Origin of the sequence: Paenibacillus chitinolyticus NBRC 15660 (assembly GCF_000739915.1) — a bacterium.
Taxonomy (GTDB): Bacteria; Bacillota; Bacilli; order Paenibacillales; family NBRC-103111; genus Paenibacillus_F; species Paenibacillus_F chitinolyticus.
On the sequence record NZ_BBJT01000009.1, the window covers coordinates 57,672 to 114,508 of the forward strand.

The 56,837-nt window shown below is 52.8% G+C and carries 56 protein-coding genes and 4 tRNA genes (2 of these 60 cut by a window edge); 42 read left to right on the forward strand and 18 right to left on the reverse strand.

All coding sequences use genetic code 11. From position 1 onward, the window contains the following. Positions 1 to 716, reverse strand: the 5' portion of a protein-coding gene (locus PCH01S_RS20405) for a TraR/DksA C4-type zinc finger protein (RefSeq protein WP_042232492.1). Its footprint begins 22 nt before the window's first position; 716 of the gene's 738 nt are visible here — the first part of the coding sequence; the start codon lies at positions 714 to 716; its stop codon lies off the left edge, out of view. A 141-nt stretch (positions 717 to 857) separates the two neighbouring features. Between PCH01S_RS20405 and lspA the strand changes: the two genes are divergently transcribed. From lspA to PCH01S_RS20420, 3 genes are all read left to right on the forward strand, one after another. After that, complete coding sequence (gene lspA, locus PCH01S_RS20410; protein ID WP_042232494.1) at positions 858 to 1,355, forward strand: signal peptidase II; 498 nt, start codon at positions 858 to 860, stop codon at positions 1,353 to 1,355. After that, entirely contained in the window at positions 1,352 to 2,317 is a 966-nt protein-coding gene (locus tag PCH01S_RS20415) for an RluA family pseudouridine synthase (protein ID WP_042232495.1), read from the forward strand. The genes lspA and PCH01S_RS20415 overlap by 4 nt, the downstream gene beginning before the upstream one ends. A 77-nt stretch (positions 2,318 to 2,394) precedes the next feature. Next, complete coding sequence (locus tag PCH01S_RS20420; RefSeq protein ID WP_042232497.1) at positions 2,395 to 3,558, forward strand: aminotransferase A; 1,164 nt, start codon at positions 2,395 to 2,397, stop codon at positions 3,556 to 3,558. A gap of 76 nt (positions 3,559 to 3,634) precedes the next feature. Here the strand turns inward: PCH01S_RS20420 and PCH01S_RS20425 are convergent, their stop codons facing one another. Beyond that, positions 3,635 to 4,900 (reverse strand): N-acetyldiaminopimelate deacetylase, encoded by a 1,266-nt coding sequence (locus PCH01S_RS20425; protein ID WP_042232499.1) that lies wholly within the window; start codon positions 4,898 to 4,900, stop codon positions 3,635 to 3,637. Between the two features lie 176 nt (positions 4,901 to 5,076). After that, on the reverse strand, positions 5,077 to 5,787 hold the full coding sequence (dapD, locus tag PCH01S_RS20430) for a 2,3,4,5-tetrahydropyridine-2,6-dicarboxylate N-acetyltransferase (RefSeq protein WP_042232501.1): 711 nt from the start codon (positions 5,785 to 5,787) through the stop codon (positions 5,077 to 5,079). Positions 5,788 to 6,210: 423 nt separating this feature from the next. On the opposite strand from dapD, the gene pyrR reads away from it, so the two are divergent. From pyrR to pyrE, 7 genes are all read left to right on the forward strand, one after another. After that, complete coding sequence (pyrR, locus tag PCH01S_RS20435) at positions 6,211 to 6,762, forward strand: bifunctional pyr operon transcriptional regulator/uracil phosphoribosyltransferase PyrR (RefSeq protein WP_042232826.1); 552 nt, start codon at positions 6,211 to 6,213, stop codon at positions 6,760 to 6,762. Continuing rightward, the gene (locus tag PCH01S_RS20440) at positions 6,759 to 7,670 is read left to right on the forward strand and encodes an aspartate carbamoyltransferase catalytic subunit (protein WP_084706656.1); all 912 of its coding nucleotides are present in this window, start codon (positions 6,759 to 6,761) and stop codon (positions 7,668 to 7,670) included. The genes pyrR and PCH01S_RS20440 overlap by 4 nt, the downstream gene beginning before the upstream one ends. Positions 7,671 to 7,798: 128 nt before the next feature. Further along, a complete protein-coding gene (locus tag PCH01S_RS20445; protein ID WP_042232505.1) occupies positions 7,799 to 9,091 on the forward strand; it encodes a dihydroorotase in 1,293 nt (430 codons plus the stop codon). Positions 9,092 to 9,126: 35 nt separating this feature from the next. Continuing rightward, positions 9,127 to 10,305 (forward strand): glutamine-hydrolyzing carbamoyl-phosphate synthase small subunit, encoded by a 1,179-nt coding sequence (gene carA, locus PCH01S_RS20450; RefSeq protein WP_042232507.1) that lies wholly within the window; start codon positions 9,127 to 9,129, stop codon positions 10,303 to 10,305. Further along, positions 10,292 to 13,501: a carbamoyl-phosphate synthase large subunit gene (gene carB, locus PCH01S_RS20455; RefSeq protein ID WP_042232509.1), complete on the forward strand. Its 3,210-nt coding sequence runs from the start codon at positions 10,292 to 10,294 to the stop codon at positions 13,499 to 13,501. The genes carA and carB overlap by 14 nt, the downstream gene beginning before the upstream one ends. A 121-nt stretch (positions 13,502 to 13,622) precedes the next feature. Continuing rightward, the gene (gene pyrF / locus PCH01S_RS20460; protein WP_042232511.1) at positions 13,623 to 14,357 is read left to right on the forward strand and encodes an orotidine-5'-phosphate decarboxylase; all 735 of its coding nucleotides are present in this window, start codon (positions 13,623 to 13,625) and stop codon (positions 14,355 to 14,357) included. A gap of 55 nt (positions 14,358 to 14,412) precedes the next feature. Beyond that, a complete protein-coding gene (pyrE, locus tag PCH01S_RS20465) occupies positions 14,413 to 15,054 on the forward strand; it encodes an orotate phosphoribosyltransferase (protein ID WP_042232513.1) in 642 nt (213 codons plus the stop codon). Positions 15,055 to 15,449: 395 nt separating this feature from the next. On the opposite strand, the gene PCH01S_RS20470 is transcribed toward pyrE, so the two are convergent. Both PCH01S_RS20470 and PCH01S_RS20475 read right to left on the reverse strand, forming a co-directional pair. After that, on the reverse strand, positions 15,450 to 15,959 hold the full coding sequence (locus PCH01S_RS20470) for a GNAT family N-acetyltransferase (protein WP_042232515.1): 510 nt from the start codon (positions 15,957 to 15,959) through the stop codon (positions 15,450 to 15,452). A gap of 68 nt (positions 15,960 to 16,027) precedes the next feature. Then, positions 16,028 to 17,398: a dipeptidase gene (locus tag PCH01S_RS20475; protein WP_042232517.1), complete on the reverse strand. Its 1,371-nt coding sequence runs from the start codon at positions 17,396 to 17,398 to the stop codon at positions 16,028 to 16,030. A 264-nt stretch (positions 17,399 to 17,662) separates the two neighbouring features. On the opposite strand from PCH01S_RS20475, the gene PCH01S_RS20480 reads away from it, so the two are divergent. The 4 genes from PCH01S_RS20480 (at position 17,663) to PCH01S_RS20495 (ending at position 26,304) form a co-directional block, all read left to right on the forward strand. Next, positions 17,663 to 19,795 carry a hypothetical protein gene (locus PCH01S_RS20480; protein WP_042232519.1) on the forward strand — a complete coding sequence of 711 codons (2,133 nt, stop codon included), beginning with the start codon at positions 17,663 to 17,665 and terminating at the stop codon, positions 19,793 to 19,795. Positions 19,796 to 20,070: 275 nt separating this feature from the next. Further along, positions 20,071 to 23,178 carry an efflux RND transporter permease subunit gene (locus tag PCH01S_RS20485; RefSeq protein ID WP_042232521.1) on the forward strand — a complete coding sequence of 1,036 codons (3,108 nt, stop codon included), beginning with the start codon at positions 20,071 to 20,073 and terminating at the stop codon, positions 23,176 to 23,178. 31 nt (positions 23,179 to 23,209) lie between these two features. Next, positions 23,210 to 24,478 carry an efflux RND transporter periplasmic adaptor subunit gene (locus PCH01S_RS20490; RefSeq protein WP_042232523.1) on the forward strand — a complete coding sequence of 423 codons (1,269 nt, stop codon included), beginning with the start codon at positions 23,210 to 23,212 and terminating at the stop codon, positions 24,476 to 24,478. A 26-nt stretch (positions 24,479 to 24,504) separates the two neighbouring features. Further along, positions 24,505 to 26,304, forward strand: a complete 1,800-nt coding sequence (locus PCH01S_RS20495) for a hypothetical protein (protein ID WP_042232525.1) — start codon at positions 24,505 to 24,507, stop codon at positions 26,302 to 26,304. Positions 26,305 to 26,426: 122 nt separating this feature from the next. On the opposite strand, the gene PCH01S_RS20500 is transcribed toward PCH01S_RS20495, so the two are convergent. Next, positions 26,427 to 26,939: a 2'-5' RNA ligase family protein gene (locus tag PCH01S_RS20500; RefSeq protein ID WP_042232527.1), complete on the reverse strand. Its 513-nt coding sequence runs from the start codon at positions 26,937 to 26,939 to the stop codon at positions 26,427 to 26,429. A gap of 164 nt (positions 26,940 to 27,103) precedes the next feature. On the opposite strand from PCH01S_RS20500, the gene PCH01S_RS20505 reads away from it, so the two are divergent. The 6 genes from PCH01S_RS20505 to PCH01S_RS20525 all read left to right on the forward strand — a co-directional run bounded on the left by PCH01S_RS20505 (position 27,104) and on the right by PCH01S_RS20525 (position 29,383). Next, a complete protein-coding gene (locus PCH01S_RS20505; protein ID WP_042232529.1) occupies positions 27,104 to 27,631 on the forward strand; it encodes a phosphatidylglycerophosphatase A family protein in 528 nt (175 codons plus the stop codon). Between the two features lie 121 nt (positions 27,632 to 27,752). Then, positions 27,753 to 27,920, forward strand: coding sequence for a hypothetical protein (locus PCH01S_RS30940; protein WP_009671780.1), 168 nt, complete (start codon positions 27,753 to 27,755; stop codon positions 27,918 to 27,920). Between the two features lie 74 nt (positions 27,921 to 27,994). Continuing rightward, positions 27,995 to 28,068: transfer RNA gene (locus tag PCH01S_RS20510), tRNA-Met, on the forward strand. Positions 28,069 to 28,115: 47 nt separating this feature from the next. Continuing rightward, positions 28,116 to 28,189 (forward strand) — tRNA-Ile (locus tag PCH01S_RS20515). A gap of 6 nt (positions 28,190 to 28,195) precedes the next feature. Beyond that, a tRNA-Leu gene (locus tag PCH01S_RS20520) sits at positions 28,196 to 28,281 on the forward strand. A gap of 160 nt (positions 28,282 to 28,441) precedes the next feature. Beyond that, complete coding sequence (locus PCH01S_RS20525) at positions 28,442 to 29,383, forward strand: alpha/beta hydrolase family protein (protein ID WP_042232531.1); 942 nt, start codon at positions 28,442 to 28,444, stop codon at positions 29,381 to 29,383. A 713-nt stretch (positions 29,384 to 30,096) separates the two neighbouring features. Here the strand turns inward: PCH01S_RS20525 and PCH01S_RS20535 are convergent. Further along, positions 30,097 to 30,273: a YolD-like family protein gene (locus PCH01S_RS20535; RefSeq protein WP_129112527.1), complete on the reverse strand. Its 177-nt coding sequence runs from the start codon at positions 30,271 to 30,273 to the stop codon at positions 30,097 to 30,099. Between the two features lie 5 nt (positions 30,274 to 30,278). On the opposite strand from PCH01S_RS20535, the gene PCH01S_RS31760 reads away from it, so the two are divergent. The 3 genes from PCH01S_RS31760 to PCH01S_RS20540 all read left to right on the forward strand — a co-directional run bounded on the left by PCH01S_RS31760 (position 30,279) and on the right by PCH01S_RS20540 (position 32,031). Further along, positions 30,279 to 30,479 (forward strand): CPBP family intramembrane glutamic endopeptidase, encoded by a 201-nt coding sequence (locus tag PCH01S_RS31760; protein ID WP_164977150.1) that lies wholly within the window; start codon positions 30,279 to 30,281, stop codon positions 30,477 to 30,479. Positions 30,480 to 30,563: 84 nt separating this feature from the next. Further along, positions 30,564 to 30,734, forward strand: coding sequence for a hypothetical protein (locus PCH01S_RS30605; RefSeq protein WP_156972850.1), 171 nt, complete (start codon positions 30,564 to 30,566; stop codon positions 30,732 to 30,734). Next, a complete protein-coding gene (locus PCH01S_RS20540) occupies positions 30,727 to 32,031 on the forward strand; it encodes a hypothetical protein (RefSeq protein WP_042232537.1) in 1,305 nt (434 codons plus the stop codon). Before PCH01S_RS30605 ends, PCH01S_RS20540 begins: the two co-directional genes overlap by 8 nt. A 427-nt stretch (positions 32,032 to 32,458) precedes the next feature. Here PCH01S_RS20540 and PCH01S_RS20545 read toward each other — a convergent pair. Next, positions 32,459 to 32,531 (reverse strand) — tRNA-Val (locus tag PCH01S_RS20545). A 196-nt stretch (positions 32,532 to 32,727) separates the two neighbouring features. On the opposite strand from PCH01S_RS20545, the gene PCH01S_RS20550 reads away from it, so the two are divergent. After that, complete coding sequence (locus tag PCH01S_RS20550) at positions 32,728 to 33,123, forward strand: hypothetical protein (protein ID WP_042232540.1); 396 nt, start codon at positions 32,728 to 32,730, stop codon at positions 33,121 to 33,123. A 167-nt stretch (positions 33,124 to 33,290) separates the two neighbouring features. After that, the gene (locus PCH01S_RS20555; RefSeq protein WP_042232542.1) at positions 33,291 to 33,491 is read left to right on the forward strand and encodes a DUF4177 domain-containing protein; all 201 of its coding nucleotides are present in this window, start codon (positions 33,291 to 33,293) and stop codon (positions 33,489 to 33,491) included. 102 nt (positions 33,492 to 33,593) lie between these two features. Here the strand turns inward: PCH01S_RS20555 and PCH01S_RS20560 are convergent, their stop codons facing one another. Then, positions 33,594 to 33,791: a hypothetical protein gene (locus tag PCH01S_RS20560; RefSeq protein WP_042232543.1), complete on the reverse strand. Its 198-nt coding sequence runs from the start codon at positions 33,789 to 33,791 to the stop codon at positions 33,594 to 33,596. Between the two features lie 212 nt (positions 33,792 to 34,003). Between PCH01S_RS20560 and PCH01S_RS20565 the strand changes: the two genes are divergently transcribed. The 6 genes from PCH01S_RS20565 (at position 34,004) to PCH01S_RS20590 (ending at position 38,537) form a co-directional block, all read left to right on the forward strand. Beyond that, a complete protein-coding gene (locus tag PCH01S_RS20565) occupies positions 34,004 to 34,240 on the forward strand; it encodes a hypothetical protein (RefSeq protein ID WP_042232545.1) in 237 nt (78 codons plus the stop codon). A gap of 205 nt (positions 34,241 to 34,445) precedes the next feature. Next, positions 34,446 to 34,832 (forward strand): VOC family protein, encoded by a 387-nt coding sequence (locus tag PCH01S_RS20570; protein ID WP_042232547.1) that lies wholly within the window; start codon positions 34,446 to 34,448, stop codon positions 34,830 to 34,832. 280 nt (positions 34,833 to 35,112) lie between these two features. Continuing rightward, entirely contained in the window at positions 35,113 to 36,603 is a 1,491-nt protein-coding gene (gene glpK / locus PCH01S_RS20575) for a glycerol kinase GlpK (RefSeq protein WP_042232549.1), read from the forward strand. A 249-nt stretch (positions 36,604 to 36,852) separates the two neighbouring features. Beyond that, a complete protein-coding gene (locus PCH01S_RS20580) occupies positions 36,853 to 37,494 on the forward strand; it encodes a superoxide dismutase family protein (protein ID WP_042232550.1) in 642 nt (213 codons plus the stop codon). Positions 37,495 to 37,523: 29 nt separating this feature from the next. Then, positions 37,524 to 38,165, forward strand: coding sequence for a hypothetical protein (locus tag PCH01S_RS20585; RefSeq protein ID WP_042232552.1), 642 nt, complete (start codon positions 37,524 to 37,526; stop codon positions 38,163 to 38,165). Between the two features lie 189 nt (positions 38,166 to 38,354). Continuing rightward, entirely contained in the window at positions 38,355 to 38,537 is a 183-nt protein-coding gene (locus PCH01S_RS20590) for a hypothetical protein (protein WP_042232554.1), read from the forward strand. Between the two features lie 151 nt (positions 38,538 to 38,688). Here the strand turns inward: PCH01S_RS20590 and PCH01S_RS20595 are convergent, their stop codons facing one another. Then, entirely contained in the window at positions 38,689 to 39,102 is a 414-nt protein-coding gene (locus PCH01S_RS20595) for a CBS domain-containing protein (protein WP_009671848.1), read from the reverse strand. Positions 39,103 to 39,322: 220 nt separating this feature from the next. On the opposite strand from PCH01S_RS20595, the gene PCH01S_RS20600 reads away from it, so the two are divergent. After that, complete coding sequence (locus PCH01S_RS20600; RefSeq protein WP_042232556.1) at positions 39,323 to 39,760, forward strand: GNAT family N-acetyltransferase; 438 nt, start codon at positions 39,323 to 39,325, stop codon at positions 39,758 to 39,760. A gap of 3 nt (positions 39,761 to 39,763) precedes the next feature. Here the strand turns inward: PCH01S_RS20600 and PCH01S_RS20605 are convergent, their stop codons facing one another. Continuing rightward, a complete protein-coding gene (locus PCH01S_RS20605) occupies positions 39,764 to 41,395 on the reverse strand; it encodes an ATP-binding protein (protein ID WP_042232564.1) in 1,632 nt (543 codons plus the stop codon). Positions 41,396 to 41,561: 166 nt separating this feature from the next. Then, positions 41,562 to 42,305, reverse strand: coding sequence for an MBL fold metallo-hydrolase (locus tag PCH01S_RS20610; RefSeq protein WP_042232565.1), 744 nt, complete (start codon positions 42,303 to 42,305; stop codon positions 41,562 to 41,564). Between the two features lie 200 nt (positions 42,306 to 42,505). Between PCH01S_RS20610 and PCH01S_RS20615 the strand changes: the two genes are divergently transcribed. Beyond that, complete coding sequence (locus PCH01S_RS20615) at positions 42,506 to 42,973, forward strand: CcdC family protein (RefSeq protein WP_042232568.1); 468 nt, start codon at positions 42,506 to 42,508, stop codon at positions 42,971 to 42,973. A gap of 32 nt (positions 42,974 to 43,005) precedes the next feature. Here the strand turns inward: PCH01S_RS20615 and PCH01S_RS20620 are convergent, their stop codons facing one another. Beyond that, on the reverse strand, positions 43,006 to 43,179 hold the full coding sequence (locus PCH01S_RS20620; RefSeq protein ID WP_009671838.1) for an aspartyl-phosphate phosphatase Spo0E family protein: 174 nt from the start codon (positions 43,177 to 43,179) through the stop codon (positions 43,006 to 43,008). Positions 43,180 to 43,253: 74 nt separating this feature from the next. Between PCH01S_RS20620 and PCH01S_RS20625 the strand changes: the two genes are divergently transcribed. Together PCH01S_RS20625 and PCH01S_RS20630 are read left to right on the forward strand one after the other, a co-directional pair. Then, positions 43,254 to 44,219 carry an alpha/beta hydrolase gene (locus PCH01S_RS20625; protein ID WP_241688718.1) on the forward strand — a complete coding sequence of 322 codons (966 nt, stop codon included), beginning with the start codon at positions 43,254 to 43,256 and terminating at the stop codon, positions 44,217 to 44,219. Between the two features lie 154 nt (positions 44,220 to 44,373). Next, a complete protein-coding gene (locus tag PCH01S_RS20630) occupies positions 44,374 to 44,691 on the forward strand; it encodes a DUF1292 domain-containing protein (RefSeq protein ID WP_042232572.1) in 318 nt (105 codons plus the stop codon). 102 nt (positions 44,692 to 44,793) lie between these two features. On the opposite strand, the gene PCH01S_RS20635 is transcribed toward PCH01S_RS20630, so the two are convergent. Together PCH01S_RS20635 and PCH01S_RS20640 are read right to left on the reverse strand one after the other, a co-directional pair. After that, on the reverse strand, positions 44,794 to 45,213 hold the full coding sequence (locus PCH01S_RS20635; protein ID WP_042232574.1) for a DUF1885 family protein: 420 nt from the start codon (positions 45,211 to 45,213) through the stop codon (positions 44,794 to 44,796). A gap of 83 nt (positions 45,214 to 45,296) precedes the next feature. Next, positions 45,297 to 46,766: an aminotransferase class I/II-fold pyridoxal phosphate-dependent enzyme gene (locus PCH01S_RS20640; protein ID WP_042232576.1), complete on the reverse strand. Its 1,470-nt coding sequence runs from the start codon at positions 46,764 to 46,766 to the stop codon at positions 45,297 to 45,299. A 185-nt stretch (positions 46,767 to 46,951) separates the two neighbouring features. Between PCH01S_RS20640 and PCH01S_RS20645 the strand changes: the two genes are divergently transcribed. Both PCH01S_RS20645 and PCH01S_RS20650 read left to right on the forward strand, forming a co-directional pair. Then, on the forward strand, positions 46,952 to 48,343 hold the full coding sequence (locus PCH01S_RS20645; RefSeq protein ID WP_241688717.1) for an MFS transporter: 1,392 nt from the start codon (positions 46,952 to 46,954) through the stop codon (positions 48,341 to 48,343). A 313-nt stretch (positions 48,344 to 48,656) separates the two neighbouring features. Further along, a complete protein-coding gene (locus PCH01S_RS20650) occupies positions 48,657 to 49,709 on the forward strand; it encodes a right-handed parallel beta-helix repeat-containing protein (protein ID WP_042232580.1) in 1,053 nt (350 codons plus the stop codon). Positions 49,710 to 49,810: 101 nt separating this feature from the next. Here the strand turns inward: PCH01S_RS20650 and PCH01S_RS20655 are convergent, their stop codons facing one another. Next, positions 49,811 to 50,536: a hypothetical protein gene (locus tag PCH01S_RS20655; protein ID WP_042232582.1), complete on the reverse strand. Its 726-nt coding sequence runs from the start codon at positions 50,534 to 50,536 to the stop codon at positions 49,811 to 49,813. A 153-nt stretch (positions 50,537 to 50,689) separates the two neighbouring features. Continuing rightward, entirely contained in the window at positions 50,690 to 51,340 is a 651-nt protein-coding gene (locus PCH01S_RS20660; RefSeq protein WP_042232584.1) for a YktB family protein, read from the reverse strand. Between the two features lie 156 nt (positions 51,341 to 51,496). On the opposite strand from PCH01S_RS20660, the gene PCH01S_RS20665 reads away from it, so the two are divergent. Next, entirely contained in the window at positions 51,497 to 52,336 is an 840-nt protein-coding gene (locus PCH01S_RS20665) for a stalk domain-containing protein (protein ID WP_042232586.1), read from the forward strand. Between the two features lie 34 nt (positions 52,337 to 52,370). Here PCH01S_RS20665 and PCH01S_RS30610 read toward each other — a convergent pair whose 3' ends face one another. Further along, complete coding sequence (locus PCH01S_RS30610; protein WP_156972851.1) at positions 52,371 to 52,532, reverse strand: hypothetical protein; 162 nt, start codon at positions 52,530 to 52,532, stop codon at positions 52,371 to 52,373. 216 nt (positions 52,533 to 52,748) lie between these two features. On the opposite strand from PCH01S_RS30610, the gene PCH01S_RS20670 reads away from it, so the two are divergent. From PCH01S_RS20670 to PCH01S_RS20685, 4 genes are all read left to right on the forward strand, one after another. Next, positions 52,749 to 53,345 carry a hypothetical protein gene (locus PCH01S_RS20670; protein ID WP_042232588.1) on the forward strand — a complete coding sequence of 199 codons (597 nt, stop codon included), beginning with the start codon at positions 52,749 to 52,751 and terminating at the stop codon, positions 53,343 to 53,345. Between the two features lie 197 nt (positions 53,346 to 53,542). Beyond that, positions 53,543 to 55,042 carry a protein kinase domain-containing protein gene (locus tag PCH01S_RS20675; RefSeq protein ID WP_042232589.1) on the forward strand — a complete coding sequence of 500 codons (1,500 nt, stop codon included), beginning with the start codon at positions 53,543 to 53,545 and terminating at the stop codon, positions 55,040 to 55,042. A gap of 16 nt (positions 55,043 to 55,058) precedes the next feature. After that, a complete protein-coding gene (locus PCH01S_RS20680) occupies positions 55,059 to 56,138 on the forward strand; it encodes an SAF domain-containing protein (protein WP_042232591.1) in 1,080 nt (359 codons plus the stop codon). 31 nt (positions 56,139 to 56,169) lie between these two features. Then, on the forward strand, positions 56,170 to 56,837 hold the 5' portion of the coding sequence (locus PCH01S_RS20685) for a hypothetical protein (RefSeq protein ID WP_042232593.1). The gene runs 40 nt beyond the window's last position; 668 of the gene's 708 nt are visible here — the first part of the coding sequence; the start codon lies at positions 56,170 to 56,172; its stop codon lies off the right edge, out of view.

The following is a 56,837-nucleotide window of genomic DNA, read 5'->3' on the forward strand; positions in this document are numbered from 1 at the left end:
GTATAATCCGGCTCAAGAAGAGGATCTCCTTCTTGATTATCCCAATAAGAGCGATAGGCTTTATTCCGAATAACGGATACATGATTGCCGTAAATATCGGTGGCAAGGAAACTTTCGAACGGTTCCACATAGCCGTCAAGCTCGTCTGCCTCGACGTACATGGCATTGTAATCGCCTATGTTCGGATCTTCCGCCATGGCAGGAGAGTCGGAATTGCCCCAGCTTTCCACGATCTGCCAAGCGTCTTCGCCGTCAAATTGATTTTGGTCCGACCGTTCGTCCAGACTTGTCCGTCCGAAAGGCGGGGCAAGAAATTCCTCTTCCACCGGTCTTCTGTCGGATGCGTGCCGGTTCGGCACATGCTCCAGGCAGTACTGGGTTGTCGGAATAGCGCTTAGCCGCTCGTAGGGAATGGTTCTGCCGCACTCGATGCAAATCCCGTAGGTGCCGGCAGCCAGCCTTTCCAGTGCGAAATTGACCTGATCGAGATGACGTTCGGCATTTTCAAGCAGAGCGATGTCTTTTTCCCGCTCGAACATTTCCGTGCCTATATCGGCGGGATGATTGTCGTACGTGGACAGCTCTCCAGTGCTTTCACCCATAGCCTGGGACATCCCAAAATGTTCGTCGAGCTCCAATTGCTCTTTAAGTTCTTTTTTCTCGATAAGAAGCTGCTGTCTGAGCTGGTCCGTTTGATCGGATGTCAGTATATGCATAGGGGTACATCTCCCTTCGGAAGGTGGCCTGCAGCAATAGGGTTTACGAAGGCTCCCTTTTTTAGTGTGGAAAATGAAAGCACCGCAGCCAAACGTTTAACGGACGACACGCGACAAGCCGTCGTCAGAGGAGGAATCCGGTTGTATTATTATTTACTTGCACTTATCGTCTTTTTGATTGATCAGGGGACCAAATGGCTCGTGGTTAAAAACATTCCGCTGCATGACTCCATACCGGTGATCGGCGAGTTTTTCCAGCTGACCTCGCACCGCAACCGCGGCGCCGCTTTCGGAATTTTGCAGGACCAGCGCTGGTTTTTCATCCTGGCTACCTTGATAATCGTCGTTGGAGTCGTTTTATATCTCAACAGGACCCGTAAAGCCGGGCAGAAGCTGATGTCGCTGGCGCTCGCTCTGCTTTTGGGAGGCGCGGTAGGAAATTTTCTGGACCGTCTTCTTTTCGGCGAGGTTGTCGATTTCCTTCAGCTGCATTTTCAGTTTTCCTTTTTCGGCAAAGCGGTCGACTACATTTACCCGATCTTTAACATAGCGGACTCCGCGATCGTTATCGGCGTCATTCTGATTTTTATCGATTCGATCATCAGCTGGAAAAATGAAAAAAGAGGGACGGCATCATGAGCGAACAAAACAACTATGAGTTGGAACAAAACGGAATGGATGAAACGGAAAGCGAACCGACGCGCTGGCAGGTCGAGGCCGAGCAGAACGGCGAGAGAATCGACAAGCTTCTGTCCGATGCCTTGGACGGAGTGTCGCGTACGCAAATCCAGCAGTGGATTAAAGACGGCCATGCCCGTGTGGACGGCCGGAACGTAAAGCCTAACTACAAGCTTTCCGGAGGTCAGGTCGTCGATCTTGCGATTCCGGATCCCGAACCGCTGGATATCGCCGCGGAAAACATCCCACTGGATGTCGTTTACGAAGACGGGGACGTTATCGTGATCAACAAGCCGCGCGGACTGGTGGTGCATCCGGCTCCCGGTCATTACAGCGGTACGCTGGTAAATGCGCTGATGCATCACTGCAAAGACTTGTCGGGCATCAACGGGGTTATGAGACCCGGCATCGTTCACCGCATCGACAAGGACACTTCGGGACTTTTGATGATCGCGAAAAACGATCAGGCCCATGCAAGTCTGGCCGAGCAGCTTAAGGAGCACAGCGTGACCCGCAAATACGTGGCGCTTGTCCACGGGAATTTGCAGCACGACCACGGAACGATCGACGCGCCGATCGGCCGGGACAGCTATGACCGCAAGCTGTACACCGTGACGGACAAAAACTCCAAACATGCGGTCACGCATTTTGCCGTATTGGAGCGGTTTGACGGGTATACGCTGGTGGAGCTTAAACTTGAAACGGGCCGGACTCATCAGATCCGCGTTCATCTCAAGTTCATCGGGCACCCGCTCGTCGGAGACCCGTCCTACGGCCGCAGCAAGGGGATGACCATGGACGGTCAAGCGCTTCACGCGCAGATTCTCGGTTTTACCCATCCGCGAACAGGAGAACGGCTCGAATTCGAGGCGCCGATTCCGGAGGATATGGCGGATCTTTTACACCGTCTGCGCAATCTGTAAGGACAATCAGGGACAGGCGGAAGCCGGTCCCTCTTTTTTAAAACTAAGCGAACCTTTGGAGAGGGGAAGCACTCGGTATGCAACCAATCATTAATCCGCAGGTAAAAGAGATTCAAATTTCGGGTATCCGTAAAATTGCGAATAAAGTCGCGGCAATGCCGGACGCACTGGCTCTAACGATGGGACAGCCGGATTTTCCGACGCCCGCCCATATTGTGGAGGCCGCGCAGAAAGCGCTCCAGGCAGGCAGGACGGTGTACACGCCCAATGCCGGACTTCCGGAGCTTAGAAAAGCCGCGGCGGATTTCGTGGGGTCCAAATACGGACTGTCCTACGACGGGGGCAGCGAGGTCATCGTGACGACGGGGGCAAGCGAGGCGCTCGACATCACGCTAAGGACTATTTTGACGCCGGGGGCGGAAGTTATTTTGCCGGGGCCGATTTATCCGGGCTACGAGCCGCTGATCCGGCTGTGCGGCGGAGTGCCCGTTTACGTGGACACGCGGCCTTACGAGTTCAAGATGACCGCTGCCGCTATGGAGCCACATTTGACGGAGCGGACACGCTGCGTCGTGCTCGGCTATCCGAGCAATCCGACGGGGCAAATCATGACCAAGGCGGAACTGGCCGAACTGGCAGCTCTTCTGGGAAGCAGGAACCTCTATGTCATTTCCGATGAGATTTACAGCGAGCTGGTGTACGGAGCCGAGCATGCTTCGATTGCCGCCATGCCGGGCATGAGAGAGAAGACGATCGTAATTAACGGGTTGTCGAAATCCCATTCCATGACCGGCTGGCGGATCGGCTTTACGTTTGCCCCGGAAGCTTTGACCCAGCACATGGTCAAGGTGCATCAGTACAATGTCACCTGCGCAAGCTCCATCTCGCAGTATGCGGCTGTCGAGGCGCTCACCGCGGGCCGTGATGATGCTCTTCCGATGCGCCAGGCCTATGAGAACAGGCTGGAGCACGTGTATGGCCGGCTCCAGGCGATGGGACTTGAGGCCGTTAAACCGCAGGGCGCTTTCTACCTGTTCCCGTCAATTGCCCGGTTCGGGCTGGGCTCGGAACAGTTCGCTTACAGGCTGCTGGAAGAGCAGCGGGTCGCGGTCGTTCCGGGAGACGCGTTTTCACCGCTGGGCGAAGGTTACATCCGGCTGTCGTACGCGTATTCGCAGGAGGTGCTCGACGGAGCGCTGGACCGGCTGGAAGCCTTCATCCGCAAACTGGACCGGAGCTGATCCCCGCCGCGTGCCTATAAAAAAATCCCCTTTATCCGACCCGCTGCCTGGCAGATGGGAGGTAAAGGGGATTTTTTTAACCGGACTGTGCGGATTTCCAGCGGAGGTAGCTGTCCACCGTCCGGATGGCGACACCGATTGCTCTTTCATCGGGTTCAATGCGGGCGTGATGGAGGCCGTAAGGCGTTTCGGCGCCCAGCCAGAACATAAAGCCCGGGATTTTCTCAAGGAAATAACCGAAATCTTCACCCGTCATCGCCTCTGTACATTCGTACAGACGGACGGGGATCTGCGGCTCCGACCAGGAGGATAGGCTGTCTGCTTGTACCTGGCCAGCTTCGGCAGGTTCCGAGCCGTTAACGGTGCCGGTTGCGGATTTGTCAGCTAAGGAACCGTCAGTCCCGCCGGCTTGAGGAGCCGTATCCGTTTTTTGCAGCCAGTCCATAAATTCCAGCGTCAGCGTTTCATTGTTATACACTTGAAGATAATTGGAGCCCCAATCAATGGTCGCCGTGCAGCCGTATGAAGATTCGATACCGCGAACGATTCCTTCGATTCTCGCTTTAATCAGCTGCATGGATTCGGCGGATAGCGTTCGGATCGTGCCTTCCAGCCGGGCGTTCTCGGCGATGATGTTCTGCTTGGTGCCCGCACTCATTTTGCCGATCGTGACAACGGCCGAGTCAAGAGGGTTGATGTTGCGCGACACAATCGTGTGAAGCTGTCCGACAAGCTGGGAAGCGGCGACCACCATGTCGTTGGAGAGGTGCGGGTACGCCGCGTGGCCTCCCTTGCCCTTAAGGTCGATAAACAGCTCGGACGTGTTGGCGAACAAGATCCCGGGTCTGACCGCGATGGTACCGACCGGATATTCCGGCGCGATATGAAGGCCGACCATCTGCTCCGGCATCCAGTCGCTTAGTTCGGCGGAGGCCAGCATGGGAAGCGCTCCTCCGGGACCTTCTTCCGCGGGTTGGAACACGACGACGAGGTCGTCTTTCATCGGACGCTGAGCGAACTGTGTCACAAGGCCGGCGCCGATGGACATGTGCACGTCATGCCCGCAGGCATGCATATATCCGGGGTGCTCGGACTGAAACGGGTAGCCGGTTTCTTCCGGAATCGGCAGGCCGTCCATATCGGCCCGGTATCCGAAGCGTTTGGAAGGATTCGTCCCTTTGATATACACCAGAATGCCGGTGCGCCACGTGCGGATTTCCATCCGTTCCTGGGGCAGAGTCTGCAAATAATCGAGCAGCATGCGCTGGGTCTTAAATTCCTGGAAACCCGGCTCGGGTATCCGGTGAAGCTGGCGCCGCAGTTCAATAAACGGGCTGGTCACGGTCGTTCTCTCCTTTTTTCGTTTGAATGTACATCCGCAGGATTGAAAAAGGGCCCGGCGCCGGAAGCGCTGGGCCAAACAGCAGCGGCAGTCCGCCTGCCTTCAGGTAGGGTGCGCACATGCCGGAGTTGTTCTTTTTATGTACAAGCGGAAGATGAACGGAAAACCCGCCGGGTCTACAGCTCGCGAAGCTCTTTCAAAATTTCCGTTTTGGATTTCGTTTTGTCGTCGACTTTCTTGATGACACGGGCAGGCGTACCTGCTACAACTGTGAATTCAGGAACATCTTCTACTACCACGGCGCCCGCGGCCACGACGGAACCTTGACCGATGCGTACGCCTTCGAGAATAACGGCGTTAGCGCCGATAAGAACATCGTCTTCGACTACGCAAGGCTGTGCGGAAGGAGGTTCGATCACTCCGGCTACAACCGCTCCGGCACCGATGTGGCACATGTTGCCGATTTGAGCGCGTCCGCCGAGGATGGCGTTCATGTCGATCATCGTGCCTTCGCCGATGGAAGCGCCGATATTGATAACCGCGCCCATCATAATAACGGCGTTGTTGCCGATGGAGACTTTGTCGCGGATGATGGAGCCTGGCTCGATACGCGCGTTAATGCCTTTCAGGTCAAGAAGAGGAATGGCGGAGTTGCGGCGGTCGGACTCGACCACATAATCTTCTATGTTCTGCTGATTGGATTCGATAATGGCCTGGATATCCGTCCACTCGCCGAACAGGACACCGCTTTTGCCGGAAATGAAGGATTGGATGCCCGTTCCGAAATCAACGGCTTCCAGGTTTCCTTTTACATATACTTTCACGGGTGTCTTCTTTTGGCTGGTCTTAATAAACTGGATAATTTCTTCGGTATTCATCTGTGTCATACTTCCACTCCTCCTGGGGTACGTTATCTTTATCATCATAGCAGATGAAAAGCGCTTACGCGATAGATTGTCCGAAAAAACGACAGGATACGCAGGGCAGAGTCAAAATAACGGGGGCAAACACACGGAGAAGTGCGTAAAATCATGTTATTTTACGGTTGACTTCTTTTGTCGAAAGTGGGATAATGGGCTTCAAGTGAATAGGGTACCTTTAAAATCAGTCCAGAGAGGCTGGCAAGGTCAACGTTTAAGCAGGAGCAGACTCCGGGGGAGAGCGAATTGCGGCGGTTAGCTGCAACTTCCTCCGGTTCCAAGCACCCGTCTGTTTCTGCACATGCGCTAACCTTCTTGCCTTCGGAGCAAGGAGGTTTTTTTATGGCCGAAATTCGAGAAACGCGTACCCGACAGAAGGAGGCAGTCGACATGAGCGAACACATGCATGTGCTGCTGGATGAAATGGCAGTAAGAAGGGCTCTGACCCGGATTGCCCACGAAATACTGGAGAAAAACAAAGGGGTCGGCAACTGTATGCTGATTGGAATCCGTACCCGGGGCATCTACCTCGCCCAGAGGGTGGCGGAGAGGATTCAGGAAATCGAAGGCGTTCCGGTTCCGGTCGGGGAGATCGATATTACCTCCTACCGCGATGACCGGGTGAAGGTACGGTCCGTTGATACGGTGCCTGACGGAGATAACCTGAACATTCAGAGCAAGAAAGTCATCCTGTTCGACGATGTGCTTTTTACGGGCCGCACGGTGCGGGCTGCGCTGGACGCTCTGATCGACCTCGGAAGACCCGAGATGATCCAGCTGGCCGTACTCGTAGACCGGGGACATAGGGAGCTGCCTATCCGGCCCGATTATGTGGGCAAGAACGTGCCGACTTCCAAACTGGAGAAGATCGAAGTTCACCTGACAGAAGTAGACAAACACGACCGGGTGGTCATTATACAGCAGCAGAGGGGGAACGAATGATGGGAGCCGTCAAAACACGCACAGCGAACCACTTCATCGGACTGAAAGGAGTCAGCGCTCCGGAAATCAAAGGAATTCTGGACCGGGCGGATTTCTGGGAAAATCATCCCGATAAAGTGACGAACCGGTTGAAGGGGACCTTTGTTTCGAATCTCTTCTTTGAAAACAGCACGCGGACCCGTTTTTCCTTTGAAATGGCGGAGAAAAGACTGGGAGCGGAAGTGCTGAATTTCTCCGCGGCGGAATCGAGCGTACAGAAAGGCGAGTCGATTTACGACACGGTCCGGACCCTCGAATCGATGGGAATCGACGCGGGAGTGATCCGGCTGAAGCCGGTCGGTCTGCTGGCCGAGCTCGCGGAGAAAATCAGCGTCCCCCTGATCAACGCCGGGGACGGAAACAACGAGCATCCGACGCAGGCGCTGCTCGACCTGTACACCATGCGCAGCCACTTCGGCGAGTTGAAGGGGCTCACCGTCTCCATCATCGGAGACATTCTGCACAGCCGCGTGGCCCGCTCCAATCTGTGGGCGCTCCGAGAAATGGGAGCGACCGTCAAGTTCTGCGCGCCGGCCAACATGCAGGCGCCCGAGCTGTCCGCTTACGCTCCATACGTATCGATGGAAGAAGCGCTGCAGGCTGACGTGGTCATGATGCTTCGGGTTCAGCTGGAACGGCACGAGAAGGGCATGATCTCTTCGGCGGAAGAATACCGCGCCAAGTACGGGCTAACGATGAACCGGCTGGAGCAGATGCCGGCGCACGCGATCATCATGCATCCGGCTCCGGTCAACCGAAACGTGGAGCTTGACGACGAGCTGGTGGAACACGCCCGCTCCAAGATTTTTACCCAGATTCATAATGGCGTGCCTATCCGCATGGCAGTAATCGAACGGACACTCAGCTAAAGCGGGCCGGCAGGGAACGACAAGAGCAGCCGGCAAACGGAAACGGCTTGGACAAGTTGAACATATAACTCAGAAGCGGCAACATCGAGAGCAAATAACGGCTTTTCTATAGAGGAGAGGAAAACGGCATGGGAATATGGATCTTAAACGGAAAATTGCTGGACGCCTCCGGTAAGGAAACAACGGGGCATGTGCTGGTGGAAAACGGCAAAATCGCGGCGGTCACAGCCGGTCAGGAGCAGCCGGACACAACCGGACATGAGGTTATAGAAGCGGCGGGCAAGCTGGTTTCTCCGGGCTTTATCGATATGCACGTGCATTTGCGCGAACCGGGTTTCGAACACAAAGAAACGATAGCAAGCGGAACGCGGTCGGCAGCACGGGGCGGTTACACCACGATCGCCTGCATGCCGAATACGAAGCCGGTTATCGATACCGTCGAAACGGTTAAGCTCATCCAAGGTAAAGCGGAGAACGAAGGAAACGGCGTGAAAGTTCTTCCTTACGGATGCATCAGCCGCAACCAGCTCGGCCGCGAACTCACCGATTTCGAAGCCTTGAAAGACGCCGGAGTCGTGGCGTTTACGGATGACGGAGTCGGGGTGCAGAGCGCCCAGATGATGAAAGACGCGATGAAGCGGGCGGCTGAACTCGGCATGCCGATCGTCGCTCACTGCGAGGACGAGACGCTGGTAGTCGGAGCGCCGGTTTCCGAAGGGACGTTCGCCGATAAGAACGGACTTAAAGGAATTCCGAACGAGTCGGAGGCGATCCATGTAGGCCGCGATATCCTGCTGGCGGAAGCGACGGGCGTGCACTATCACGTCTGCCATGTGAGTACGGAGCAATCCGTACGGCTGATCCGGCTGGGCAAGCAAATCGGCGTGAAGGTGACGGCGGAAGTTTGCCCGCATCACCTGCTCCTTTCCGAAGAAGATATTCCGGGCATGGATGCCAACTGGAAAATGAACCCGCCCCTGCGTTCCAAGCGGGACGTGGAAGCGGTGATCGAGGCGCTGGAGGACGGCACGATCGATATCATCGTGACCGATCACGCGCCGCACAGCGAGGAAGAGAAAGCCAAAGGCATGCAGCTTGCGCCTTTCGGGATCGTAGGCTTTGAAACGGCCTTTCCGCTCTTGTATACAAAGTTTGTCGCGACAGGCAAATGGTCGCTGGGCTTCCTGATCGAACGAATGACTTCCAAACCGGCCGAAGTGTTCGGACTGGAATCCGGACGGCTGCAGGTTGGAAGCGATGCGGACCTTACGCTGGTTGATCTGGAAACCGAAAAAGAAGTAGATCCGGCGGCATTTTTGTCCAAGAGCCGCAACACGCCGTTCACGGGCTGGAAGCTGAAAGGTTGGCCGGTACTGACGATGGTAGGCGGCAAAATCGCCTGGACGGAAACAAACGAATAGACAACACGAAACATATAGAGAAGGAGCTGAGGGGCATGAAGGCAAAGGCAAGACTGCTGCTGGAAGATGGAACGCTTTTTACGGGTAAATCGTTCGGGGCCGAAGGGGATTCGGTCGGCGAGGTTGTATTCAATACGGGAATTACGGGGTACCAGGAGGTACTGTCCGACCCGTCCTACTGCGGACAAATCGTGACGATGACTTATCCGCTGATCGGGAACTACGGCATTTCGCGGGATGACTTCGAGTCCGTGAGACCGTTTGTCCACGGGTTCGTCGTACGCCGGCATGAAGAGGCGCCGAGCAACTGGCGCGCCCAGTACACCTTGGGCAACCTGCTCAAAGAATACGGCATCATCGGTATCAGCGATATCGACACGCGCATGCTGACCCGTAAAATCCGTCATCACGGCGTTATGAAAGGTCTGCTGACCACTTCTGACCGCTCGGTTGAAGAATTGAAGGAAATGCTGCAGACGACTCCGCTTATGACCACGCAAGTATCGACGGTATCGACGCCGCATGTATTCAGCGCGCCGGGCAACCGCGAGCGTGTAGTCCTTGTGGACTTCGGAGCGAAGAGCGGAATTGTCCGCGATCTGACGAAACGCGGCTGCGACGTGGTTGTCGTGCCTCAGGACTCGACAGCGGAGCAAATTATGCGCCTTGCGCCGGACGGTGTCCTGCTTTCCAACGGCCCTGGGGACCCTAAAGACGTTCCTCATGCGGTTGAAACGGTCCGTCAGCTTCTGGGCCAAGTGCCTGTCTTCGGAATCTGTCTCGGTCATCAGCTTTTCGCCCTGGCCTGCGGCGCGGACACCGAGAAACTGAAATTCGGACATCGCGGCGGCAACCACCCGGTGAAAGATCTCATTTCCGGACGCTGCTACATCACTTCCCAGAACCACGGCTACACCGTTAAAGAAGAATCCATCGCCGGTACGGACTTGATCGTTACTCACATCAACAACAACGACCGTACGATCGAAGGACTTAAACATAACCAATATCCCGCATTTTCGGTCCAATATCACCCTGAAGCGGCTCCGGGACCTTTCGATTCGAGCTACTTGTTCGACGATTTCCTGACCATGATCCGCTCGCATCAAACCGATAACCCGCAGGCTCCGCGTCAAGCGCAAATGCTTGCCGCCTGGAAAGCCGAGCAGTCTGACAACACGTCGAAAGGAGAACTTCACTATGCCCAAAAATGAGAAGCTCAAAAAAATTCTGGTGATTGGATCCGGACCGATTGTCATCGGCCAAGCTGCGGAGTTTGACTATGCCGGCACACAAGCGTGCCAGGCTCTTAAAGAAGAAGGAATGGAAGTTGTCCTGATCAACAGCAACCCGGCAACAATCATGACCGACACAAACATGGCCGACAAAGTATACATCGAGCCGATTACGCTTGATTTCGTTACCCAAATTATCCGCCAGGAGCGTCCGGACGGACTGCTTCCGACACTCGGGGGACAAACGGGTCTGAACATGGCGGTTGAGCTTGCACGTGCAGGCGTCCTGGAACAGGAGAACGTAAAACTGCTCGGCACACAGCTTACGGCTATCGAGAAGGCCGAGGATCGCGACTTGTTCCGCGATTTGATGCGCGAGCTGGAGCAGCCGGTACCGGACAGCACCATCGTAACGACTGTTCCGGAAGCCGTGGACTTTGCTAACGAAATCGGCTACCCGATTATCGTGCGTCCGGCTTACACGCTAGGCGGTACAGGCGGCGGGATCTGCCACAGCGAGGAAGAACTTGTGGAAACCGTGGCATCGGGTATCCGCTACAGCCCGATTTCCCAGTGTCTCGTCGAGAAAAGCATTGCGGGCATGAAAGAAGTGGAGTACGAAGTCATGCGCGACGCCAACGATAACTGCATCGTCGTCTGCAACATGGAAAACTTCGACCCGGTTGGCGTTCACACGGGTGACAGCATCGTCGTAGCTCCGAGCCAGACGCTTTCGGACCGCGAGTACCAGATGCTCCGCTCGGCATCGCTGAAAATCATCCGCGCGCTGAACATCGAAGGCGGGTGTAACGTTCAGTTCGCCCTGGATCCGTTCAGCTTCCAATATTACGTCATCGAAGTAAATCCACGCGTAAGCCGCTCTTCGGCGCTCGCTTCCAAAGCGACCGGTTACCCGATCGCCAAAATGGCGGCCAAAATCGCAATCGGCTACACGCTGGATGAGCTCGTAAACCCGGTTACCGGCCAAACATACGCCTGCTTCGAGCCAACGCTCGATTACATCGTCTCCAAAATTCCGCGCTGGCCGTTCGATAAATTCATCAACGCCAACCGCAAACTCGGAACGCAAATGAAAGCGACGGGCGAAGTGATGGCGATCGGCCGTACGTTTGAAGAGTCGATCCACAAAGCGATCCGTTCTCTGGAAATCGGCGTACACCGCTTGTTCCTGAAAGAAACGGATCTCCTGGATCAAGAAACTCTTGAACTCCGCCTGCAGAAACCGGACGACGAGCGTATCTTCCTGCTCGCCGAAGCTTTCCGCCGCGGCTACACGATCGAACAGCTTCAAGACTTGACCCAAATCGACTGGTGGTTCCTGCACAAGCTGGACGGCATGATCCGGTACGAGCAGGAAATCGCCTTGGAAGAGCTGGACAACGAAGTGCTGTACGATGCCAAGCGCATGGGCTTCACGGATCGTGCCATCGCCGAAATCCGCAGTCTCGCCGGTCGCAGCACCTTCACAAAAGAAGCGGAGATCCGCGAATACCGTCTGAATCAGAACATCAAACCGGTCTATAAAATGGTCGACACCTGCGCAGCAGAGTTCGAAGCGACTACACCGTACTACTACTCAACTTATGAGATGGAAGACGAAGTACTGGAAACCGAGAAACAAAAGGTTGTCGTACTCGGCTCCGGACCTATCCGGATCGGTCAGGGAATCGAGTTCGATTACTCCACCGTCCATGCGGTATGGGCTATCCAGGCTGCCGGCTACGAAGCGGTCATTATCAACAACAACCCGGAGACGGTTTCCACCGACTTTAACACGTCGGATCGTTTGTACTTCGAGCCGCTCTTCTTCGAAGATGTCATGAACGTTATCGAACGCGAGAAGCCGATCGGCGTCATCGTTCAATTCGGAGGTCAGACGGCGATCAATCTGGCGGCTCCGCTCTCCAAAGCCGGCGTACGCATTCTGGGCAGCGACCTGGAAAGCATCGATAAAGCCGAGGACCGCAAAAAGTTCGAAGCTTTGCTTCGCAAGCTTGATATCGCACAGCCGCCGGGCGGCACGGTTACTTCCGTGGATCAAGCGGTTGGAACGGCTGCGCAGTTCGGTTACCCGGTGCTTGTCCGTCCTTCCTACGTACTCGGCGGGCGCGCTATGGAAATCGTCTACTCTGATGAAGAACTTCTCAGCTACATGGAGTACGCGGTGAAAATCAACCCGGAACATCCGGTCCTGATCGACCGCTATATGCTCGGCAAAGAAGTGGAAGTCGATGCGATCTGCGATAAAGAAACGGTGCTCATTCCGGGTATCATGGAACATGTGGAGCGTGCCGGGGTTCACTCCGGCGACTCTATCGCGGTCTATCCGCCGCAGTCTCTTTCGGACGAGATCAAAAATCAGATTATCGATATCACGACTAAAATCGGACTGGAACTTCAAGTGGTCGGTCTGGTCAACATCCAGTTCGTTATCCACAACGAGCAGGTATACGTGATCGAAGTGAATCCGCGCTCCTCGCGTACGGTTCCTTTCCTTAGCAAGGTGACCAATATCCCGATGGCCAACTTGGCTACACGGGTGATCATGGGCCAGAAGCTTACCGAAATGGGCTACCAAAGCGGCCTTTGGCCGGAAGACAACTTCGTATCGGTCAAAGTTCCGGTGTTCTCCTTCGCCAAACTGCGCCGCGTAGATACGACTCTCGGACCGGAGATGAAATCGACGGGCGAGGTTATGGGACGCGACGTCAACTTTGCGAAAGCTCTTTACAAGGGTCTGATCGGCGCAGGGATGAAAATTCCGGCCGCGGGAGCCATCATCGCGACCGTCGCGGACAAAGACAAGGAAGAAGCCGTGGAAATTTTCGGCGGATTCCAACGCCTTGGTTACAAAATCATCGCGACCGGCGGTACGGCTCAGGTGCTCGAAGCCGCGGGCGTTCCGGTTACGACCGTGAATAAACTGAGCGAAGGCTCGCCGAACATTCTGGATCTGATCCGCAGCGGAGAAGCGCACTTTGTCGTCAACACGTTGACAAAGGGCAAAACGCCTCAGCGCGACGGATTCCGCATCCGCCGCGAAGCGGTGGAAAACGGCGTCGTCTGCATGACCTCGCTCGACACGGTTCGTGCCCTGCTTCATATGCTCGAAGCGATCAACTTCTCGTCCCGCTCTATGCCGGTATACGCGTAAGCGGACGGGTTCAAATCAAATCAGGGGATGTGCGCACAACCGGCCTGCCAAGGCCGGGAGCGTAACATCCCCTCCTTATGAACGCAGGAATAAAACAAACCATTGGAGAGGAGAATGCCGGATGGAAACCGCAAGAGCACAATCTGCCGGACGGATCATGGTAGCGCTTGATTATGCGTCGGCAGACGAAGCGGATACGCTCATTCAGGAACTTCGAGGAATTCCGTGTTACATGAAAGTGGGGATGCAGCTGTTTTACGCAGCCGGGCCCCGTTTCGTAGCGCGTTTGAAGGACGAGGGCTACAACGTATTTCTGGATGTGAAAATGCATGATATTCCGAACACGGTCAAAGGCGGATCCGAAAGCGTGACTCGCCTTGGAGTGGATATGTTCAACGTCCACGCTGCCGGAGGCATCAAGATGATGGAAGGCGCCTTGGAGGGTGTGGACAAGGCCCTTGGCGGAGGCGCGGCTAAGCGTCCCCGGGTCATTGCGGTTACACAGCTGACCAGCACCAGCCAAATGATGCTGAACGAGGAAATCGGCATTGCCGGCCGGGTGGAGGATGCAGTCGTCCGTTACGCGCGTCTGGCTCGCCAAGCGGGTCTGCAGGGTGTCGTCGCGTCACCGCTGGAAGTGTCCGCCGTTAAGGAAGCGTGCGGCGCCGATTTTATCACGGTGACTCCGGGAATCCGGCCCGCCGGGGCGGCATTGGGCGACCAGAACCGGGTCATGACGCCTGCCGAAGCTTTCACGGCCGGAACCGATTATGTGGTAATCGGCCGTCCGATAACGGCCGCACCTGACCCGCGCCAAGCGCTGGAACAAATTTTGGATTCGCTGGAGATAAGATAAACCTCTCCTTATATAAAAGCAAAACTCTTATACACAGGAACGGAGTGATTGGATAATGAACACAGCGCAATCGACAGAACGTGAGATAGCGGCTTCCCTGCTTAAGATCGGAGCGGTAGCTTTGCGTCCGCACGAACCTTTTACCTGGACATCCGGAATCAAATCGCCGATCTACTGCGATAACCGTCTGACGATGTCGCACCCCGAAATCCGTGATGCTATCGCAGAAGCGTTTGCAGACAAAATCCGCTCGGAATACCCGCAGACCGAAGTAGTCGCAGGTACGGCGACGGCCGGTATACCGCACGCGGCATGGGTAGCCCAGAAGCTCGGGCTTCCGATGATTTACGTGAGAGACAAGGCCAAAGGCCACGGCAAGCAAAATCAGATCGAAGGCGCTCTGGCGGCAGGACAGAAGGTCATCGTGATCGAGGATCTGATTTCGACGGGCGGAAGCTCGCTGAAAGCGGCGCTGGCCGTCAATGAAGCCGGCGGTCAGGCGCTGGGTGTGCTGGCTATCTTCTCCTACCAGCTCGACAAAGGCATCCAGGCGTTCGCCGAAGCCGGCATTCCATTGGATACGCTGACCAACTATTCCAGGCTTCTTGAAGTAGCCGTGGAACAAGGGGCCATCGCCCAGAATGATCTGGAGCTGCTTCGCTCCTGGCGCGAAGACCCGGCTTCCTACGGAGTGTAAAGCGGTAAGGCCGGCAGTGCGGACAAGACGAGACGGGACCGGACCGGGAATAGGTGGTTGAACCCCGGTTCGTGAGCATCTGCCGGCATAAACCGGAACAAGGCCGGCATACGCTGCGGCGTTGACGGGGATCCGGGATAGGCGTTTCTTGAAGCAAAAGAACTGTCCGCGGCGACCACCGTCATGCGACGATACGACGCATTTGGAGCTGCTCGCGGTGTGAAACCTGATCCAAAACAAAAAGACCACCACCCGCCATATTGCGGCGTTGGAGGTCTTTTTGTTTTGGAAGGGTTGCGTCCCTGGTCACCGCAAAATCTTAACGGTTTCGCGGTTGACAGGCGTCGTGGAAGGGCGCCCCGTGCTGGGGGTACACCTGTTTCGACTGTCGGTTTTCAGCCTACGCGCTTACCCATAATGATCAGATCCCGCTCGATTCCGTCCAGCTCCGCGATCCGCGGAAGTTCCGCCCATTTGGCAAAACCGTAACGGTCGAAGAGGGCAAGGCTGTGCGCGTTATGCCCGAAAATAAAGCCGAGTACGGTTTTAATGCCGAGCTCCGGACAGGCGGCGATGGCTTTCTCCAGGAGATAACGTCCCAGACCGCGACCGCGGCACTCCTCATCGAGGTAAATGCTTACCTCGGCGGTGCCGTTATAGGCAGGACGGCCGTAGAAAGATTGGAAGCTCAGCCAGCCCCAGATCTTGCCGTCTTTTTCAAGCACCCAAATCGGGCGAGTTTCCGGGTTGTGCTCGGCAAACCAGTTTTCCCGGCTCTGGACGGTCACCGGTTCAAGGTCGGCCGTGACCATTCTACCCGGAATGGTTGAATTGTAAATGTGCACGATGGCGGGAAGATCCGCCGGTACAGCGTCTCTGAGCTTGTAAGTATCCTGTTGCTGCATACCTGATCCTCCGTTTTCGAGTACGATGATTTAATTTTATCATGGTTAACGGAGCTAGGCCGCATTTTTTATTGATTATCTAATTTTTCCCAGAAGACGCAAACGGCCTGCAAGCCCTTGTCGAAGTTGTCCAAATCGAAATGCTCGTTGGGAGCGTGGAGGTTTTCGTCCGGAAGCCCGAAGCCCATCATAACGACGGGAGCCTGAAGCAGGCGCTCGAAAACGTCCACGATCGGGATAGAGCCGCCGCCCCGGGTGAGCGCGGTTTTCTCTCCGTAGGCCTCTTCAAGCGCCGCGGCGGCTGCAACCATAACCGGATGGTCGGCCGGCGTCAGGAAAGGGTTGCCCTGCAGCACTCTTTTGACCGAAGCCTTCAAACCGGAAGGTGTGTGGACCGCCACATGACGCTCGATCAGCTCGAAAATTTCTTCGGGGCGCTGATCCGCAACGAGCCGGCAGGCAATTTTGGCGGACGCGCGCGCCGGAACGATCGGTTTAATGCCTTCACCGGCAAAACCGCCGCTTATTCCCGTTACCTCCAAAGTCGGCCGCGCCGTCGTACGCTCGGTGAACGTATAGCCTTTCTCGCCAAAGAGCTCGGAGAGACCGAGGTCCTCCCGGATCTTCCCTTCATCCTGCGAGACGCGGGCCAGTTCGCCGCGTTCCTGCTCCGTCAGTTGGATGACACGGTCGTAAAAGCCTTCCACCGCGACACGGCCATCTTCGTCATGGAAGGAATCCAGCAGGCCTGCGAGCGCATGAACGGCATTCGGCACGCCGCCGCCGTACAAACCGGAGTGGAGATCGTTTCTTGCCGCGAGCATTTCAATCTCGACGCCGGCGACCCCGCGAAGCCCGTAAAGCAGAGCGGGTTTGCCTCTCTCCAGCATCGGGCTATCCGAAATAACGATCGCGTCCGCTTTGAGCTTCTCCGCATGCTTTTCCACGAACGGAGCGAGGGAAGGACTTGTAATTTCTTCTTCGCCTTCGAGAATAAATTTGATGTTCAGCGGAAGGCTTCCGACCGCTTTAAGGAACGTTTCCGCCGCTTTGACGTGGATCCAGAGCTGAGCTTTATCGTCCGTCGCACCGCGCGCGTAAATTTTGCCGTCCCGGATGACGGGTTCGAACGGTTCCGAATGCCATTCGTCCAAGGGATCGGCAGGCTGGACGTCGTAATGGCCGTAGACGAGAATGGTCGGTTTGCCGGGCGCATGAAGCCAGTCCCCGTACACAATGGGAAGTCCTGCCGTCGGCATGATCTCCACGTTTTCCAGACCCGCATGAGTCAAGGCACCGGACAGCCATTCCGCGCAGCGGTGAACGTCTTTCTTGTGCTCGGACAATGTGCTGATGCTCGGAATTCGAAGCAGTTCTTTCAATTCTTCCAGATGGCGTTCTCTATGCTGGGACGCATAAGATTCGGTTTTGGCTTTCATGGTGACAGGACTCCTTTTTTTTGACAATGGGTTAAAAAAGCTTATCCTCATAACTTCCCCATTTCCGCTTGAAATCCTGCAACTTCTTTCAATAACGAAAGGCGCCGCCGGAACTTAGGCTGGAAAAATAATTTTTTGGCCTAAAAAGAAACTTCCCGGGGATTCAATCGTCTTACTAAGTGGAAACAGGATGGGAATCTTTTCATCCGGGCTCTGACAACAGGCTTGTCGGCCGTATTTAAATCATGGGTTGAGGTGGAAAATATGCGTAACAAAATGGCAGCCCGTGCGACCGCATTGGCGCTGATTCTAACATTAAGCACAGGGGGAGTGCTTGCGGCAACTCCCGCAGCGGCAGCTTCCGGACAACCGGCTCTGGGCTCGGTGGCGGCTGGCGCTTCCGGCTCGTTCGAGCTTCAGAATATCCAACTGCTGCCGGATCAGAACGGCAATATCGTCACGTTCACGGTCGGCGTCCATAACAAAAGCGCTGCGGATTTAGCGCTTGTGGACTACTGGGTCCGTCTCAAAAGCAAAACGGGCCATACATACACGGTGCGCTTGATGCCCCAGGATAAAGCAGTAAACAAGATCGGGGCCCATTCTTCGGGACAGGTATCTTACTACGCCAAAGTCGGCAGCGGCGAGAAGCTTCAGGATCTGCAGGTGCAGTTTATCAAATGGGATTTCAGCCAGCCCAACTCCGAGCGCGTTCTCGGACAAATTTCCGTGCCGGCCTCTTACACGGGTGTGACGCCGACGGGACAGAATGCCGACTTCCAGGTGGGAAGTAGCGAACTGCGCGCCTCTACGGAGAAGTTTACAAACGGAAAGAACGAGAAATATTACTTGCCCGCGATAAGCCTGCAGCTTGAAAATATCGGGGGTGCGGCGGTTACCCTGCCGGAAGTCCAGTTTTCGGTTCGAACGCCCGAAGGACTTCTGTATCCGCTGGATGCGAAGAACGCCAAGGATTTGAAAATTAGCCCGAAGGAGACGAAAACCGTTCAGCTGTCGGGGGCAATTCCGCTTAAAGCCGGAGAGAAGGGCTGGGAGCTTGTCATCACCCGGATCCATCCCGAGCTGAAATTCAACACGCTGCTGGCGGCTTACCAGCTTCCGGCCGTCAGTAAACCTGCCGGCGGCGAGTCCGGCAAGGAAACGCAGTTTATGAACAAGTCGGGACTCTATACGGCCAAGCTGGGAGGCATCTACCGTCTTCCGTGGGAAGATCAGGATATTTTGACCGCCAACGTCACGTTGTCGAACAAAGGGGAACAGTCGCTTCCGATTCCGGATATGACGGCTCACTTCCTGCTGGATAATGCCGTGAAAGTGGAGGCCAAGCTGGTCCGTACGGGCAAAGTGATCGGCATCGATCCGGGCTCCTCTCTTTCTGTCGAGGCGCTCGGTAAAATCCCGTACACGTATGCGTTTAAGGAAGTCAAGCTGGTCATCCAGGAAAAAGAAAGCGACACGCAGGTGAACGATTTGCTGGAGCTTACCGCGAAACCCGATCTGCAGCAGTTGCCTTTTGTGGGATTAGGCGCGAAGTACGCCCGAGAAGAAATCGGCCGCAAAGCGCAGTATACGGTTGCCGAAATCAATTCCTATGAGGGCTTGAGCGGGAGCATTGTTTCGGCCGAGCTGGAGATCGAAAATGCGGAGAAACGGTTTGCGCCCGTCACCGGTTTAGTCGCCCATTTTCAGTTGAAGGACGGTACCGTATTCCCGGCTTCCGTGTCGGATATCAAGAAAACGGTAGCGCCAGGCGGCAAAGCGAGACTGAACGTGTGGGCAGCTCTGCCTAAAGGCACGGATATGGAGAATGTCCGTCTGCTGATCGGTGATTCCGTAACGCTGGAAACCGGAGAAGGCAAGCCAGGAGACGGTCAGCAGACCGTAAAAACCGATGCTTACGTAAGGCCCGTAACGTTCGCACTGCCCAAAGAGAACAAGGACGTCAAGGACAAGCTGAAGGACCTCACCCTGTTCCCGTACACGGTTTCGATGAGCCGGATCAACACATCAATCAACAACGATGTGCTGACGCTTAAATTCAATTATGACATCAGCAAGCAGCTTTTAACCGAAACGGCGCCGGAAGGACATAAGCTCGTTCTCGTATTTGAGGACTATAAAGGCAATAAATCGTTCGAGAAAGCGTATGAGCTGAAAAATTGGGAGCCGCGCGACGGCAAATCGGCCGAGCAGGTGACCGACAACGAGCTGAGAATCGGCAAGAAAGAAAACTTCACCATTCAGCTTCAAGACGCGGACCTGATCTTCAAGCAGCGGTTTCTCGATAAATACCATCTCAGTGTGTATCACGAATTCCAGGGACAGCGCAAGCTGTTGGCCAAGCAAAGCATCGACTGGTTTGCTTATTCGGACTAATTTTATTGAAAATAGCGGGTTTTACAGCAAAAGTTCCATCCCCGGATGGAACTTTTTTCATGATTATCCGTAACTCTTGAAGTGGACACTTCTTTTTTGTCGTCAAAACGGGTAGGAGGCAGTGAGAAGGGAAGAACGTGCAGAGAAAAAAGTCATTGAAAAAATATAAAGCCAGTTTATATTTTTTTAACCTTTACCGTTTATGATGGGGAAAGAATGGGTATAGCTGCCAATTTCAAGAGAGATTGTTCAATCGGTGCGGAGGAGTAGAGTGGATGAACAAAATGACTAGTTTTTCAATGAAAAACGTGGCGGCGCTTTTTATTATTATGCTGCTGGTATTTGCAGGCGGCATTTTCGCCACGACTAAACTGAAGGTGGAAAGCATGCCGGATATTTCGTTTCCGATGGTGGTCATTTCCACCCAGTACACGGCACCGCCGAAAGATGTGCTTGACCAGGTTACAAAGCCGCTGGAGAAAGCGGTCGCCGGTTTTGACGGCATCAAAAATTTATCGTCTACGTCGAGCGATAATTATTCGCAAATTACGATCGAACTCGAGCAGGACATCAAGCCTAAGAATGCCAAGCAGGATCTTGAGGCGCTGGTTTCGAACGTTAAACTGCCGCAGCAGGCTGAGAAGCCTAAGGTGTTGACGGAAGGATTCTCATCCCAGCCGGTTTATTACTTGGCGGTATACGGCAACGACGGGATGAACCAGGCGGAGCTTGATAAAATTTACAAAGACACGATTCTGCCGGGCTTTAACACGATCAAAGGCATTGACCATGTCGACTCCGTCGGCAATCAGGAAGCGACTCTTTCCATTAAGCTCAATGAAAACACGATCAACAGCTATGGATTGACGCCGACGGATGTCTCGAACAGCATACGGGCCGCCTTGTCCGCAAGTCCTGCAGGAACCGTTGAATTCAACGGTACGACCCAGATGGTGCGGGTGACGGGTCAGATCGACACGATTTACAGCCTTGACAACCTGACGCTGACAACACCGAATGGCAGTGTGCTCCAGCTTAAGGATCTTGGCAAAATCGAAGCCATCAGCGAATCCCAGTTTATCACCCGTCTGGACGGCAAACCGGCTATCGGGGTGCAGCTGTACAAAACGAAGTCGGCCAACGCGGTAAACTTCGCGGACGAAGCAGACGCTTTGATGGCAAAATGGGAACAAACCCTACCGGGCGTGAAATTCAAATCCGTCTATAATTCGGCGGTGGAAATCAAAAAGTCGATCCACGGCATGGTGCAGGAAGGCGGCATGGGCGCCCTTCTCGCCTCGGTTATGATTTTGCTCTTCCTTAGAAATATTCGGATGACCCTCATCGTATTGGTCTCGATTCCATTATCCATTCTAATTACGCTCTTGATGATGGTGCCGCTTAATATTTCACTCAATATCATGACACTCGGCGGTATGGCTATTGCGGTCGGACGCGTCGTGGATGATAGTATCGTTGTCATCGAAAATATTTACAGCCAGCTTCAGAAAGCCCAGGAACGCGGAGAATCCGTCATCAAGCTGGCGACCGCTCAAGTAGCTGCGGCGATTACCTCTTCAACGATTACAACCGTCGGCGTATTCGGTCCGATTGCATTCGTAAGCGGAGTTATCGGCGAAGTGTTCCGTCCATTCGCCCTTACGCTGGTCGTAGCGCTTCTATCCTCGCTTCTCGTAGCGCTAACCGTCATTCCGATGCTGGCGAAGCTGCTGGTGCTGAAAAGCAAAAAACTCGGTAACCACGACGAGAATCATGTCGGGAAATTTGCGCTTCGTTACAAAAGAGTATTGGAGTGGTCCCTGAACAACCGGATTAAGACACTGTTGTTCTCCGGAGTTCTCTTCATTGCCTCGCTGGTGTTGATCGTACCGCAGCTTGCCGTATCGTTCATGCCGGAGGATCAGTCGGCCCGGCAGATGATTTTCCAAATTAAGATGCCGAACGACACATCGATCGAGACGATGGATGAAAAGTCCAAGCAGCTCGAGCAGATGATGAGGGAAGCGAAAGACGCTTCGGGCAATCCGCAGTTTACATACAACGAGTCTATGGTGGGCTACGCATTCAGCAAGGATGTAACGCCGTACCGGACGATGATGTTTACCGAAGCGAACGAAAACAGCAACGCCGAGCAGGTCTTCAATGCTTACAAAGAGAAAATCTTATATGAACTTCCCAAAGGCTCCGAGGTCGACGGTTCACTGATTGCCGCGGGCGCCGGCGGAAGCGGCACGGATTTCTCTTACTCCCTGAAAGGCGACGACATGATGTATCTGAAGCAGGCGGCCGCCCAGGTTAAAGAGAAAATGAAAGAATTCCCCGATCTGCACGAAGTCAAGGACAGCCTCAGCGATTCCAAGACGGAAGTCGAAGTCACGGTCGACCAGAACAAAGCGCGTTTGTACGGACTGAGCTCCGCCCAGGTGCTTGAAATGGTTAACTCTTGGATCGGAGTCAGCAAACTCGGTGACTTGAAGTTTGACAACGTTACTTATGAGACCAAAGTAGAGCTTGATCCCCAGTATAAAAATTCGGTGAATAAAATCGGCACGTTCCTGCTGAAAACACCGACGGGTCAGACGGTTCAACTGAATGAAATCGCCAAGATCACGCAGATTGATGCTCCTACTGGCATCACCCGTGAAAATCAGATTCAGACGCTGAAAGTAACGGCCAAGATCAAAAGTGCGGATAAAGGCGGAGTCAGCGGCAAAGTGGCTGCAGCATTGAATACGCTGGAACTTCCTCCCGGCGTAAGCCGTGAGGTTAAAGGGGTATCCGACGATATCTCTTCCGGGTTCTCGGAAATGTTCGCTGCCATGGGCGCGTCCATCTTTATCGTCTATCTGGTCATGGTTCTCGCATTCGGGAACGCCAGCGCTCCTTTTGCCATTCTGTTCTCGCTGCCGCTGGCGGTCATCGGCGGATTGTTCGGCCTCCTGGTCACGGGAGAATCGCTCAATATTACTTCTCTCATCGGATTCCTGATGCTGATCGGAATCGTCGTGACGAACGCGATCGTTCTGATCGACCGGGTACAGCAGCTGCGCGAGCAGGGAGTCGAAGTCAGGGAATCCCTTATTAGTGCGGGGTTGACTCGTCTTCGTCCCATCATTATGACCGCTGGAGCGACTGTGTTTGCGCTTATGCCGCTTGCGCTCGGTATGTCCAAGGGGACCATTATTTCCAAAGGGTTGGCGGTCGTCGTTATCGGCGGACTTGTCACTTCTACAGTACTTACGCTAGTTGTCGTACCTATCATTTATGAAATGATTGAATCCTTTAAACGCAGAAGTTCGAACGCGTTCCACCGTAAACCAAAGAAAAATAAGGTGGATACGGTCCCTGCGGCAAAATCCTGAGTCAAGCAAAGAGAAGAGGAGAGTACAACTGATGAAACGTCCTTTAGCTACGATCGTAAAGCAGAGCACGAAACTGGTAGGCATTGTCGCCCTTACTACGGCCTTGGCCGTCGGCTGTTCGAACAAACCGCTGGCTGGTCCGCAGGACACCACACAGGGCCAGGAATCCCAGATTAAGACCGTAAAAACCGTCAAGGTGACGAAAGAGAAAATATCGGACCCGCTTGAGCAGGTTGCCAATGTCATCTCTTCCGTTCAATTGGAAGTCATTTCGAAAACGGGCGGAGACGTCCAGCAGGTCTACAAAAAGAGGGGCGACATGGTCAAAAAGGGAGAGCTTCTGTTCCGTATTGATCCTTCCGATCTGCAGCTGCAGAAGGAACAGGGGCAGCTCGGCATCAAGAGCGCCCAGGCCCAGTTGAAGCAGGCTAAGGAAGAGCTGGCCAACGCGAAGACTGACCTCGAAAACAACATCGTAAAAGCGGAGCAGGGAATCCGGGATGCGGAGAAGAATTTTAATAAAATCCGTAACGATTACGATGAGGGCACCGTAACGAAAATCCAGCTGGAGCAGGAGGAAACAAAGCTCAACAGCCTCAAGCTTGATCTGAGCACCCTGAAGCAGAAGCGCAAAACGCTGGACAACACGGATTCGCTCGCAGCTGCTCAAGTAGCGATCGAAACGTCCGGTCTGTCTGTCAAGAAAGCGGAACGCGAGCTGGAAAATACGGAAGTGAAAGCACCTGTAAGCGGAGTGCTTACGGACTTCCCGGTTGAGTCGGGGATGACGGTCGGGCAGGGATTTAAAGCCGGAGTCATCCAGCAGTTGAACCCGATCCTGATCAAGGCCGATTTGACGGAAGAAGCCGTTAATCTGGTGCGCGACAAGAAAGAGCTGAATTTCTATGTGCCGGGCACGACAGAATTAACGAAAGCGCCGATTAAGTATATTTCCGATGTGCTGGATTCACAGACGAAAGCTTACACACTGGAGCTGGAAGTTTCAAACGCGGACCAAAAGCTGAAGCCCGGACAGAAAGTTCAGATTCAGCTGACCGATGAGGCGGAGCAGACAGTGGCGGCTATCCCGACGCTTAGTATCGTGAGAGAAGGCAGCGACTCATTTGTCTTCGTTCTTAACGGGGATACCGTTGAGAAACGCAAAATCCAGCTTGGCCGTTTGAAGGAAACGATGCAGGAAGTGATTTCCGGCGTAAGCGAAAACGATCAGATCGTCATTTCCGGTCAGCATCAGCTGAAAGATAAAGAAAAAGTCACGACAGCAGCCGCAGCTAACTAACAAAGGTACACATGGAGGAGAATACCGTGAAGAGCCAATGGAAAACTACCGTATCGTCCGTCTTTCTGTCTGCCGCTCTGCTCGCAAGCGCCGTTCCGGCACTTGCGGCAGAACCGGGGAAACCAGCACCCACACAAGCATCGGCTTCAGCGCCGACCGCTTATAAATTAACGAACGATCTGCAAGTTGAAATGAAAAGTGTCTTAAACGAAAAAACAACGGACGGAACCCGTCTGGGCGCCGTTGTCCGCATGAAAAACACCAGTTCGAAAGTTGTACGCGTACCGGAGTACGAAGTGCGCTTGAAAACGAAAGACGGCGTGGAATTCCGCTTGCAGGCAAGTCTGGGAAGCTCACGCTCCATTCAGCCCAAATCCCAGGTTGAGCTTAGCTACCTGGCTACGGTTGACAGCGGAGAAGGCGTTGAACTGAGCGAGCTTCGCTGGGTAGACATCGATGTTTACGTGTATCCGAAAAAAGAAACGCTTCAGCTCAGCGTACCTGTGAGCGATCTTGTGTGGAACGGAACGGAAACATCCGAAATTCCTTCCGCTTCCGTGAAGAAATGGGGAGAAGCTTTCACCATTCCTTCCTTGCAAACGCCGCTGGAATTCAAAACAACGAATATTAGCCGCGATACGATCGGCACGAAAACGAACTCCGTCGTTCAGGTGCTCGTAACGAATCCGTCGACCAAGCGCCAGACTCTTCCGAATATTGCCCTGGAAGGCAAAAGCGGCCTGCAGACGTATGACAGCAACCGAGCTGAATCCTCACTTGCCCTGGAGCCGGGCGAGAAGAAATATATTCATTTTGTCATTCCTACGGAACTGAATACAGAGCTGGAAGCTCTTAACGTGGTCACCGCGGAGAGATATATTGATGCGCAGGAAAAACCGGTTACGTATAACGTAGGCCGCGTTCATATCATGCTGCCGGCCAAGCAGGCCGATGCCCTGCCGGTTCATGGAGCGTATGCTTTCGGTGACGCCATGAAGATGGACCCGCTCAACGAATTGATTCACCCGAGTATGGATGTTTCTCTCGTGGAACTCCACATGCAGCAAAATGAGGACGACGCTTTTAATACCGCTATCGCCAAATTTAAGCTGACGAACAAATCCGGCGGGCCGCTTAACGTTCCTGCGTTTGCGACCGATCTCGTCAGCAGCGACGGCTATACGTACAACGGCAACAGACAGGGAACGACGACTCTGCGCGTGCTTCCTAACGCCTCTTATGTCGTAACTTACTCTTACATTCTTCCGGCTTCCGAGACGGGAGAAGGGCTGAAGCTTGCTTTGTATGAAACTCACGGTGCATCCGCGGCGGCAGGAGCACAAGCTTCCGGAGCCAAGTCGCAAGAGGCGCAGGCGAGTGCTGCAGACACCGGTGCATCGTATAAATCTCTTCTGACGGCCTACGGCGTTAAACTTCAGCCGCAACCGGAATCCAAGGATGAACTGAAACTGTATCCTTTGACGGTGAAAGTGAATAACTGGGAAATTTCGGCGATGTTTAACCAGCAGCAGAACTACAATTACCGACTGAAGCTTTTATTAGATATCGAACAGGAGAAAGACGTCCTTCTTGACCGTACGTTCTCCCAACTGCAATTTGATATGTATGATAACGGCGGTACTCTTATCAATTCGGTCAAGAGCCCGTTTGTCGGGGAAAATAAATTGCAAAAAGGCTCCAATGTCATTAATTTTAATGCGGATTCCATGCAATTGGATTTCCCTGTTACCGTCAAAGTCTACGAATCCTTCGTCAATGATAAAGGCGAGACGGCGAAGCGTCTTCTGACGACGTTTAAACAATAGTTGAAAAGTTGGGCAGCTGATTCAGACGGAGCCGTGCGAGTTATGGCGGCTCTTTCCGCCGCATATCACCTAAAAAAGGCCTTTCCGGTTAATCCGGAAGGCCTTTTCTATTGAAGCGTTCGTTATCCCTGGAGCGGGAATGAGCGGATAACGGACCATTCGCCGTTTTCCTGTTTCCCGAGCAGTTGAAAACTGTCTACATGGAAGGAAAAATCAACCGGTGTGTTTTTTACACTGGCCAGTACGTCGTGCAGCTCATCGGCTCCCAATTTCTGTCCGATAGTCAGATGGGGATGATAGTTGTAAGCTTTTTCCGTATCCACGAGAGGGCCCGTACAGAGCTTGTCGTGAAGATCGATGACCGGTTCCACTTGTTCCAGCGCCAGGTAGATAACGTTGTTAACCGGAAAATAAGAGCTGAACCGGTTGAACGTAATCTGGAACGGGGACACGGTGCGGCTCAGATCTTCCAAATGACTGATGGCAGCTTGAAGCTGCTCTTCGGTCCATTCTTCTTTCTCACGAACCGTAATGTGGGGCGAAATCACCCTATAATAAGGATCGAACCTTTTTCTATAACTGTTGGCAAATTCGTTAATCTCTGCGGATGGAAGAATGGCGATGCCGTACATCATATGGAATCCCTCCCTAAATTATGGTCGACTAATTCTTATTATACCGTGTTTGTATCCCGCTCACAATTTCATTTTAAGACGATTCATTGTCCGCGTACGTCCGTACCCGAAAATGTGTGAAGTCATATACTGATCATATCGTGGAAGTTTAAGGGGAGAAGACCGTGAAACGACAAGTTCACAGCCGGGAAATTAAAAAGGTCGTTATGCAAAGGCTGTCAGACCGGGGAGCGAGTCTGGAAGACATCGCAGAGATCGTATACGCCATGCAGGCGCCCTATCATCCGGGTTTATCGATGGATACGTGCATGAAGTCCATTCAGGCCGTATTGGGCAAAAGAGAGCTTCAGCACGCGATTCTGGTCGGAACCGAGCTGGATATGCTGGCAGAGCAGAAAAAGCTTACAGAACCGCTCCAAACCATTCTGGACACGGATGAGAGTTTATTCGGGTGCGACGAAACGCTTGCGATCGGCTCCGTTTTCGGCTACGGCAGCATTGCCATCACGACCTTCGGCTATCTGGACAAAGAAAAGACCGGATTGATCAAACGATTGGATACGAAGACCGGTGGCGCCGTGCATACCTTCCTGGACGATCTTGTAGCCGCCATAGCCTCGGCCGCATCAGGAAGAATCGCCCATAAAAGCAGGGATGAGATAGAACGGGATGAAGATAACGAATACGTGTAAGTTGCGCACCTCGATGCTTTTTTATGAAAAATTCCGCTAACCGTGTTGGCCTACAAATAAGCGACTGTCTTTTTGGATATGCTATTTCTAGGCCAATAACATCATCAACGGAGTGAGGACCATGCAGTGGGTATATTGGGTAAAGCTGTACGACAGTAAGTTTCAGGCAGGTGTCCTTGCCAAGCGGATGGAGGAAGACTGGTGGATTTACGGCTACGAATGCCCGTCCGAAGTTGAAGTCTTCAAATCCAAAAAAGGACGTTTCGGTGTCCGTTACTCGGTTTACTAAAAAAAGGTGTTGACTTAACCGTACTTTGTATTGTATATTTATTTTTGTCGCTATACGACATTGTTAGTTACTGACGCGGGGTGGAGCAGCCCGGTAGCTCGTCGGGCTCATAACCCGAAGGCCGCAGGTTCAAATCCTGCCCCCGCAATTAACCAAATTTTTTTTGCCTGTTTACAGCCATACATAACATAATCCGGGCCCTTAGCTCAGTTGGTTAGAGCGGTCGGCTCATAACCGATTGGTCGGGGGTTCGAGTCCCTCAGGGCCCATTGTAAGCCGGAGTGGCGGAATTGGCAGACGCACAGGACTTAAAATCCTGCGGTAGGTGACTATCGTACCGGTTCGAGTCCGGTCTTCGGCATCTAGGCAACTAAGAGGTAACAACAGAAAACTCCCTTCTTTCACTTATGCACATCGCAGAATGAGACAAGGGAGTTTTTTGCAGTTTATTTTTTCCTGTTAAGAAATGCCTGTAAAGCGGGTAAGGGTATAATAAAACAAATAAGCTGGGAGGCGTTACCATGGCGATACCGTTTGAGATCGTAATGGATCAAAGCAATGTCATTCGCGGAGATTTTTATCCGGCGTCTTCTATAGCAAGGGGCATTCTCATTGTCTCGCACGGTTTTAAGGGATTTAAGAACTGGGGAATGTTCCCTTACGCGGCTGCGAAACTGGCCCGGGATGTGGATGTCATTACGTTTGATTTTACACATAACGGAGTGGGAGAAGACGGGCAGTCATTCAGTGAACTGGAGAAATTTGCGAAGAATACGTACAGCTGCGAATTGGACGACTTGTCGACCTTGATCTCCGTACTGACGGACGAGTGGGACTTTAAAAACAAGCTGCTGGAATCGGATCGCTTGAAGCCCGTTGTTTTTTATCCTCATCACAGCAGGGGGATCAATCTTTTGAACGAGGAGCATCAGCATAGGGGCTCCGCCAACCCGGTCAATAAGCTTCCGATCTTTTTGCTCGGTCACAGCCGCGGAGCGGGCGTAAGTTTGATCTACGCGCTGGATCATCCCACGGAGATTGCGGGGGTCGTCAGCTGGAACGGAATTACGCAGGTGGACATTTTCGACGAAGCCTGCAAAGAGCAGATGCGCAGCGAAGGACGCGCCTATATCGCGAATGCGAGGACCAAGCAGCAGATGCCGCTCGATAAGGTCATCCTGGACGATTTGGAGGCCCGCAAGGATGACTTTAACATCCTGGAACGGATGCGGGGGGCGACATTTCCGGTTGTGCTCATACAGGGCGAGGAGGATCATGCCAACTTGAGGGCGGGCTCGGAGAAACTCGTCGAGAACCAGCCGAAAGTCCAGTGGATCCAAATTCCCGGCGCTAACCATACGTTCAATACGATCCATCCGTTTGCGGGCACTTCCGCGGAGCTGGAGCATGCGATCGAACACACGCTGCAATTTTTAAAAAGCAGAGTGGTGCCGACGGAGTAAACCGAAAGTTCATAGGTCCCGGGAGGGACCTTTTTTAATTCGGGGGCAGGTTGTGCCGTTCTAGATAGCGAAAAACCCTTACAGAGTAAGGGTTTTTCTAGTATGACCTGAGCCGGTCTCGAACCAATGACCCCGACCGTGTCAAGATAGAGGAACGATAAGAATGTGGGATGAACTCAGTCCAGTGTATCAAAGACGGCGTTCATAAAATATGCGACCTCTAGTTCGGCCTCATTGGCGTCGAGACCAACAAACATTAAAAAGTTTTTGTACCGATTATAAATATCTGGATCATCGTCAGTAAGACGGTGCTGGCGGTCATAGGTTAAAAAATTATTAGTCATATTACTATACATAATTATCACCTCCGGTTTTATTATATAAAACAGAATTTGGTATGTATAGTTAATTTTAGGTTTACTATTTAAATATATGGGAGGGAAGAAGGAATGTCTACGATGGGCACTGTTATCTTTCATGACGGTTTTAAATTGACTGATGTAGTCGGGGAAAAAGTGCGCTACGAAACCGAAGAGCAATTCCTTGATCCTGAGTAGGCGAATGTGAGGGGGATTGGTTGGTAAATCAACTCTCGAAAATGTAAGGAAGCGCATTGCCGGTGTTATTCCAAAGCTCATTCGGATAAACGGCGAAAAACCCTTACAGAGTAAGGGCTTTTCTAGTATGACCTGAGCCGGGCCCGAACCGATGCCTCAATTTCCGAAAACGGGCTCGAACAGAACTGCTGTAATCTGCTGCTGCTCCGTGTAGGAATATGCCATAGCTCGTGTGATAAGCTCCCATTCCTGTTCATCGAGCACTGGCTTGGTTCGCTTGTTAAGGTCTCTCAGCTGCCGTTGTATCGCTTCTTTATGTTCTGGGAGAATCATCCGACTTGATTCGTACAAACCGTTGCCTTCAAGTTTCTTTCCTATCCTGCAGGGCTATCGTAAGTCTCATCTTTGGGCTTATACATTTTGCACAGGGGCCATCTTGCATTATCTCTTCATTTATATTTGGCGCGGTTATGACTTGGCTGTACTTTTTAACTAGCCGTTTGTTGTTGCCGATCCTGTTGCATATATGTTGTATGTAAGTCAATTGACTGACATAATAGACAAAATTTTATTCAATTTTAATATCAATCGTGATACATTACGTATCAAGGGGGCGGATTTAAATGAAAACAAAAATTAATATTGTATTGCTCGTCGTATCGCTTGCAGTCGTGTTGGTGTCACCATATTTAAGAGATATTTTTCTGTCTTTTGGCATCCTTGCTGTATTAGGAATGGGAGCTGAATATCTGTTTGTCCGATATAGTTCAGGGGAGGAATCGGGGCTTGATTGATCTTGTAAAAATTATAACCATTGCTTGGGGAACTGCATGGCTTATTGCGGCAATTAAGCAGCTATCACAAGGCACGAAAAGTACAGTCTGGTTTATTATGATTATCTGGTACACCTTTTTTATCGTCCCGCTCATTCTTGATCTCTCGCTGGGTAGTCCCCACTACGGCGGGTACAAGGGGCTGCGAATCGCCGCGAATGATTCAAATGCGAACCTGATTTACTGTTTGTACATGTGCGTAGTACCACTTGTTTTTTACCTTTTTGGCAGAGCTAAAAAAGTCCACATTGAACAATCGAGCACTAAGCCCCACAAATTATTAATAGCCGTTTTGCAAATCTTGATGATTAGTCCCATCGTGGTTGCCTGCTTTTCCCCCCACCCGGAACTTTATCTTAAGTATGGGTCGATCATAGCGGAAATGGAAAACTTCCCCGAGGCGGAACAGTTTAATAAAATCGTCAGTTTATGTACTTTAGTCAGCGTTGCGGCTGTCGGCATCTTGCTCATGTTAAGGCCCAGGTTAACAGTATTTAGCTTTGTCCCTTATCTGCCTTGGCTTTTTTTAGCGGTTTGGCTTAACGGCAAAAGGGCCGTCTTTATCATGGCGCTCGTGCTGATCGTTTATGCTTACTACCAAAAGGGCAAGATCAAAGGGCTTAAGCTGCTGGGTGCTCTCATTCTATCCGTCAGCTTGATGGCTGGGTTTTCAAATTTTTATCAAAACGAGCTGCGTTATGAACAGATGGGTATCACGGATAGTGACGATATTTATAAGAATGTCCGCGTTGATTTTGGGCGCGACGACCGCACAAAGATGACCATCTACGCGGAACTGCATCCCCAGACGATGAAAATCTTAGACTATCGTGGACAAAGCCTGCTTTTTGACCTAACGTTCTTTGTACCACGTTCCATGTGGCCGGATAAGCCTTGGCCTTACGCCGTCTACTTTACATCCGCCATGTTTATGATGCCGCCTGACTATCTCGGTTTCGGTATGACGACAAGCTGGCTAGAAGAAGCTATCGCGAATTTCGGATGGTTCGGGATGTTGATCGGTCCTTTGTTTATCGCCTTGTTGTGTCGGATCGGAGACAGTTTGCAAAGCCGGTTGTTAAAAAGCTTATCCTTGTTGGTAGCCGGCCTTTTCCTAGTCGTGCATTTGGCCGCATTTATGCCGCTGTTTCTAATCTGGTTCGCATCCGTCTTCACTTCCGCCTTTATACGGTTACGAGCACGAAAACGAGTTTCCACTGTAAAAGCACAACCGGTAGATCGATACATAACTGTCTAAACAAAAATAAGGCTCCCTTCGTGGGAGCCTTTTATCATGCGATTCCAAGGTGGTTAAACCAGAGGCTGTTTTGTAGATAGCGATTTTATAGGAGGCTAATATACATGAGAGTTATAAACTGGGATGATGTTCCCTTGACTATTAGACCAAAGGATGTGTAGGAGATTCTTGAAATTGGTGAGAAACAAACATACGAATTTTTGAATCAGTCGCCGCCACCGTTTCATATGGTTAGGTTGGGAAGGAGTATCAAAATATCTAAGGATGTATTCAGGCGGTGGTTTGAAGGTTGAGTGCCATATGTACCCAAAATGCAAGCAATTCGTATCAGCTTCGTCCCAATTCAGCATTTCCGGGATTGGAATGACTAAAAGTGTACACCCCATAAACGGCGAAAAACCCTTACAGAGTAAGGGTTTTTCTAGTATGACCTGAGCCGGGCTCGAACCGACGACCCCCACCCTGTCAAGATGGTGCTCTCCCAGCTGAGCTATCAAGTCATGTTTGTAAAATCTTCAGTTGTCTTAGTGACAAGTAGTATAATATCAAGAATTTAAAACACTGTCAACAACTTTTTATAAAACAACTAGAATAAGCTTATGGAAGAAGACAAACGACTGGGAGACGTTGTGAACGTTTTAGACGGTTATTTGAATCACACGAGAAGACGAAAGCTTTCCGGGAGAGAGGTATCAAATGAAACGGATCATTTCCTCACGGCTGGCAGGGAATCTCCTGGTGCTACTAAATACGGGCATGTTTTTGGTGCATGTTCTGATTCTGCTTAAAGTCATCCCTTCTCATTTTATTTGGGGAGGGCGCATTAACGGGGAATCCGAGCTTGTTGCTCTGGAAAGTGTGTCTGTTGTCATCCAGATCGTATTTATCGCCTTAATCGCTTTAAAAACGGGATATTTGCTGCCCGGCAGGTTCAAACGAACGGCTCGAATAGGGCTGTGGCTGCTGTTCGTTTTTATGGTTCTGAACACGGCCGGCAATCTGGCTTCCATATCCGGTCCGGAAAAGCTGTTTATGACGCCGTTGACCGTCGTACTCGCTTTTCTATCACTTAGACTGGCGGTGGAGAAATAACACCGGGCCCAGTCCCGGCAGTTGTCCGAAAGAAAGTAGGCGGCTCTCCGGTCAGGGGATTCGTATTTGACGGGCACGAAGTGTTTCCTGAACTTTCCGGTTCCTTTATAATCAGAGAAGGGCGGTCAAGATTAGGCCCGATTTATACAGAGAAGGGAAGAGGAAGGATGGAACGCTGGGAATACCAGACGCTTAAATTTTTTACAAAAGGTTTTTTTGTGGGTGGAAAATTAGACCTGGACGAATTTGATCAGGACCTGAACGAAATGGGGGCTCAAGGCTGGGAATTGATTTCCTGCTTTGACACAAGCCAGCATCAAGGATCTTCCAAAGAAGTGATCTGTGTATTTAAAAGAAAGCTATTTTAACGTGCTCATACATTTATCCACAAAAGCCCTCCTGCCGCTTTAAAACGGTCTTGGAGGGCTTTTTCAAAACCGTGAAGACATGTCAGTCAAAAGCTCGGCCGGTTATCGCTTATCCGCCGGTTTGTCGGAGGAAGGATCAGTCGGATGCTCGCCGGAAAGATTGTCCATAATCTCCTCCACGATATCGCTCACGGGATCGGTTGCGGCTTTGTCCTCGCGGTCCGGAGGGGTGTTGATGCCGCCCGCTGTATTCGAAGTTTCATTATATATGCCGATATCATCGTTCGATCGCTTGTTCATGTAAGATAACTCCCTTCGCTATAAAATAGACGTACGGTTTTTCGCCGTGACAAGCCGGGCAGCCGGTTTCGTCTCTTTAAGTTAACCGTTACGAAGCTAATTTAAACCACCTCAAATTAATTATCCAAATTTTCTGACAATTTTATTGCAATAAATGGTAAGGCATTTTATAATGAAAACAGAAGGAAGAACAAGAGAAAGGGTGAGAAACCATGATAATGATAGTCTGGATCATCGTAATCGGCTTTATTGTCCTTAGATTGGCCACAAGCGCTTATAATCCGCCTAAGAATCGTAAAAACAAGCACCACTATTCCGATTCCGGCAGCAGCGGCTATACGGATTCCGGTTGGAGTTTCTGGGGAGGCGGTTCCGATTGCGACAGCGGAAGCGGAGGAGGAAGCGATTGTTCCGGAGGGGGAGACGGGGGAGGCGGCGGTGGCGATTGAAGCGCACCGGGCGCTTTTTTTAATGTTTACGGACTTTTAACGGGAAATCAAATAGCTCATGATGTAATCCGCTTAAATGAAGAAGCGGTTTTTTTGCGCTGCGTAAAAATAACTAAGAAAATCAGGAGGAAAACTTGCTTCGTCTTTTGTTTTGTCCCAAAATAAGGACAGAAAGAAGTTTATTATACCGAGAGGGGCAGAAGAGATGGCGGTTACAAAATTGGAACACGTGGGTGTAATGGTTGCCGATATGGAAAAATCGATTTCGTTTTACGAATCCGTCGTAGGGTTGAAACTGAAAGATACCGTGACCAACGGGGCGATGAAGCTGGCGTTCCTTGGCTTCGATGTAAAAGGCGAAACGGAAGTCGAGTTAATCGAAGGATACGGCGGAAGCTTAACCGAAGAGGGCCGGGTCCATCATCTGGCTTTTACGGTTGACGATATCGAAGCGGAATTTGAACGTGTCCGCAAGACGGATGTCGTGATGATCGATACGGAAATTACAACGCTGCCAAACGGATCGCGTTATTTCTTTTTTCACGGTCCGGACGGCGAATGGGTGGAATTTTTTCAAAGCACGAGAGCTTGATTTTCCATGACTAACCTCATTCATTCCCGGCGGTTTAAGAAAATCCGGTAAGTCGACCGGATGTTGACAGCGTTTTTATTCCGCGTTATGCTACAAGAAAGTTAATAACTGTGACGGAGACTATGGAGATTCATACGAAGCATCGGATATTGCAATCCGATTGGTTTGTCGTGGATCTCTTTTTTTGCGGCTTTTGGCCGGAGGTCTCCCCAGCTTTGCGAATGATGCGGCCGAAGGCCGACAAAAGGCTGTTCTGACAGCGGTAGGGAGGATCGGACTTATGTCATCTTATATTATGTCCATCGATCAGGGGACCACAAGTTCACGGGCGATTCTGTTTAATCACGAAGGTCAAATCGTCCATACCGCTCAGCAGGAATTCCCCCAGTATTTCCCGCAGCCGGGATGGGTCGAGCATAACGCCAACGAAATTTGGGCTTCGGTTCTGGCCGTCGTCGCAACCTGTCTGATTGAATCCGGAGTAAAGCCGGAGCAGGTGGCGGGCATCGGCATCACCAACCAACGCGAAACCGCCGTCGTTTGGGATAAAAGAACAGGTGAGCCCGTGTATAATGCCATCGTCTGGCAGTCCAGACAAACCCAGCAAATTTGCGACGAGCTTAAGCAGCGTGGACTGGAGCAGAAGTTCCGCGATAAAACGGGACTTCTGTTGGACGCTTATTTTTCCGGGACTAAGGTGAAATGGATTCTCGACCATGTGGAGGGTGCCAGGGAGAAGGCGGAACGCGGAGAGCTGCTTTTCGGCACGATCGACACGTGGCTCATCTGGAGGCTGACCGTGGGAGAAGCCCACGTGACGGATTATACCAACGCATCGCGGACTCTGATGTTTAACATCCACGAATTGCGCTGGGACGAAGAGCTGCTGGAGCTTCTGACGATTCCGGCGGGCATGCTGCCCGAAGTTCGTTCCTCCTCCGAAGTATACGCGCATACGAGCGAATCCCATTTCTTCGGCGCGAAAGTGCCGGTAGCGGGCGTCGCGGGTGACCAGCAAGCGGCTTTGTTCGGGCAAGCCTGTTTTGACAAAGGCATGGCCAAAAATACATACGGCACCGGCTGTTTTATGCTTATGAATACCGGAGAGCAGGCCGTTACATCCAGCCACGGGCTGCTGACGACGATTGCCTGGGGATTGGACGGCAAAGTCCAATATGCTCTCGAAGGGAGCATATTCGTTGCCGGATCGGCCATCCAGTGGCTTCGTGACGGGCTGCGAATGATCAAGACGGCCAAAGATACCGAGACGTACGCGGCGCGCGTAGAATCGACGGACGGCGTTTACGTGGTCCCTGCTTTCGTGGGGCTGGGAACTCCCTACTGGGACAGCGACGTGAAAGGAGCGGTTTTCGGGCTGACGCGCGGCACGACCAAGGAACATTTTATCCGGGCGACTCTGGAAGCGCTAGCTTATCAGACGAAGGATGTGCTCGCGGCGATGGAGGCGGACGCCCATACGAAGCTGAAGAAGCTGCGCGTGGACGGCGGGGCCGTGTCCAACGACTTCCTGCTTCAGTTCCAGAGCGACATGCTGGGCGTGCCGGTCGAGAGGCCGCTTATCAACGAAACGACCGCGCTCGGAGCCGCTTACTTGGCGGGCCTGGCCGTCGGGTACTGGAAAGACTGCGCCGAAATCGCCGCGCAGTGGTCGGTCGGGGGCACGTTTGAACCGGAAATGCCGCAGCAGCGCAGCGAACAGTTGTACAGCGGATGGCAGAAAGCGGTGCATGCCGCCATGGCTTTTAAATAAGCCTCCGGTCTTGGCTCTGCTTACTTCATACAATAGGTCCTCCGGAGGTTGCGTCAGAATATCCGACACCGGAGAGACCTATTTGTGCTGCCCCGGAAAAGCGATAGGACTTCCGAATAAGGACGAATTTCCTGTTTTTTACCAGCTTAGTTTGATCCGGAAGATAAACCGGGTAAGAAAAAGGAAGCTGCCGCGTTTAGGCAGAGACATGTTGGCATATCCTAAATTATCGGATCAGGAGGTTTCATAATGCGAAAACCAATTCTGTCCCTGCTGCTCTCTGCAGCCGCCGTAGTGGCGATGACCGGCTGCGGCAGCGGCAACAACAAAAACGCGGGACCGAACTCCACCGTTACCCCGGAAGCACTGCCTACCGCCGCAACAGCGCCTTCCGCTTCGCCGGGCGCAACACCGTCCGCTTCACCGTCATCTTCGTCCGGAGTCGAGATTGAGCTTAAGAACGGAGAGGGAAGCGTGATAGGCACGGCACGGTTTACCCAAGAGAACAAAGGGGTCCGCATCCAGGTTCAGGCTACGAAACTTGCTCCCGGAGAACATGGCCTCCATGTTCATGAAAGCGGCGTCTGCGCCGGGCCGGATTTCAAGACGGCAGGGGGACATTTTAACCCGAACTCCAACTTGCACGGGATGGAAAATCCCCAGGGGCCTCACGTGGGTGACCTGCCGAATTTGAAAGCGGAGGCAAACGGAGAAGCCAAGCTGGATACGGTATCGGAAGCTTTTACTCTGGAGAAGGACAAGCCGAATTCGTTGTTAAAGCAGGGAGGAACATCGCTGGTCATCCATGAAAAGCAGGATGATATGAAGTCCGATCCGGCCGGAAATTCGGGTAACCGCATCGCGTGCGGCACGATATCCGAAGGCAAATAGGCGATTAAGCTGGATGGAGGCAAGCAAGCATGATCAAGACCCAGGAACTCAAGCAGCAGATGGACGATCTGTCCAAGCAGAACGATATGCTTCTTGTGGAGTTTGAACAATTAAAAAAAATGATTATGAACGGCGGATCTCAAAACTCCGGCGATAGCTCGGGCGGTTCGGACAGTTCGGGCGGCGGCCAGTATGAAACGGGCCAAAGTACGAACGACGGGCAGCAGCAAAGTCAGAATCAAAACCAGAGTCAAGGTCAAGCGGGAACCGGAGGCAGCCAGTCCACCAGACGCAGCGCTTCTTCCGGTAACAGGCAGCAGTCCCAGGGCGGCCAAAACCAGCAGGATTCTTCGTCCGGCAGCGGAAATCAGCAAGCCCAAGGCTCTTCCCAGCAGCAAAACGGGAATTCCGGCAATAACGGAAGCTCCGGCAATAACGGAAGCCCTGCCGCCGTTTCTGAAATGGCGGACGATCTCTACGTCATCAAAAACATGGTCGAACAGTTGGAGAGAAAAACGTCCCAATACGTTTCCGAACAGACGAACCAGTCCTTGTCGGAGAAGGATGTCGTTAATCTGGTCTTGTATCTGATGAACGGCATGATCGACTGGACCAGTGAATTTGTGGGAAAAAACCAGTCCTCATCGGGTTCGTCGGGACCGATGCAATAGCGTGAAAGCCGTGAGAACGGCTTTTTTTTTACCTGAAAAATGGGAAAATCATTGATTCATTCTTTAGAGAATTCGACAAGATACACTTATTTACAGTTGTCGGAAGTCCATATAAAGTAATGATAGTGTTGTTTACTGCAGGGGCTTGACCCGCAAGAACCGGACTATTAGAGAGGATGAGCAGGGAGTATGAGAAACATCGATATTCGAGTCATGAGCAAGCAGCTTGGATTTGGTACCGAATCCTTGGAGTCTTGGCTGACCAAGGAGCGGCAGCAGGAACCGGAAAACCAGCCGGCTTACCGTCTGGAAAGCCTTCGTCCTTGTTACGAGAACAGGCCGTCGGATGAGTTTGTCTCTCTTTCCCTTTAACAGGGATGTCAGCAGGATTCGGACCTCAACCTTCTTACTCTACCACCTTCCTTCCTACAAACGCCCCCCGTCTTAGTACATATCCGACTTCATACAAAAAAGCCTCTCCGGAAAGGAGAGGCCGCGAACATCTTCATCCCGCAGCTTACCGCTAAACGGGTGCCTGGAACATTTGCTTGGCACAGTATTCGATAATGTCACTGCGGCGCACAATTCCGATGAAATTACCTGCGTCATCCACGACCGGTACAAAGTTCTGCACCTTGGCAAGATCAATGAGATCTTCCATGTTCGCATGAATGTGTACCGGTTTATTTCTCATCCGGAGGGGGACTTCCTCGAGCGTATGCCGATGGGCGTTATCGAACGTGATACCCGGAGAATTTTTCAAAAACCAGAGGAGATCGCCCTCGGTTACTGTTCCCATATATTTTCCATCCTCCGTAAGGATGGGAACCGCCGTATAGCGGTGATATTCCATTCTTTCCAAGGTTTGTCTCAGTGTGGCATCAATCGTCGTTGTGATGACTTCGAGTTTGGGCAAAAGAAAAAAGGCAATATTCATGAATAATACTCCTTTGCGTAATAAGCGCAATTTATCATTTCTCACGATCTATTATACTATATCGGGGAGTCAGAAACGAATCCGCAGAAGTGGAAGTTTGGAGTAACAGCGGATGAGCCTATAGGAGACTCCGGCCGAGCGGGGGCGTTCCGTCTGGACAAGGGTGCGCGGATAAGTTATCATATCTCGTATCGTTTGGACGAAAGGGGAACAAGGGCAGATGGAAATTATTCGCGTTACGACGGACGAACAACTTAAAGAGTGTCTGAGCGTCCGCAAAGAAGTCTTCGTTGATGAGCAGAACGTGCCGCTGGAACTTGAAATAGACGAGCTGGACGCCTCTCACCAAAGCGGTCATCATTTTCTGATCCGTGAAGGGGGGAAGGCGATCGCGGCTGCCAGGTGGAAGCCTTATGAAGAAAACCGGGCGAAACTGCAGCGTATCGCCGTCCTCAAGTCGAGCCGGGGAACCGGTCTCGGATCCGTACTCGTGCAAGCGATGGAAGCCCAGGCCAAAGAACTCGGCTATACGGGAGCGGTTCTGGATGCGCAGTGCCAAGCCGAGCCTTTTTACAAAAAAATCGGGTACGAAACGATTCCCGGGGAGCCGTTCGATGACGCCGGTATCCTTCACGTAAGAATGGTTAAACCTTTATAAACCTCACACCGCGTCCTTGCGCCGGTTAAGCGGATAGCAGGGAGTCGATTCCGGTTCGGCAAGGGGAAAGGTCATAATGAACGTCGTGCCTCTGCCGATAAAACTTTCCACTTCGATCGTACCGTTGTGATCCTGCACAATTTTATGGCAGATGGACAGGCCCAGTCCCGTTCCGCTGTCTTTGGTCGTGAAAAAGGGATTGAAGATCTGGTCCAGCTGTTCCGCAGGAATTCCGCTGCCCTGATCTTCGATTTCAAGTACAGCATGGTGATCGCGCTCATATAGGCGGATCGCCATTTTTTTATTGTCTTCCATAGATTCATACGCGTTTTTAAAGAGATTAATGAGCAGCTGCACCATTTTATCCGGGTCCATCCAAATATTCAGCGGTTTTTCCGGAGGATCATACACGATTTCATGACCCAGCCGGGACATCTCGGATAAGGTCAGCGAGATGACGCGCTGTATACAAACCTGCATCGACAGTACTCTGAACTGTACGGCGTGAGGCTTGGAGAACTGGAGAAATTCGGCGGTCAGCTCGCTCATTCTGCTGATTTCGTCCATGATCAAAGGGTACCAGTTTTCGATGTTGTACCCGTTCGATTTCGAGATCTGGAGGAACCCCTTAATTGTGGTCAGGGGATTCCTGATTTCATGCGCCATGCCGGAAGCGAGTTCGCCGACGATTCTAAGCTTTTCCGAGCGAAGCATATGTTCCTCGCGCTTCAGCCACATTTCCCGCTTCATGCTGAACAGGCTGTTTTCCGCAACCAGCACGAGATCGTCCTTCGAAGAAGCGTCATCGGGCAGCACCGCGATACCGTAAGTGATTTGAATCCCCGTCAATTTGGGGAGTTCGGATCCAAGCTGCTGATCCACATAGGCCCGCATCGCGTCTTTGTCCTCATATGTAACAGCTACCGCGAACTCGTCTCCCCCGTACCGGGAAATAAAAGCCGCCTGTGAAAATTTGATTTTCAGCAGAACCGCGATCTGCTTCAGGATCTGGTTGCCCGCTTGAAAGCCCTGCGTTTTGTTCATCGCCTTCAGGTCCGTACAGTCAATCAGGATAAACAGCAGCCGGCTCTCCTTGTCGACCAGGTTATGGAGCATCGCGTGGCACGCTTCGAAATTGGGCAATCCGGTCAAGGAGTCATGGGTCATCAACTGATTTCTTTCCCCGGCTAATTTGTCTCGTTGTCTAAATGTGTTGAATACGGTCAAAGCGAGTCCCATAAAGATGCTGAAATTGCTTAAGTAGAGAAGAACCATCCAGTGCGGCGGATAAACGGAAAAGGCCGGAGCGGTGATCAGCGCGATAACGGCAAAGGTGACGAGATTGAGCGTAACGAGCATCCAGACGGTTTTCCGCGACTTGGACTCGTAAACTTCCGAGGCGAGCAGGAGCAAGTAAAGGGTGAAGCACCAATCGGTTTGGCTGCTCCAGTGAAACAGCGTAAGCAGAACCAGTTTGACGGCTGAAAAGGTGAGGGAGGATCCCTTAAGGCCGAGGACGGCGGCAGCGAGGAACAGCAGGCTGAGCGGGAGCCATCCGCTAACGGACAGACCGAGCTTCCACGAAGCGATGCTGATGACCGAGGCATAGAAGATAACGAACCATTTGTAAATCACACAATCCACCCCACTTGAAAAAGGCCGTGCCGCGCAGCGGAGCGAGTGAACGGGGCCGGGCTCACAAGCGCGAAAGGCCAAAGTTTTGGATTAGTACTTTAGTCCTGTCTTCGTTAAAAACACGAAAACCAGGCAGGTCACCTGGTTTCTTAAAACGGATGCGGCTTTATAAAGTGTAAATTTGATGCTGCTTGATAAACGACATTTTTCCCGTTTTACCGACAAAAGCCGGCATATTGTCCCCGTAGTGCATAAGCCGAATCCTGGATTGGACCGATTCGGGGAGCGTGAGCAGCTCTTCAAGCGCGGCGTGAACGACGCCGGGCCCTTCCAACTGGCAGTCGTGGAAAATATGGCGGCAGTCTCTTTGCCCGACGACTTCGTTTAAAATCAGCTCGGGCTGAAAAATCATATCGGCACTGTAGAAAATGGTGTCGTTAACGAATAGGGAGAAGCTGGGCTTGCCGGCGATATGAGGCGTCCGGATAATTTCGATACGGAATCCCGTATGAATTTCAGAAGGCCTGCCTTCTTCGAGCAGTTCGACGTCGAAATAATCCGCCAAGCGGTTTAAATTTTCTCCGGTGTTCTCCATTCCGCCCTTCAAGGTATGTTCCCAGACAGGGGCCTCCAGCGCGGCGGGCAGCAGCAGTCTGAGCTTTCGGCCGTATATGTAACGCATTTGCAGGGCCAGCTCTTCAAGCCCGCCGACGTGATCGGAGTGCAGGTGCGTAATCAGGACAGCGTCCAGTTCATCCGGCTTCATATTCAGCTCATGCAGAGCGCGCGGTGCCGTATTCCCGGCATCGACCAGGAGAGTAAAACCGCTGCAAGTCCAAAGTGCATTGTTGTTATAATATTTCTTGGCAAACGCACTGCCGGTTCCGATCATTTGCAGCTGCAAGCTCACAGAATAAGCCTCCGATCTGTAGAGTGACGTACTACCCACACTCTAGCACGGAAAAAGTTGGATTTCAACCGCTTTCAATTGTCAAATCCATGCGACATTCAAGTAAAACGGCTTCTTCCCGAAGCCAAGGAGTGGTATAATAAAGGATGAAAGAACTGCAGTGATGTTAGGGAAGGAAGGGATAGGAGTTGGCTTTCTCATTGGGTTCGAATTTACACGCGATTTCCCTGTTCGGAACGCTCGGTATGGCGCTTCTCGTAATTGCCATCCGGATGAAAGCGTCCAAGCGGCCTATAAACGCGATGAAAATATTAATGCCGCCAATCGGCATGAGCACGGGGTTTCTTATGTTTGTCGCTCCGTTGACCCGAATACCGGTTACCTGGGGATTAATCGCTTTTGCGGTGGGAGCGGTCGTGTTCGCCTATCCGTTAATTCGGACATCCGGATTTTCCAAGCAGGGCGATCATGTGTATCTTCATCGTTCGAAAGCGTTTTTAATCATTTTAGTCGTCCTGCTTGCCATCCGTTTATTTCTTCATTCGTACGTGGAGGAATACGTTACGGTGTACCAGACGGCTTCCGTGTTCTTTATCCTGGCATTCGGAATGCTGCTTCCTTGGCGGGTGGCCATGTACGTGCAGTACCGCAAACTGATGAACAGTTGAGTCCGGCGAGCCGCTCTACGGCCTGAATAAGGTTAGGAGGCGGCCCGTTTTTTCATTTGTTCCACGATGAGGCCGTCCAACTGCTGGCTGACTTCGACGACGCGCGGATGATTCAATTCGTATTTGTATTGCGCGGCCATATAAGTCAGGACGCTTTTGAGGTATTCGATTTCCAGGTCAAGTGATCGGTTCATGGTTTTGAGCACGGGATCTCCTCCTGCAGGATCGGAATTTTATAAAGCCGGGCGACTGAGGCTGCAGACTAGATAGGGTACGGAGAGTGAACGCATTGATATGGATCGTGTGGGGCGTCGTTCTGCTCCTTATTGCCGGTTTACTTGCTTCGGTTGGCATTGCCGCTTATGTGGGCTGGCAGCTGACGCATCCGAAAAGACAGCCTGTCGACGACTCGCCCGCGAATTACGGGCTTGTTTTCGAAGAGGTGGAGATAGCCAGCCGTACGGGAGACATTCTGCTCAGCGGCTGGCATCTTCCTCCTCCCGATACGGCGGTCAGGCAGAACCCGATGACCGTCATTATGTCCCACGGATACGCCGGAAACCGGCTTGAACGCGGGCTTCCGTCACTCGCGTTAGCGCGGGATCTCATTACAGCGGGTTACCGTGTGATTATGTTCGACTTCCGGAATTCCGGGATGTCCCAGGGAAGCATGACCTCCGTCGGCTATTACGAAAAGCACGATCTCCTCGGCGTCATCGACTGGGTAACGGAAACGTACCCGCATGAAGCCGTAAGTCTGATCGGGTTTTCGATGGGAGCGACGACTTCCCTTCTGGCGGCGGCCGAACATGAGAAGGTTGCCGCGGTGGTGGCGGACAGTCCGTTTCATCATCTCAAAAAATATTTGAAAAGCAATTTGCCGGTATGGTCGGGTCTTCCGAACATTCCGTTTACTCCGCTTATCTTGCTTCTTTTTCCGCCGCTGCTTAATATCGATCCCGAGGGAGTCGATGCGGTTAAGGCGGTTGAAGCGATCTATCCGAGGCCCGTTCTTTTTATACACAGCAGCGATGATCGCGCTATTCCCCAAGCCTCATCCGAAGAAATGTGGAGGCGCCATCCCGATGTGTTCGATTTCTGGCGGACGGCCGGAGCGCCTCATGTGGGCTCTTACCATTTAGAATCGGCAGAATATGCTCGTCGTGTTATAGCGTTTCTGGAGAAAACGGTTACTGAAGAGACGGTACATCCCCGTGAAGTTGGTATATCCTGTAATTCCCATTAACCTCAATTGATTCCTTTTGAATCGGGTTGCCGGCAATTTGCAAAGCATGGATTTATAAGGAAAAAACCTATGCGGACGGGCGTTTGACCTGCTTCGCTTTCCGTGATACGATACCATCGAAAGATGCAAATTTAAAACGAAACGAGGTTCTACAATGAGCGATCACAAACACGAACATGATCAGGATTGCGGCTGCGGACACGATCACGACCATGAGCATGAAGAAAGCGTGTTTATTGTAACGGACGAAGAAGGCAAAGAGCATGAAATGGTCATGGTGTACACGTTTGACTCTCAGGATCAGCTGTATGCGGTACTGCTGGACAGAAACGATCCCGAAGCGGACGGTGTTATCTTCCGTATAGAAGAAGAGAACGATGACGCCTACCTGGTGAACATCGAAGATGAAGCTGAATGGGAACGCGTCGTAGCGGTCTACAATCAGATTATCGCGGAAGAAAACCGCGAATAGGTTCCGTATCCGGCATACATACGTACGGCAAGCGTGCGTACGATAAAAAATCCCTTTTCCTGTATAAGGAGAAGGGATTTCTGCATTTCTCGTTAAAGATTGTTATTTGCGGGGGTTGAAGTACATCGTACGGCCGTTGAACAGGTCCAGTCGGGCCTTCCAGTGGCGGGCCAAATATTTCCCGAGTTCGTTGGCTTTGGACTTATCCCCATGTGTTGCGGTATCCGGAAGAACGATCTGGACGTAATGCTGAAGGCTGTCTTCCTGCGTTTCGCTTCCGACACCGAGCACGATGCTGCGGTAACGGGGCGTGGTTCCTTTCAAATAGAACCATTTGCCCTCCCCTTCGGGTTTCGTCTCCACCGTATAGGGAAAGCCGGCCGAATCGTACTCCCAGCTCAGTTGGGCGCCGGTTCTCGAAAGCTGCTCGCGATAATGCTCGAGCTGGCTCTTCAGTTCGTCCAGGGTGGGGGAAGTCATGGTCGAGCCTGTGACAAAACGGATAAATGCGCTTTGACTCATTGCTTGGCACCTCCAAAACTGCAATCCCCCACATCATAGCATCCGTGGACAATTTTGACAATCTTGCGCTGCTTGGAGCAGAATTAGAAAATCGGCTGCGTTTCCACAATGACTTTGACGAACTGGCAGCTGCGGTCTTCCGGTCCTTTAACAGGCAGCCCGACTTCTACGTGTTCCACGATGTAGTCGATGTTTTCCTGCGAAATGACTTCGCCCGGCAGCAGGATCGGAATACCCGGCGGGTATACGTAAATGAATTCGGCAATAATTCTTCCCGCCGATTCCTTGAGCGGAACCACTTCCGTATCGCCGTAGAAGGCGTCGCGGGGGATCAGGGAAAGCTGCGGTATTTCCGGGATAATCACGATCAGATCGTCCTCGGCATTGCCGGTGTAGTGCTCGGCGGACAATTCGCGCAGCGCCTGCAGAAGCACGTCGATGTTATCGGAGGTGTCGCCCGGCGTGACAAGACAAAGAATATTGTACATGTCGCTCATCTCAACCTCGATGTTGTAACGGTCTCTGAGCCAGTTCTCCACATCGTAACCGGTCAGTCCGAGATGACGGATATGAATCGTCACTTTGGTTGCGTCGTAAGCGTAAGTGGCTTCCGTGCCGAGAATTTCTTCCCCGAACGAGTGCAGGCCGGGGATCTTGTTGATTTCTTCCCGCGCATATTCGGCCAGGGCGATCGTGCGCTCAGCCAGTTCATGGCCGTTCAGGGCCAGATGGCGGCGGGCGGTATCCAGTGAAGCGAGCAGGATATAAGAAGTCGATGTCGTCGTCATCATACTCATGATCGTCTGAATTCGCTTCGGGTTTACGCGGCTTCCCTGCACATTCAGCACGGAGCTTTGCGTTAATGAGCCGCCGAGCTTATGTACGCTTGTAGCCGCCATATCGGCACCGGCTTCCATCGCGGACATCGGAAGTTTATCATGGAAATGGATAAGCACTCCGTGCGCCTCGTCGACCAGAACGGGAATATCGTAACTGTGAACGAGTTCGACGATCTCTTTTAAGTGCGTACATACGCCGTAGTAGGTAGGGTTGATTACCATGACCCCTTTGGCGTCCGGATGCTTCTCCAGAGCGCGGCGCACGGACTTGGTTGTAATTCCGTGGTCGATCCCGAGGTTCGCGTCACGGGCGGGCGATACGAAGACCGGTTTGATTCCGGCGAAAATGATAGCGGCCATTACGGATTTATGCACATTCCGCGGTACGATGATTTTGTCTCCTTGACCGGCTACCGACATGATCATGGTCATGATAGCACCGCTCGTGCCCTGGACGGAGAAGAAGGTATGTTCCGCGCCGAAAGCCTGCGCGGCGAGTTTCTGGGCTTCTTCGATAACGCCTGTGGGCTGGTGAAGGTCATCCAGCGGCGCGATATTAATCAAATCGATGGACAGTGCGTTTTCGCCGAGAAATTCCCGGTACTCAGGGTCCATCCCGACTCCTTTTTTGTGACCTGGAATATGGAACTGGATCGGATTTTTCTCTGCATGCGTGCGCAAGGCCGAGAATAGGGGTGTGCGATGTTGATCCATCCGGCAACCCTTCCCTTCTGTGTGGAATTTCTGCGAATCGCTGATACGAATCACGAGATTGAACAAACAAAATAGAGTATAACAAAAACGGACGGGCATGCAAGTATATTTTTTGAAAATAGTTTGTCCATCGTAGGGAAAACCTAACAAAAGAACGCTGCAAGAAAGGGGCTGGAGATAGCGTGATGAATCTGGCCGGTTGGAAAAACAAGGCGGGGGCGGCCGCGCCCTTTGTCGTACAGCTGCTGGTTATTATGTTTGTGGTGGAATTCGTGAAGGGGGCACTCCTTCTGACGATTCTTCCTGTTTATATGAAAACGGTCCTGGGCGCGACGGCATTCGTCGTAGGCTGGTCTCTGGCCGCCCAGTACATCGGGGACAACGTGTTCCGCACGCCGGTCGGATGGCTGATCGACAAAGCCGGCTACCGGTTGTCCATGCTGATCGGCATTCTGCTCTCGGGGAGTTCCGTGCTGATCATGGCGACCTTCACGCATCACGCCTGGATGGTAGCGGCATGCGCCATGCTGGGGGTCGGCACGGCCCCATTGTGGCCGGCCGTCATTGCGGGAACGACCGAGGTCGCGGGAGACAAAGCGAAAGGAACGATCATGAGCGTGGTCTACATGGCATGGCTCAGCGGTACGGGCCTCGGGCCGGTCGTGATCAATTTCTTTATTCACGGGTCCAATTACGGTCCGGCTTACCGGCTGCTGCTCATTTCCATGGGCGTTGTACTCCTGATCGCCCTGTTTCTGCCGCGCAAACCGCTGCTTCGCGAAGACGGGGAAAAGCGGGAAGAGAGCCGGCATGCTCCGGCCGGCGCCGCATTCCCGGCGGGCGCGGCGATGGAAGCGGGCGCCGATCCCCTCGGGGAGGCCGTCACCGCAGCCGGAGGAGGCACGGCTGCTGCGGCTGCGGCTGTCATGCCGGCCGCCGGTAAGAAGCCGCTCGGGGAGCGCGTGAAGCTTTACTTCGGAGAAGTCCGCGCCTCGCTGCGGGAAATGAACGTCAGCGTGCTGCTGTTTCCGGCGATGTTCATCCAGACGTTCGCGCTGGGAGTTCTGACGCCCATCCTCACGCTGTACGCCCGCGAAGTTCTGCATCTTTCGCCGGGTCAATACAGCATGCTGCTCATTGTCGGGGGAGGAGCGGCAGTGGCCCTGCTCGTTCCGGTCGGAAAACTCGTGGACCGCAAGGGCATCAAAGGACTGCTGACCGCCGGGCTTATTTTCAGTTCGGTCTCCCTGTTGGCCCTCGGATTTATCAGGCAGCTTGCGGCCGTTTACGTAGTCGTCGGACTGCTCGGAATCGGCTATGCGCTTATCATTCCATCTTGGAATGCTCTGATCGCGTCCTGTGTGCCCAAAGAGAAGAGAGGCGCCGTCTGGGGCTTTTTCCTGACTATCGAAGGGCTCGGCATGATTGTGGGTCCCATCGTTTCGGGCAAGCTGTGGGATGCGTTCGGCCCGTCCGTGCCCTTTACGGTGAGCGGATCGGTGCTGCTGCTTCTGCTTGCGCTCCAGTGGAGAATTTTGGCGAAGAGCCGTGGGAATACCGCGAACCGGACAGGCTGAGCCGGCCTGGGCCGCTACTTGAGGCTCCTCTGCCGGAGCGCTTTCCCGAAAGTCCCGCATACGCTGCGGGACTTTTTTTATATAGAGGCAAGCCGGTTCCCTAGGGCACGCTCCGTGAAGATCCGGTTCGGGAGGAGGTATATAAATCGGAGCAGATCATGTAAATATCGTAAGAAAACCCATCCAGTACCAGTGGGGCGCTGTGCTATACTGAAAGCAGATCGAAGAGGGGAGGCGGGGAAAAGAAGGGTATGAAACGCCGAAAATTAAAGCGTTTTAATTTTACTTGCGCAATTAAAAGGAGGCTATTGTGATGAAGACTAAGTTAACCCCGCAAAGGCTGTTGCGTAAAAGCCTGCTGTCGGCCGCCCTGCTCGGCGCCGCGTTTGCGCCCGCCATGTATGCCGCCGCGCCCCTTGAATCCGGGGCTTTGGCGGATCAAGCAGCCGCCGGCATAGAAGAACAGGCGGCTGGCTCGCTCCGCACCGTATCGTGTTCGTCCGTTTCGTGCCTCCAGAACGCCTTGAAAAACGCGCTGCCCGGGGACCGCATCCTGCTTGCTCCGGGTACGTACAAGGGGACGTTCTCCTCGGCCGTCAATGGCACTAAAGCGAACCCGATTACGATTGAAAGCCGGGACCCGGCCAATCAGGCCCTCCTGTCCGGCACGTCAGCGGGAGGCGGATACTGCCTGAAAATTACGGGCGACAACTGGGTGATCAAAAATCTCAAGTTTACGAACGCCCAGAAAGGCATTATTCTGGACAATTCGAACGATACGCTAATTTCCGGGGTCGAAGTGTACGGCATCGGCTATGAAGGCGTGCACTTCCGTGACGGAAGCTCGCGGGGCATTCTCGAAAATTCGTATATTCACGACACGGGTACCGTAAATAAAGGATTCGGAGAAGGCGTATACGTAGGGTCCGCCGAAGGAGCCAGCTACAACCAGACCGTAAACGATACGATTATCCGGGGCGTGCGCATCGGGCCCAATGTGACTGCCGAGCATATCGACATCAAGGAAAGAACGAGCGGAACGCTTGTCGAGAACTGTATATTCAACGGCACGGGCATCAGCGGCGAAAACTACGCGGACAGCTTTATCGACGTCAAAGGGAACAATGCCGTTATCCGCAACAACACGGGATGGAGAAACGGCAACACCGTGATAACCGACGCTTTTCAGCTTCATCAGATTGTGGCGGGCTGGGGCGTGAACAATGATTTCTCGGGCAATACCGTCAACCTGGATCAATCTTCGGCTTATGTCATTAACGCTTCTCAAGGGACAGAGGCCAAGGCGCACGACAATGTCAGGAATCCGGCGGGGAACATGTACAAGGGCAATGTGACGACCTATTAAGAAACGTGAAACGGCAAAAAGGGAGTGCCCCCTGCAGGCACTCCCTTTTATCTTATGGGGCTGAAGCGGCCGGGCCGTCCGCATACAGGGCGGGCAAAAACTCAGGATTCCCGCGCCGGAACGCGCTGCTCGACGTATTTTTCCAGGTCCGGAGCGAGCAGGGCCTGGATGCGGCTGATAAGCTGGCTTTTCGTAATGCCCTTGCTTTCGGCGATCTGTTGGAGCGATTTGCCCTGCCGGAGCTCGCGGTGGAGCTCTTCTTTGCTGATGCCGATGGCCTGGGCGAGTTTTTCCTGATCCGGCTTAAGACTGTGACGCATTTTTCCGTGCTGGTGAGGGTTATGGTGGTCCAGCAGCGCCTTATCCTGCAGCATCCGCTTTAGGTGCTCCGCCATTTTCTGTTTCAGGGCCGCTGCGCGTTCCGCGTCAAGGCGTCCTTCTTTGACCGCCTGATCGATCTTTGAATCGCGGATCGTAAGCAGCTTAGCCGTCAGCTCTTTTTCGCTGATTCCTTTATCTTTGGCCACGTCGGAAAGGCTTTTGCCTTTGTCCAGCGATTCTTTCAAAGAAGCGACGGTGGTGCCGAGAATAGAGGCGGCTTCCTCAAGAATCGGAAGACCGGAGACGCTGCCGTCTTTCGGATTATGTGAGTCCTGTCGTCCGGGCACGCCCGCGGATGGGGTTGGCAGACTGAGGACGGCTTCGTCGGGCAGTTCCTCCGGAGAGCCGAAGGCGGCGGCCTGTCTGGCGCCGAGGGATACCGAACCGAGCAGAAAGGCGAGTGCCAGCGTACCGGCCCATTTTTTCTTGGACGGTTGTAAAAACATAGGAAGAACCTCCTTGTAGATCGGATGTCCTTCCTAGTATTTCCTAAACGGGAGCGGATTATTTGCGGGCCGCGTTTCTTTTTCAATTGACCGGCGGGTTCACACTTTGTGCGGAATTGCCGATATAGGAGATAGGACCGTCAAGCCGGTGGCCTATCCCCGGGCCGTCCGGTAGAAAGGCATCAGGGACTCGAACGTTTCCTTCGCCATCCGGGTGAATGCATCGCCCTTTTGCAAAATCGGGTCCTGCTGGTCAAAATGCCGTCCGACGAGAAACTCGGCTTTTTTCACATCCCGGAAGCGGACAAGAGCGTCGCCGAACGCTTCGGCCGTCAGGTCGCCGGCGGGCACGCTGCGTTTTTGCATATGATCGAACGACAATACATAATGCTCCGGGATGCTCCGGTACAGCTCGTCTTGGCTCGCGAGAAGACGTCCGGCGATCGCCTGCTTGTCCGGCACCTCGTAGATCAGGGCGAACCAGAGGAAAACGTGATCGTCGAACAAGCCGATCTGGAAGTGCGGGTGCTGCTTATATCCGCGTTTATTGGCGGCGATAGCCAGCCAGGTGTCTTTGGGCGGGTTTACGGTGCGCCGGGCGTGCCTCGCGATATGCAGATGCATTTCGGTTCCGGCATGCAGAGCGATATCTTCGCAAAGGGTTTCGCCGAGCATTTTGAATTTCGGCTGAATCCGTTCCTGGATCGCTTTCATGCGCTCGTCCAGACCTTCAATCGCAAACGTTTCGAAATCGGATGAATCAAACCCCTGGAAAGCGGGGCGAATGGTTGTGGAGTTGGACATGGGACCTCCCTGGCATGAATGCTCGTTAAAATTTAAGTAAGGCAGATGAAGCGTGCTTACGTAGTTTACTATACCATAAACGCTTGACAAGGCCATAACGGGGAAGACGCGGCCCGGTAACAGCCGCAATATTCAATCGAAAAGGAGAAAGAACACATGCATATGCCGAGCAAAAAAATGATAGCCGCGGCAGCCGGAGTGCTGATGAGCGTTTCGTTCGCGGCAGGCGTTTACGCCGATGACTGGATTCAGAAGGTGACGGCTTACGTCCGCAGCGATTTTAAGGTAGTCGTGAACGGGACACCGGCCAATTTGAGCAGCCCGGTTCTTATTTACGACAACAACAGCTATCTGCCGCTTAAGGAGATCGCTTCGCGCCTTAACGCGAACGTAAACTGGCAGGATTCCAACCAGACGATCTACGTGAATACCCGGTTGTATCCGCAGCAGCCTGAAACGGGCGATGTCGTATACGACGAGATCATACTGGAAAATCCGACCGCATACATCATGAAATATTTAGGCGGGGATTATCCGGTGCTCGTGACGCTCAGCAAAGGGATGTACTACCGGCAGAGCGACGTTCAGAAGATGGGCATGGATACGAAGGGTCTCCGGAAAGCCAAAGAAAAGTACACGGGAGAGATCTATATCAATGAGACGGAACTCCGGAAGGTTTGGAAAGAAAATCCGATCCTCACATACGGGGAGGAAATGCCTCCGATTATTGCCGGGGAGAAGGATGATTTCAAAATCCGCGCCATTCGGGGATACGTGAAAGACATGTCGAACTACAAAATCGGCGATACGTACTATTTTCACAATCCGATTTTTATCGAGAAGCTTGAAGAGGCCAATACGTACCGGTATCTGCTGACGGAAAACGGCCAGTATTATCAGGTTAACCTGAAACTGACCGAGATGCAGAAAGATCTTTATATCGTAGGAAGCTCTTCCAAACAACTGCTGGGCAAAACCGCCGTAGACCCGTATTGATGACGGTAACGAATTCACCGGCCGGAGTTTAAGATTAAGGCCGTGCCTGCTTGCAGTAGAAGATGGCGATTTCTTTGTTTGAAAGGCCGTCCGCGATTTTGGGGTTTATGGCGGTCGTGCCGCTCGCCGTCGGTTCGGCCATCTTGCAGCCGAGTGAGAACAAGGCGAGAATGTAGGCGGCAATTGGTTTAATCAAGTTTAAACATGATACGCGGCATACCCAAAAAAGACGTTCTTTTCCCGACAATAAAAATTGATGGGAAAAGAGCGTTATTTTTGTTCGGAATTCGGGTAAAAAATTGTCAATATCCAAGTTGCGAAAACATATGAATCATAATAAGATAAAGTAAACTTAGAGTTGTCTGAAATTTCTGTCAAAACAGCCAATCGAAGTCTTCGGGAGGGGATTGCCGTGAGCAAAAATCACGAAGTCGAATACTGCAATCTGGAATTAAGATTCGACCGCCGGCTCATCCGGCAGTTTATTAAAGCCTTGATTCAAGAGGGATATTCCCTTTATTGGAACGAAAACGACCACCAGTTTGTCATTTCTATCCGCTCCGGAAGAAAACTAGTCAAGCTGAAATTCGAACGCATAGGCGAACGGTATAAAATCGTCGGCAACTATTCTTTTAAAGATGAGAAGCTTGCCGAAATGATGGAAAAACTGATTGGAGACACACGGGGGCATGCAGTCGTCAAGCGGTTCAAAGACCGTCAGATCCTGATCGAGAACATCATGTTCGGCGAAATCATCCGCATGGTCGAAATTTCGGGAATCGAACATAAAGTGCTGTTTCAGAAAGAACCTGTCGTTACATTCGAGGAAATGCTTCTAGCTTTTCGCTCCAGGCGTATCGAGGAACGGATTCCCGTCCTGCGGCTTGAGCTTGACTATGAGCTGGCCGTGCTGAACGAAGCGATTCAGAAGGGTGACGTTCAAGCTGTCGTCGATTCCAAAGAGAAGTTGACCGAACTGCGCCAAGAGATGATTCTGCTTGAAATGTAACGGTCCGCAACGGGCGTTTATCCGAAATATAGGGGTTGTGGAAAATATTGTTGTCAGGACGGTCCGGGTGTGCTATCTTAAAAAAAGAACAGAATGAACCGGTGCGGAAGAACCGCCCATGAGTGTGCTTAAGTGCATGCCGTGGGCGGTTTTTTGTGCTGTGCCGGGAAAAAACAGCAAAAGGAGAGACGGCAGCGGTGAAACCCGATCCAGGCCGGCTGTATGAGGGAGATATTCTCGGCAGCCGCTACAGAATCGTTTCAACCGTCGGCAGAGGCGGCATGGGAACCGTATATCTGGCCGAAGATTTGAAACTGAAAGGAAAGCGTTGGGCGGTCAAGGAGATTCTTCAGCAGGTGCAGGATTATCAGCGGTTCGTAGACGAAGCGGAAATGCTCATCCGCCTTCATCATGCTCATTTGCCGGGCATTGTTGATTATTTTCCCCCGGACGATGAAGGCTTCAGCTACCTGGTGATGGATTATATCGCAGGGGAGACGCTGGCCGAGCGATTTAGCCGCACGGGCGGACAAGTGGGAGTTGCGGCTGCGGTGAATTACGCGCTGCAGCTTTGCGATCTGTTCCACTATCTCCATGACGAGCTGCCGGTTCCGATGATCTATCGCGATCTGAAGCCTTCCAACATTATGATCGACGGCCAGGAACAAGTCAGGCTGATCGATTTCGGTATTGCCCGGCATTTCAAAAGCGGCGGACAAGCGGATACGGTTCAGATAGGAACCGTCGGTTTTGCCGCTCCGGAGCAGTTTCAGCAGCTTCAAACCGACCGCAGGACCGATCTGTATTCGCTGGGCGCGGTGCTGTACTACCTTCTGAGCGGAGGGAAGTATCCGCATTCCTTCGGCGTCCCGCTCGCGGGGTTGAATGAGGAAGTCCCGCACAGCTTGTCCGTCATCATCGAAAAGCTGCTGGAACACGATCCGGACCACCGCTATCCGAACGCAAGAGAGCTGCGGGAAGCGCTGAGCGGGGTTTACGCGGCTTTGCGCGGCGGGGAGGGGCCGTCCGCCCGTTCCGGCGGGTTTCTCGGCCCGGTTGTGATCGCGGTCTGCGGGACGGGACGCGGCGTGGGGTGCACGCATACGGCCGTTCTGCTGGCCCATTTCCTTGCGCGTAAACGCCGTACCGTGGTGTTGGCTGAGGCGAATGCGTCGGGCCATTTCAGCCGCATCGAGGCCGTGTACGAAGGCTCGGACGGGCCCCTTTGCGGCAGCGCCGCATTCGACTTGAGGGGAGTACGGTATGCGAAAGCGGGCGACGGGCTGGACATGATCGGGACTTTGTCCGGATCGTACGATTTTGTCGTCCTGGATCTCGGAAGCTACGACGAAACGGAATGGTTCGGGGAGTTTATGCGCGCCGCCGTCCAGGTCGTCGTTGGTACGGGCTGTGAATGGAAGCGCCGGGACATCGCAGCGTTCTTCCGCAGCCATCCCGTACCGGAGCCAGCCAAGCGCAGCTTGTTCGTGCCGCTTGCGTCCGCACAGATGCTAAGGGATATCCGCCGTATGCTGCCGGACGTGCGGCTGATCGGCCTGCCGGCGCATGCGGACCCGTTCTGCCATCAGCAGGAGACGGCCGAGCTGCTCGACGGATGGCTGGGGCTCCCGGAAGCGCGCACGCAGGGGGCCGGCCCGTTTATGCGCAGATGGTTCCGCGCGCGAGCGCCGAAATAATGAAAGGAGAGAGAACGTGTCCATTATCCGCCAGCGAACGAAACATCTGATCTACTCGGGCCTGATAGGTGCCTTAACCGCAGGACTTCTTGCTTCGGGGGGATTTGTTTATACGGGGCTTCAGCATCGTAAAAAGCTCACCGAGCTGGAGTATCGTTACCAGGCCGACCTGTCGGAGGCTAAATCTTCATCGGCCAACACCGAAAGAAGGAAGGTAGTTGTGTTAACCCGGGATATCGAAGCGGGAACAAGGCTTGGAGACGAAGACATTAAGTATCTGGAAATGAATGCGGCCGATGCGCCTGTTGGGTCGGATCTTGATCTGCGGCAGGTCGCCGGCAGGACGTTCAAGCTTGCGGGCGTTAAAAACACGCCCGTACTGGCTTCCATGCTGTATGAAGAAGGCATGCTGGCCAAAGATGTCCGTCAGGAGGAGTTCAACGTAATCGGGCTGCCGAGTCTGCTGAAGAAAGACGATTTCGTCGATGTGCGCATCAGCTTTCCGACCGGTCAGGATTATATCGTACTGGCCAAGAAAAGAGTGGACAACGTCTCGGAAGGCACAGTGTGGCTTAAGCTCAGCGAGAGGGAGATTCTCGATATGTCGAGCGCCGTTGTCGACGCCTATCTTCATGGAGCGAAGCTCTATTCGCTTCCTTATGTGGATCCCCAGATGCAGGACAAAGCCGAGCCTACTTACCCGGTCAACGCCAAGGTGCTTGAGCTGATCCGCACGGACCCGAATGTGCTGGAGACGGCTAAGCTGGAACTGATGAAAAGTATGAGGCAACTGCTGGACAAAGATCTGCAGAATATGGACGATGCTTCGAAGCAGAAAATAAACGCCGGTATAAGCTCCGGCCGAACAGGCGGTAATCCGGCCGGAATTGGCGCCGTTCAGGGAGAGGAGCCCCCTTCGGGCTTCGGGCCTTCTACCCGGCCGCCCGCCAAACCTGAGGCGAAACCGGGCGGCTACTCGCCCGGTACAAGCGGATCACCAGAGAAAATGCCGACGGAAAACGCCGGGCCCGAAACGCCTCCTTCTGAAATCAGGGAGAGGCAGGAAGATATTTTCCGGGAAGTGGTACAGCCATGATCCGCCCGGCTCATAGAGGAGAGATACACCGATGAAGCTGCTTTGCGTTGGAGCGAAGGAACATAGTGACCTGCTGCTCGGCATTGGCCGATTGGCGGCAGTGGGGGGAAGACGCGTACTGCTTATTGACGGAACGTCATCCCGCAGGCTAAGCTGCCTCGTCGCCCAAGGACTTGAACCTGAACTGGTTCAGTATGATGAAATTGATGTGGCCTGCCATTTCGCCAGCTTGGATGCAGCCTTGGAGCATACCGCCGCAAGCGGATCGGTTTTAGAAGAATACGACATCGTGATGGTGGATACGGACCGGGCTGACTTTCCGGGGGCCGCAGGCGCTTATCCGTTCGAAGGTCTCTTCCTGACAACGGCCTACGATAAATATACGATTCGGAGAACGGCGGAACTGATCTGTTCATTGAATGATGTCTGCCAGGTGAACACCCTTACAAGTACGGTTATCATACGGGATGCGGTGGAATGCGGCATTGACGAAGCGTATGTGGATAAGGTGCTGGCTCCGCTGCCGTTCATAACGCCTGATGAATACCATAAGCTGCCGTTCGATGAAGTGGACCTCGCCGTACGCATAGACAGTGAGTACCAGGGGAAGGTCGGAATCAGGCGCATGTCCAGAGCGTACAGGAATGTGCTGCTGGCTGTTGCGAACGAAATAACCGGAGAGGACAGAGCAGTTCTCAA

Excerpts from the sequence above, each read along its gene's own strand:
- PCH01S_RS20415 (WP_042232495.1), top strand. The coding sequence starts at position 1,352 with ATGAGCGAACAAAACAACTATGAGTTGGAACAAAACGGAATGGATGAA.
- PCH01S_RS20420 (WP_042232497.1), top strand. The coding sequence starts at position 2,395 with ATGCAACCAATCATTAATCCGCAGGTAAAAGAGATTCAAATTTCGGGT.
- dapD (WP_042232501.1), bottom strand. The coding sequence starts at position 5,787 with ATGACACAGATGAATACCGAAGAAATTATCCAGTTTATTAAGACCAGC.
- pyrR (WP_042232826.1), top strand. The coding sequence starts at position 6,211 with ATGAGCGAACACATGCATGTGCTGCTGGATGAAATGGCAGTAAGAAGG.
- PCH01S_RS20440 (WP_084706656.1), top strand. The coding sequence starts at position 6,759 with ATGATGGGAGCCGTCAAAACACGCACAGCGAACCACTTCATCGGACTG.
- PCH01S_RS20445 (WP_042232505.1), top strand. The coding sequence starts at position 7,799 with ATGGGAATATGGATCTTAAACGGAAAATTGCTGGACGCCTCCGGTAAG.
- carA (WP_042232507.1), top strand. The coding sequence starts at position 9,127 with ATGAAGGCAAAGGCAAGACTGCTGCTGGAAGATGGAACGCTTTTTACG.
- carB (WP_042232509.1), top strand. The coding sequence starts at position 10,292 with ATGCCCAAAAATGAGAAGCTCAAAAAAATTCTGGTGATTGGATCCGGA.
- pyrF (WP_042232511.1), top strand. The coding sequence starts at position 13,623 with ATGGAAACCGCAAGAGCACAATCTGCCGGACGGATCATGGTAGCGCTT.
- pyrE (WP_042232513.1), top strand. The coding sequence starts at position 14,413 with ATGAACACAGCGCAATCGACAGAACGTGAGATAGCGGCTTCCCTGCTT.
- PCH01S_RS20470 (WP_042232515.1), bottom strand. The coding sequence starts at position 15,959 with ATGCAGCAACAGGATACTTACAAGCTCAGAGACGCTGTACCGGCGGAT.
- PCH01S_RS20475 (WP_042232517.1), bottom strand. The coding sequence starts at position 17,398 with ATGAAAGCCAAAACCGAATCTTATGCGTCCCAGCATAGAGAACGCCAT.
- PCH01S_RS20480 (WP_042232519.1), top strand. The coding sequence starts at position 17,663 with ATGCGTAACAAAATGGCAGCCCGTGCGACCGCATTGGCGCTGATTCTA.
- PCH01S_RS20485 (WP_042232521.1), top strand. The coding sequence starts at position 20,071 with ATGAACAAAATGACTAGTTTTTCAATGAAAAACGTGGCGGCGCTTTTT.
- PCH01S_RS20490 (WP_042232523.1), top strand. The coding sequence starts at position 23,210 with ATGAAACGTCCTTTAGCTACGATCGTAAAGCAGAGCACGAAACTGGTA.
- PCH01S_RS20500 (WP_042232527.1), bottom strand. The coding sequence starts at position 26,939 with ATGATGTACGGCATCGCCATTCTTCCATCCGCAGAGATTAACGAATTT.
- PCH01S_RS30940 (WP_009671780.1), top strand. The coding sequence starts at position 27,753 with ATGCAGTGGGTATATTGGGTAAAGCTGTACGACAGTAAGTTTCAGGCA.
- PCH01S_RS20525 (WP_042232531.1), top strand. The coding sequence starts at position 28,442 with ATGGCGATACCGTTTGAGATCGTAATGGATCAAAGCAATGTCATTCGC.
- PCH01S_RS20535 (WP_129112527.1), bottom strand. The coding sequence starts at position 30,273 with ATGATTCTCCCAGAACATAAAGAAGCGATACAACGGCAGCTGAGAGAC.
- PCH01S_RS30605 (WP_156972850.1), top strand. The coding sequence starts at position 30,564 with ATGAAAACAAAAATTAATATTGTATTGCTCGTCGTATCGCTTGCAGTC.
- PCH01S_RS20550 (WP_042232540.1), top strand. The coding sequence starts at position 32,728 with ATGAAACGGATCATTTCCTCACGGCTGGCAGGGAATCTCCTGGTGCTA.
- PCH01S_RS20555 (WP_042232542.1), top strand. The coding sequence starts at position 33,291 with ATGGAACGCTGGGAATACCAGACGCTTAAATTTTTTACAAAAGGTTTT.
- PCH01S_RS20560 (WP_042232543.1), bottom strand. The coding sequence starts at position 33,791 with ATGAACAAGCGATCGAACGATGATATCGGCATATATAATGAAACTTCG.
- PCH01S_RS20565 (WP_042232545.1), top strand. The coding sequence starts at position 34,004 with ATGATAATGATAGTCTGGATCATCGTAATCGGCTTTATTGTCCTTAGA.
- PCH01S_RS20570 (WP_042232547.1), top strand. The coding sequence starts at position 34,446 with ATGGCGGTTACAAAATTGGAACACGTGGGTGTAATGGTTGCCGATATG.
- glpK (WP_042232549.1), top strand. The coding sequence starts at position 35,113 with ATGTCATCTTATATTATGTCCATCGATCAGGGGACCACAAGTTCACGG.
- PCH01S_RS20580 (WP_042232550.1), top strand. The coding sequence starts at position 36,853 with ATGCGAAAACCAATTCTGTCCCTGCTGCTCTCTGCAGCCGCCGTAGTG.
- PCH01S_RS20585 (WP_042232552.1), top strand. The coding sequence starts at position 37,524 with ATGATCAAGACCCAGGAACTCAAGCAGCAGATGGACGATCTGTCCAAG.
- PCH01S_RS20590 (WP_042232554.1), top strand. The coding sequence starts at position 38,355 with ATGAGAAACATCGATATTCGAGTCATGAGCAAGCAGCTTGGATTTGGT.
- PCH01S_RS20595 (WP_009671848.1), bottom strand. The coding sequence starts at position 39,102 with ATGAATATTGCCTTTTTTCTTTTGCCCAAACTCGAAGTCATCACAACG.
- PCH01S_RS20600 (WP_042232556.1), top strand. The coding sequence starts at position 39,323 with ATGGAAATTATTCGCGTTACGACGGACGAACAACTTAAAGAGTGTCTG.
- PCH01S_RS20630 (WP_042232572.1), top strand. The coding sequence starts at position 44,374 with ATGAGCGATCACAAACACGAACATGATCAGGATTGCGGCTGCGGACAC.
- PCH01S_RS20635 (WP_042232574.1), bottom strand. The coding sequence starts at position 45,213 with ATGAGTCAAAGCGCATTTATCCGTTTTGTCACAGGCTCGACCATGACT.
- PCH01S_RS20640 (WP_042232576.1), bottom strand. The coding sequence starts at position 46,766 with ATGGATCAACATCGCACACCCCTATTCTCGGCCTTGCGCACGCATGCA.
- PCH01S_RS20645 (WP_241688717.1), top strand. The coding sequence starts at position 46,952 with ATGAATCTGGCCGGTTGGAAAAACAAGGCGGGGGCGGCCGCGCCCTTT.
- PCH01S_RS20650 (WP_042232580.1), top strand. The coding sequence starts at position 48,657 with ATGAAGACTAAGTTAACCCCGCAAAGGCTGTTGCGTAAAAGCCTGCTG.
- PCH01S_RS20655 (WP_042232582.1), bottom strand. The coding sequence starts at position 50,536 with ATGTTTTTACAACCGTCCAAGAAAAAATGGGCCGGTACGCTGGCACTC.
- PCH01S_RS20660 (WP_042232584.1), bottom strand. The coding sequence starts at position 51,340 with ATGTCCAACTCCACAACCATTCGCCCCGCTTTCCAGGGGTTTGATTCA.
- PCH01S_RS20665 (WP_042232586.1), top strand. The coding sequence starts at position 51,497 with ATGCATATGCCGAGCAAAAAAATGATAGCCGCGGCAGCCGGAGTGCTG.